The 57671-nt window shown below is 44.3% G+C and carries 43 protein-coding genes and 1 pseudogene (1 of these 44 running past the window's edge); 15 read left to right on the forward strand and 29 right to left on the reverse strand.

What is annotated here, in order from left to right:
* Positions 1-2826 (forward strand): beta strand repeat-containing protein (locus AACT52_RS24585; RefSeq protein WP_073633678.1); only part of this gene is annotated, 2826 nt, incomplete at its 5' end.
* 106 nt (positions 2827-2932) lie between these two features.
* Here AACT52_RS24585 and AACT52_RS24590 read toward each other — a convergent pair.
* Entirely contained in the window at positions 2933-3118 is a 186-nt protein-coding gene (locus AACT52_RS24590; RefSeq protein WP_073633679.1) for a hypothetical protein, read from the reverse strand.
* Positions 3119-3860: 742 nt separating this feature from the next.
* Here AACT52_RS24590 and AACT52_RS24595 point away from each other — a divergent pair.
* Positions 3861-7337: a two-partner secretion domain-containing protein gene (locus AACT52_RS24595; protein ID WP_073633681.1), complete on the forward strand. Its 3477-nt coding sequence runs from the start codon at positions 3861-3863 to the stop codon at positions 7335-7337.
* Positions 7338-7513: 176 nt separating this feature from the next.
* On the opposite strand, the gene AACT52_RS24600 is transcribed toward AACT52_RS24595, so the two are convergent.
* Together AACT52_RS24600 and AACT52_RS24605 are read right to left on the reverse strand one after the other, a co-directional pair.
* A complete protein-coding gene (locus AACT52_RS24600; protein ID WP_073633682.1) occupies positions 7514-8191 on the reverse strand; it encodes a rhomboid family intramembrane serine protease in 678 nt (225 codons plus the stop codon).
* A 166-nt stretch (positions 8192-8357) separates the two neighbouring features.
* Complete coding sequence (locus AACT52_RS24605; RefSeq protein ID WP_339375001.1) at positions 8358-9836, reverse strand: RNA-guided endonuclease InsQ/TnpB family protein; 1479 nt, start codon at positions 9834-9836, stop codon at positions 8358-8360.
* On the opposite strand from AACT52_RS24605, the gene AACT52_RS24610 reads away from it, so the two are divergent.
* Complete coding sequence (locus tag AACT52_RS24610) at positions 9830-10012, forward strand: hypothetical protein (RefSeq protein ID WP_073633683.1); 183 nt, start codon at positions 9830-9832, stop codon at positions 10010-10012. The two genes, AACT52_RS24605 and AACT52_RS24610, sit on opposite strands and share 7 nt — an antisense overlap.
* A gap of 272 nt (positions 10013-10284) precedes the next feature.
* On the opposite strand, the gene AACT52_RS24615 is transcribed toward AACT52_RS24610, so the two are convergent.
* Both AACT52_RS24615 and smpB read right to left on the reverse strand, forming a co-directional pair.
* On the reverse strand, positions 10285-11004 hold the full coding sequence (locus tag AACT52_RS24615; RefSeq protein ID WP_073633732.1) for a rhomboid family intramembrane serine protease: 720 nt from the start codon (positions 11002-11004) through the stop codon (positions 10285-10287).
* Between the two features lie 142 nt (positions 11005-11146).
* Complete coding sequence (gene smpB, locus AACT52_RS24620; protein ID WP_073633684.1) at positions 11147-11614, reverse strand: SsrA-binding protein SmpB; 468 nt, start codon at positions 11612-11614, stop codon at positions 11147-11149.
* Between the two features lie 411 nt (positions 11615-12025).
* Here smpB and AACT52_RS24625 point away from each other — a divergent pair, with 411 nt between their 5' ends.
* Positions 12026-12331: a WGxxGxxG family protein gene (locus AACT52_RS24625; RefSeq protein ID WP_073633685.1), complete on the forward strand. Its 306-nt coding sequence runs from the start codon at positions 12026-12028 to the stop codon at positions 12329-12331.
* A gap of 150 nt (positions 12332-12481) precedes the next feature.
* Here AACT52_RS24625 and AACT52_RS24630 read toward each other — a convergent pair whose 3' ends face one another.
* Together AACT52_RS24630 and AACT52_RS24635 are read right to left on the reverse strand one after the other, a co-directional pair.
* Positions 12482-13906, reverse strand: a complete 1425-nt coding sequence (locus AACT52_RS24630) for an IctB family putative bicarbonate transporter (protein ID WP_073633686.1) — start codon at positions 13904-13906, stop codon at positions 12482-12484.
* Positions 13907-14141: 235 nt separating this feature from the next.
* Positions 14142-15656: a GAF domain-containing sensor histidine kinase gene (locus AACT52_RS24635; protein WP_073633687.1), complete on the reverse strand. Its 1515-nt coding sequence runs from the start codon at positions 15654-15656 to the stop codon at positions 14142-14144.
* An 877-nt stretch (positions 15657-16533) separates the two neighbouring features.
* On the opposite strand from AACT52_RS24635, the gene AACT52_RS24640 reads away from it, so the two are divergent.
* The gene (locus tag AACT52_RS24640) at positions 16534-16680 is read left to right on the forward strand and encodes a hypothetical protein (protein WP_158054761.1); all 147 of its coding nucleotides are present in this window, start codon (positions 16534-16536) and stop codon (positions 16678-16680) included.
* Positions 16681-16900: 220 nt separating this feature from the next.
* Here AACT52_RS24640 and AACT52_RS24645 read toward each other — a convergent pair whose 3' ends face one another.
* From AACT52_RS24645 to AACT52_RS24705, 13 genes and pseudogenes are all read right to left on the reverse strand, one after another.
* Positions 16901-17041, reverse strand: coding sequence for a hypothetical protein (locus tag AACT52_RS24645; protein WP_233154060.1), 141 nt, complete (start codon positions 17039-17041; stop codon positions 16901-16903).
* A gap of 383 nt (positions 17042-17424) precedes the next feature.
* The gene (locus AACT52_RS24650; RefSeq protein WP_073633688.1) at positions 17425-17736 is read right to left on the reverse strand and encodes an AzlD domain-containing protein; all 312 of its coding nucleotides are present in this window, start codon (positions 17734-17736) and stop codon (positions 17425-17427) included.
* Complete coding sequence (locus AACT52_RS24655; RefSeq protein ID WP_198940982.1) at positions 17726-18415, reverse strand: AzlC family ABC transporter permease; 690 nt, start codon at positions 18413-18415, stop codon at positions 17726-17728. Before AACT52_RS24655 ends, AACT52_RS24650 begins: the two co-directional genes overlap by 11 nt.
* A 98-nt stretch (positions 18416-18513) precedes the next feature.
* Positions 18514-18695: pseudogene (locus AACT52_RS24660) on the reverse strand (IS5/IS1182 family transposase); the annotation flags it as partial.
* A 322-nt stretch (positions 18696-19017) separates the two neighbouring features.
* Positions 19018-20202, reverse strand: coding sequence for an acyl-CoA dehydrogenase family protein (locus tag AACT52_RS24665; RefSeq protein ID WP_073633690.1), 1185 nt, complete (start codon positions 20200-20202; stop codon positions 19018-19020).
* A gap of 34 nt (positions 20203-20236) precedes the next feature.
* Positions 20237-21010 carry a thioesterase II family protein gene (locus AACT52_RS24670; protein ID WP_083630524.1) on the reverse strand — a complete coding sequence of 258 codons (774 nt, stop codon included), beginning with the start codon at positions 21008-21010 and terminating at the stop codon, positions 20237-20239.
* Between the two features lie 138 nt (positions 21011-21148).
* Positions 21149-22336: a benzoate/H(+) symporter BenE family transporter gene (locus AACT52_RS24675; RefSeq protein WP_073633692.1), complete on the reverse strand. Its 1188-nt coding sequence runs from the start codon at positions 22334-22336 to the stop codon at positions 21149-21151.
* Between the two features lie 17 nt (positions 22337-22353).
* Complete coding sequence (locus AACT52_RS24680) at positions 22354-23814, reverse strand: FkbM family methyltransferase (RefSeq protein ID WP_073633693.1); 1461 nt, start codon at positions 23812-23814, stop codon at positions 22354-22356.
* Between the two features lie 318 nt (positions 23815-24132).
* A complete protein-coding gene (locus tag AACT52_RS24685) occupies positions 24133-25422 on the reverse strand; it encodes an alpha/beta fold hydrolase (protein ID WP_083630526.1) in 1290 nt (429 codons plus the stop codon).
* Complete coding sequence (locus AACT52_RS24690; protein ID WP_073633694.1) at positions 25391-25762, reverse strand: cupin domain-containing protein; 372 nt, start codon at positions 25760-25762, stop codon at positions 25391-25393. The genes AACT52_RS24685 and AACT52_RS24690 overlap by 32 nt, the downstream gene beginning before the upstream one ends.
* Before the next feature lie 26 nt (positions 25763-25788).
* Positions 25789-26751, reverse strand: a complete 963-nt coding sequence (locus tag AACT52_RS24695; protein ID WP_073633695.1) for a chlorinating enzyme — start codon at positions 26749-26751, stop codon at positions 25789-25791.
* A 109-nt stretch (positions 26752-26860) separates the two neighbouring features.
* A complete protein-coding gene (locus tag AACT52_RS24700) occupies positions 26861-28720 on the reverse strand; it encodes an amino acid adenylation domain-containing protein (RefSeq protein ID WP_158054763.1) in 1860 nt (619 codons plus the stop codon).
* Between the two features lie 2031 nt (positions 28721-30751).
* Positions 30752-30919 carry a hypothetical protein gene (locus AACT52_RS24705; protein ID WP_158054765.1) on the reverse strand — a complete coding sequence of 56 codons (168 nt, stop codon included), beginning with the start codon at positions 30917-30919 and terminating at the stop codon, positions 30752-30754.
* A gap of 309 nt (positions 30920-31228) precedes the next feature.
* Here AACT52_RS24705 and AACT52_RS24710 point away from each other — a divergent pair, with 309 nt between their 5' ends.
* From AACT52_RS24710 to AACT52_RS24730, 5 genes are all read left to right on the forward strand, one after another.
* Entirely contained in the window at positions 31229-32401 is a 1173-nt protein-coding gene (locus tag AACT52_RS24710) for a DegT/DnrJ/EryC1/StrS family aminotransferase (protein ID WP_073633697.1), read from the forward strand.
* A gap of 207 nt (positions 32402-32608) precedes the next feature.
* Positions 32609-33706 carry an RRXRR domain-containing protein gene (locus AACT52_RS24715; protein WP_073633698.1) on the forward strand — a complete coding sequence of 366 codons (1098 nt, stop codon included), beginning with the start codon at positions 32609-32611 and terminating at the stop codon, positions 33704-33706.
* 218 nt (positions 33707-33924) lie between these two features.
* Positions 33925-34818, forward strand: a complete 894-nt coding sequence (crtB, locus tag AACT52_RS24720) for a cyanoexosortase B (RefSeq protein ID WP_073633699.1) — start codon at positions 33925-33927, stop codon at positions 34816-34818.
* 291 nt (positions 34819-35109) lie between these two features.
* Positions 35110-36111, forward strand: coding sequence for a substrate-binding domain-containing protein (locus tag AACT52_RS24725; RefSeq protein WP_143172871.1), 1002 nt, complete (start codon positions 35110-35112; stop codon positions 36109-36111).
* Positions 36112-36120: 9 nt separating this feature from the next.
* A complete protein-coding gene (locus tag AACT52_RS24730) occupies positions 36121-36363 on the forward strand; it encodes a hypothetical protein (RefSeq protein WP_143172872.1) in 243 nt (80 codons plus the stop codon).
* On the opposite strand, the gene AACT52_RS24735 is transcribed toward AACT52_RS24730, so the two are convergent.
* A complete protein-coding gene (locus AACT52_RS24735) occupies positions 36323-37762 on the reverse strand; it encodes a serine hydrolase (protein ID WP_073633701.1) in 1440 nt (479 codons plus the stop codon). The genes AACT52_RS24730 and AACT52_RS24735 overlap by 41 nt on opposite strands.
* A gap of 164 nt (positions 37763-37926) precedes the next feature.
* Here AACT52_RS24735 and AACT52_RS24740 point away from each other — a divergent pair, with 164 nt between their 5' ends.
* From AACT52_RS24740 to AACT52_RS24750, 3 genes are all read left to right on the forward strand, one after another.
* Positions 37927-38631 carry a cyanoexosortase B system-associated protein gene (locus AACT52_RS24740; RefSeq protein WP_073633702.1) on the forward strand — a complete coding sequence of 235 codons (705 nt, stop codon included), beginning with the start codon at positions 37927-37929 and terminating at the stop codon, positions 38629-38631.
* 161 nt (positions 38632-38792) lie between these two features.
* A complete protein-coding gene (locus AACT52_RS24745) occupies positions 38793-40310 on the forward strand; it encodes a polysaccharide biosynthesis/export family protein (protein ID WP_073633703.1) in 1518 nt (505 codons plus the stop codon).
* A gap of 267 nt (positions 40311-40577) precedes the next feature.
* Complete coding sequence (locus AACT52_RS24750; RefSeq protein ID WP_073633704.1) at positions 40578-42737, forward strand: GumC family protein; 2160 nt, start codon at positions 40578-40580, stop codon at positions 42735-42737.
* Between the two features lie 121 nt (positions 42738-42858).
* Here AACT52_RS24750 and AACT52_RS24755 read toward each other — a convergent pair whose 3' ends face one another.
* Positions 42859-44061 (reverse strand): PQQ-dependent sugar dehydrogenase, encoded by a 1203-nt coding sequence (locus AACT52_RS24755; protein ID WP_073633705.1) that lies wholly within the window; start codon positions 44059-44061, stop codon positions 42859-42861.
* Between the two features lie 818 nt (positions 44062-44879).
* Here AACT52_RS24755 and AACT52_RS24760 point away from each other — a divergent pair.
* A complete protein-coding gene (locus AACT52_RS24760) occupies positions 44880-47270 on the forward strand; it encodes a GTPase domain-containing protein (protein ID WP_073633706.1) in 2391 nt (796 codons plus the stop codon).
* A gap of 306 nt (positions 47271-47576) precedes the next feature.
* Here the strand turns inward: AACT52_RS24760 and AACT52_RS24765 are convergent, their stop codons facing one another.
* Positions 47577-48422, reverse strand: a complete 846-nt coding sequence (locus AACT52_RS24765) for an SDR family oxidoreductase (RefSeq protein ID WP_073633707.1) — start codon at positions 48420-48422, stop codon at positions 47577-47579.
* A gap of 341 nt (positions 48423-48763) precedes the next feature.
* Here AACT52_RS24765 and AACT52_RS24770 point away from each other — a divergent pair, with 341 nt between their 5' ends.
* Positions 48764-49630: a tetratricopeptide repeat protein gene (locus AACT52_RS24770; protein ID WP_073633708.1), complete on the forward strand. Its 867-nt coding sequence runs from the start codon at positions 48764-48766 to the stop codon at positions 49628-49630.
* Between the two features lie 306 nt (positions 49631-49936).
* Here AACT52_RS24770 and crtD read toward each other — a convergent pair whose 3' ends face one another.
* From crtD to AACT52_RS24800, 6 genes are all read right to left on the reverse strand, one after another.
* Positions 49937-51451, reverse strand: a complete 1515-nt coding sequence (crtD, locus tag AACT52_RS24775) for a C-3',4' desaturase CrtD (RefSeq protein WP_073633709.1) — start codon at positions 51449-51451, stop codon at positions 49937-49939.
* A gap of 204 nt (positions 51452-51655) precedes the next feature.
* Complete coding sequence (locus AACT52_RS24780; RefSeq protein ID WP_073633710.1) at positions 51656-52405, reverse strand: class I SAM-dependent methyltransferase; 750 nt, start codon at positions 52403-52405, stop codon at positions 51656-51658.
* 31 nt (positions 52406-52436) lie between these two features.
* On the reverse strand, positions 52437-53273 hold the full coding sequence (locus AACT52_RS24785) for a class I SAM-dependent methyltransferase (protein ID WP_073633711.1): 837 nt from the start codon (positions 53271-53273) through the stop codon (positions 52437-52439).
* Positions 53274-53362: 89 nt separating this feature from the next.
* Positions 53363-54658, reverse strand: coding sequence for a glycosyltransferase family 2 protein (locus tag AACT52_RS24790; protein WP_073633712.1), 1296 nt, complete (start codon positions 54656-54658; stop codon positions 53363-53365).
* A complete protein-coding gene (locus tag AACT52_RS24795; RefSeq protein WP_073633713.1) occupies positions 54655-55866 on the reverse strand; it encodes a glycosyltransferase family 2 protein in 1212 nt (403 codons plus the stop codon). Before AACT52_RS24795 ends, AACT52_RS24790 begins: the two co-directional genes overlap by 4 nt.
* Positions 55867-55887: 21 nt before the next feature.
* Positions 55888-57671, reverse strand: the 3' portion of a protein-coding gene (locus tag AACT52_RS24800; protein WP_198940983.1) for an ABC transporter ATP-binding protein. It continues 10 nt past the right edge of the window; only the last 1784 of its 1794 coding nucleotides appear in the window; the start codon falls outside the window, past its right edge; the stop codon is at positions 55888-55890.

Here is a 57671-nt window from a genome sequence, read left to right on the forward strand (position 1 = left end):
AGCGGTAGTGGCATTGACGTTAGGGGAGCCAGTGGCAGTATTCGATTGCTTGCCCGAAATATTGATATGTCCAGAAGTCTACTTGAGATGGAAATTCCCGGCGATTCGAGATTACCCGATAGCCAAACTGGAGATATTGAGCTAAATGCAGCTGGCTCCATCACACTCAGCGATAGCTCCTTGCTAAATATATTGTCTGGACAGGGAAATGCTGGCAGTATAAATATTAATGCCCGCGATACCGTTTCTCTTGATATCAGTAGGATATACAGTACCGTGCGACCAACTGGCGTGGGTAATACTGGCGATATCAACATCACCACAGGGTCGCTTTCTCTCACCAATCGCGCTCAACTGAATTCCTACACGGCTGGACAGGGAATTGCAGGCAGTGTAAATATTAATGCCCGCGATACCGTCTCTTTGGATATCAGTAGGATATACAATACCGTGGAATCAACTGGTGTCGGTAATGCTGGCGAGATCAACATTACTACGGGGTCACTTTTTGTCAGGGGTGCTGGACTGAGTTCCTTCTCGAATGGACAGGGAAATGCGGGCACTGTGAATATTAATGCTCGCGATACCGTCTCTTTTTTTGATAAGGCTTCTGTAGTAACTGTTGGGCCTATTGGGCCGTCAACTGGTGTCGGTAATGCTGGCGATATCAACATCACTACGGGATCACTTTTTGTCACGGGTATCCAGATGTCTTCCTTCTCGGATGCATCGGGAAATGGAGGCAATATAAATATCAATGCCCGCGATACCGTTTCTCTCACACAGGGTGCTAACTTGTCTACCGGCTCGGTTGCACCGAAAGATTCAGGTAGCGTGAACATTAAGGCTGGCGATAGCGTCTCTATTGATGGCGCTTCCTCAATCTATACCGTCCTGAGCGAGAATCGCTCCCTTACCCCGGAATCAACTGATGTCGGTCATGCTAACGATATCAACATCACTACGGGAGCGTTTTCTCTCACCAATGGCAGTAGGCTGAATTCCTACACGGGTGGTCAGGGAAATGCAGGCAGTGTGAATATTAATGCTCGCGATCGCGTCATTATAGATGGTGAGTCTGACCTGGGATCCGGCATTCCTCAACTCACCAGCAATATCTCCACACAAGTGGCTTCAAATTATTTTTTTGGTCAAGGAGTGGGTCAAGGCGGAGATGTGACGATCACAACTGGCTCGCTGTTTCTGACCAACGGGGGTGGTGTGAATACCTCTACGCAGGGATTGGGAAATGCCGGTCGCGTCATCATTAATGCTCGTGACTCTGTACAGATTAGTGGCACAGCCCCTAGTTATCTTAGTTATTCTCCTCCTTTTCCTTTTAGTTCTTTTTTCTATAACGCTTATAGTGGGGTAACGACCTCAGCGCAGGCAGGCTCGGTGGGAAGCGGAGGGGACGTAATCATCACCACAGGCTCTCTGTCTGTTTCTGACTCTGGCACAATCAACACGAATGCACAGGGGCGAGGCAATGCCGGGAAGATCCAGATTCAGGCTAGAGATGCCGTCTCGTTTGATAGAGGAAATGCGATCAGTACGCTTGACTCCGGTGCCTACGGCAGGGGTGGCGATATTAACATTGAGGCGCGATCGCTCTCCCTGGGCAACGGTGCCAAGCTCTCCACTTCCACGGCTGGAGACGGGAATGCGGGCAACATCACCGTGAACACGCCAGAGCTACAGTTGTCAGGGGCAACCAGCGGTCTATTTGCTCAAACCACCAGTTCTGGAAATGCAGGGAACTTGACGATTCAACCGCGTGGCAATGGGCAAAGCGTGCGAGTGAACCTGCAGGATGGGGCGCAAATTTCTGCTTCCACTTCCAGCAGCGGTCGAGGTGGAACGTTGGCGATCGCTGCCCCAGAGTCGATTACTCTCACAGGCAATGGTTCGGTGATTGCCGCAGGAACAGGTGGCGGTGGTGCAGGTGGCAACTTAACTCTGCGTACAGGCACTCTCGGTATCCAAAACCAAGCAGAAGTGACGGTTAGCAGTTCCGGTACAGGCACTGCAGGCAACTTGTTTGTCGATGCCAATCGCATCTTTCTTGACAACCAAGGCAGAATTCGGGCAGATACTTCAGGCGGCGGTGGGAATATTAATTTACGAGCTCCCCTAATTCTGTTACGAAACGGCAGTAACATCACAACCAACGCCACAGGAAACAACATTCCCGGTGGCAATATTGAGATTGATAGCCGATTTCTCGTGGCTGGCAAGAATGAAGATAGCAATATCAGCGCCAATTCACAGGATTTTCGTGGCGGTAATGTCAGCATCAATGCCTATTCGATTTTTGGCATTCAACCACGTTTTCAGCCGACCTCCTTAAGTGATATCACTGCCACGGGAGCGAACTCTGCCTTAAATGGCACAATTAATGTCACGACAGCAGGAATTGACCCGACTTCTGGTTTAGTTGAATTACCGACTGAATTTGTAGACCCGTCGCGGTTGATTGCTACTGGCTGTCCTGCTAACGAGGGTAACTCTTTTATCATCACTGGGCGCGGTGGCTTGCCTCCCACTCCTGAGCAGGAATTAGACGATGACGCCGAGTGGGAAGACCGACGTAGACTAACAGTTCCTCAGCAAACCCCACAGCAGCTCACACCCCATAGCCGAAACATTGACACCCCAAATCGTTCACAAGAGCTCACGGCGAAGCCCAAATCCTACACCCCAATCATCGAAGCAACCGGATGGCAGAAAACTCCCAGTGGAGAAATCATCCTGGTTGCTACCACACCTGAACTGGGGGTGCAGCATCCGTTGAATCTACCTGTTAACTGCATTAGCAGCCAGTAAATTGTTTAGAGCGCTTTTAACTTCCTCGCCGTAAGTCCCGCACTGTAACGGTACTCCGTTCAGTGCCGGGATTGCTCTGGCGGGCGGCGATGAGGGTATCTCCAACTTAAATTGACCGTAGGTCGGTGAAGGAGGAGATATCGTCCGAGTCGCCAATCTCTGAGGTCGGTAGTCGTTTGATATAATCTCGAAGCACTTCGGCTGAAGAGATTCCTCGAACTTTCGCTGTTTTTTCTAGCTTGTCCCATTCTTGCTGGGTTAGCCGAACTCGAAATACTTTGTCTCTTGCCATAATCGTAGTCTATTTGTGCTACAATTATGATATCAGCTAACCACTGACCACTCGACACAAACGAACTTGCTTGCAAGGTGAACAGTGCGAACGCGAGTGCGTGCCCGAAGGGCATACGTTGGGAACGGTACAGAACCTTGACAATTGGTAGGGCGTTGCATTGAGAAAGATTGCTTCATGCATGAAACCATCAATGCGTAAAACCAGTTTGGTTTGGTTGTACAAAGCTTTTTGCTTTTTGTACAAAGACTCCGTGGGGCCTGACTGAGTCTCTAAACTGCCTGTGGAGGCATCGTTATCGGGGGCAAGCATTCGCTCGTATTGCAAGCCTAGATGCGACCAATGAAGCAGGAAATTTCTCCGGGGCGACTTGGAGAAGCCCACACGCTCATTCGGTACTCCGAATCAGTGCTGGGAGAATGTCACAGTAAATAAACCGCCATCTGCCACGCACCTTGCTACCCAGTCGTACAGAACGATGGTTCTGACTCCTGAGTTCTGAGTTCTTTCTTGTGAAAGCTTGAATGAAATAGGGCTACTTATTCATTCCGTTGTCATTCCCTACAATAGAGCGTGCCATTTGTAAAAAAAGACTTGTTTTACATCCTCTCAGGAACGCTGAAGCTGGTGTGAATAAAGTTGAAGCGTTTGTAATAAATACTAGGGCGATCGCTACTATTGTTTAAGCTATGTTAAGCAGCGCCTGACTTGTCGTTAGGGATACGGAGGGCAAAACAGCGAAATGAACGGGTGGCATCTGAAATCATGGTTTTTAATTGGCAGCGCTCTGAGTGTGCTGATGTGTGCTCAACCGATCGCAGCTCAAGTCGTTCCCGATAACACACTGCCAAGAGCAGAGCAAACGCAAGTCACAGGCAATCCCAACTTTCAGATTGATGGCGGAGCAAGGCGGGGTGGCAATCTGTTCCACAGCTTCCAATCGTTCTCGGTGCCAAGGGGTGGTAGTGCCTTCTTCAACAATGCAGCAGATGTGCAGAACATTCTGACCCGAGTCACGGGTCAGTCTATCTCAAATATTGATGGCTTAATCCGAGCCAACGGTACAGCCAACCTGTTTTTGCTCAACCCGAATGGAATAATCTTTGGACCCAATGCCAGCTTGAATATCGGTGGCTCGTTTGTCGCCAGTACCGCCAGTAGCATCAAGTTCGCGGATGGGACCGAGTTCAGTGCCGTCAATCCCTCTGCTTCTCCTCTGTTAACCATCAGTGTGCCAATTGGTTTGCAGTTCACGGGTCGGCAAGGAGACATCGTTGTGCAGCCTCCTACTCCTCAAAATCCGTTTACTGAAGTAAACGATGCGGATCAGCTTCTCGGTACCGCCCAGCCGGTCAACAATGCGACGGACCAAACAGGCTTTAACGCCATCTCAGGCACGTTGAACAATCCGAACGATGTTGACCTGTACCAACTGACCCTAAGACAAGGGGTGCCCTTCAGAGCGAGTACGGTGAATGGCTCTCGGGTGGATACCCAGTTGTTCTTGTTCGATGGCCGTGGTTTGGGCTTAGCGAGTAACGATGACGATTACAGTGCCCCCACTCAGCAATCGACTATAGGCTCGAATTTCTTCATCCCTCCGGCCTCAGGCACCTATTACTTGGGCATTTCTAGCTACAATAACAACCCGCGCAGTTCCCAAGGGTATATCTTTGCTGGATTATTGGGGAGGCCGAGGGGTCCCGGCGCTCAGTTCCCCTTAAGTGAGTGGGACAGCAACACTGGCAGTGGCGGAGGTTCCTATACGATTACGCTCGCCACGCAAACGCCGCTGCAGGTGCAACCGGGCAGAACGCTCGCGCTCGTGGGCGGCAATATTATGCTCAATCAGGCAAGGCTAGAGGCTCCGGGGGGGCGAGTCGAGTTGGGCGGCGTTGCTAGTTCAGGACTGGTTGGGCTGAATATGAATGGCAATGCGATCGATCTGAGTGTCCCCGATCAATTAGCGCGAGCCGATGTTGGCCTCAGCCGTAGCAACATCGACGTGACAGGCAACCGTGGCAGTATCCGGGTGTTTGCCCAAAACATTGACCTATCTGGCAGCATGCTCCTAACTCAGATTCCCGCAGATTCGAGATTACCCAATACCTCCACTGGAGGGATGGAGCTGAATGCAACGGGTTCTATCACAATCAGCCAGAGCTTCTTGACAAACCAATTGCAAGGACAGGGAACTCTCGGTAGCGTCAATCTGATAGCGGGCGATCGTATTTCCTTCAATAGCTCTTGGATACAGAATGATGTGAATCCAACTGGCGTCGGTAACGCTGGCAATATCAACATCACCACGGGGTCCTTGTCTGTCACCAATTCTAACCTGCAGTCCATCACGAGTGGACAGGGAAATACAAGCAGTGTCAACATTAATGCCCGCGATACCGTCTCTTTTGATCGCAGCCGTATAGAGCTTGTGAACCAACGTGGCGTCGGTAATGCTGGCGATACCAACATCACCACGGGGTCATTGTCTTTCACCAATTACGCTGTAGTGAGTTCCTTCACCAACGGACAGGGAAATGCAGGCAGTGTGAATATCAATGCCCGCGATACGGTTTCTTTCACACGGAATTCTGGACTGATTTCCACAACCAACGGACAGGGAAATGCAGGCAGCGTGACGATCAATGCCTACAATACCATTTCTTTCGATAACAATTCTGTAACTAATATCGTATTTTCCAATGGCATTGGTGGTACCACCTACCCCGGTGAGGTGATTACCTTGGCGCTACCAGCATCTGGGGTGTATTCCTTTGCGACACGAAAATCGGTGGGACGCGGAGGGAATGTCAGCATCACTACCGGGTCACTCTCTGTTTTCGACGGAGGGAGAATCAACACGAATGCACAGGGGCAAGGCGAGGCAGGCAATATCCTGATTCGAGCCAGCGATGCGGTCTCGTTTGATGGCAGCGAGATAACGAGCACGCTTGACTCCGGTGCCGTGGGCAGGGGTGGCGATATTAACATTGAGGCGCGATCGCTCTCCCTGCGCAATGGGGCAAAACTCTCCGCTTCCACTGCTGGCAAGGGAGACGCGGGCAACATCACCGTAAACACGCCAGAGCTACAGTTGTCAGGGGCAACCAGTGGTCTATTCGCCGGAACCAGCAGTACTGGGAATGCGGGTAACTTGACGATTCAACCGCGTGGCAATGGGCAAAGCGTGCGAGTGAACCTGCAGGATGGGGCGCAAATTTCTGCTTCCACTTCCAGCAGCGGTCGAGGTGGAACGTTAGCGATCGCGGCTCCAGACTCGATTACGCTCACAGGTAATGGTTCTGTCATTACTGCCGGAACGGGCAGTAGTGGAATTGGGGGAAACCTCAACCTCCGCACCGGAACTTTAAACATTCAAGACCAGGCAGAAGCCACCGTCAGTAGTTCGGGGACGGGCATTGCTGGCAACTTGTTTGTGGACGCAGATCGCATCTACCTCAACAATGGAGGCAGAATTCGAGCCGACACATCTGGGGGTGGGGGGAATATTGACTTGCTCGCTCCCCTAATTCTGTTGCGAAACGGCAGTAACATCACAACCAACGCCACAGGAAACAACATTCCCGGTGGCAACATTGGGATTGATACCCGGTTTCTCGTGGCTGGCAAAAATGAAAATAGCGACATCAGCGCCAATTCACAGGATTTTCGTGGCGGTAATGTCAGCATCAATGCTTATTCGATTTTTGGCATTCAACCGCGTTTTCAGCCCACCCCCAGTAGTGATATCACTGCCACAGGAGCGAACTCTGCCTTAAATGGCACAATCAATGTCACCACAGCAGGAATTGACCCGACTGCTGGTTTAGTTGAATTACCGATTGAATTTGTAGACCTGTCGCGGTTGATTGCTACTGGCTGTCCTGCTAACGAGGGTAACTCTTTTATCATCACTGGGCGCGGTGGCTTGCCTCCCACTCCTGAGCAGGAATTAGACGATGATGCCGAGTGGCAAGACCGACGTAGACTAACAGTTCCTCAGCAAACCCCACAGCAGCTCACACCCCATAGCCGAAACATTGACACCCCAAATCGTTCACAAGAGCTCACAGCTTTTCCCAAATCCTGTACCCCAATCATCGAAGCAACCGGATGGCAGAGAACTCCCAGTGGAGAAATCATCCTGGTTGCTACCACACCAGATCCAACGGTGCAACATCCGTTGAATCTACCTGTTAACTGCCAAGGCAGGCAGTAAACTAGACCTCTTGCAAAAATGCTTGAATTGTCATGTTTACCGAGTGAGAACATAGGAGTGGAGATTCCTCGCTACACTGCGTTTAGCGACTAATGACATTCACGTTTTTTGAATGAATGCAAGAAGTCTACTGATGTGAGTTCGACGGATCTGTCCGACCCAACCTCCCTGTTTGCCTAATAGTCGTCGCGCCTAAATAACCCCAACACCGGACCAAGAATCACACCAAAGACAAAACCGCCGATATGCGCCCAGTAAGCAACTCCGCCCGTCTCCACACTCATGTTAGCGGCGGCTTGCAGGTTGGCAAGACCAGAGATGACATTTTGGATAAAGAAAATCCCAATCAGAAGCAGTGCAGGAACTCTAATTGTGGTAAAAAAAATACCTAAAAAGACTAATGACATCACTCTTGCATGGGGAAAGCGAATGATGTAAGCACCCAAAACTCCAGAAATAGCACCACTTGCCCCTAACGATGGAACTCCAGAATTGACACCTATGATCCACTGGCATAAAGCTGCTAGGGCACCACAACTGAGATAAAAAATTATGTATTTAAAATGACCTAAGCGATCTTCAATATTGTTACCAAAAATCCATAGAAACACCATATTTGAAATTAGGTGCCACCAACCACCGTGTAAGAATTGCGACGTAAATAAAGTCGTCCATTCCCCACCCAAGTTGTTCGTTAACTCTCGTGGCACCACTGCATACAGCTGCAAAAACTGCTCTAATTGTGTACCTGGCAGACTAATTTCATGGAAAAAAACTAAAACGTTCATGCCAATCAACCCGTAGGTAATATACGGGGTGATTCGTGTTGGGTTTTCGTCATACAGGGGAAACACAGGTGTTTTTCCTCATCACTAATTAACTGCAATATATCTTGTGGGGCTAGCAGTTGCTGAAAAGGAATTTGACCTGCTGCTGTAAGCTGCCATAAGAAACCTGTATTTGGCAAAGATCATAAGAAGTGCCAGCCTTATTCGTGGCACTTGCTTTGTAGTGAACTACCTACACCTGTCTGAGTACAGACAAGGTGTAGGCTTCCGGCGCATTTTTCAACACTGCCAGAACTTCCTTCAGGGTACTATTGGTAGTAGAGTCACCGACTACTAGATTCCCCTTACGGCGTTTTAACGTTGGGAACAGCCCCAGCCCAACGCGCTTAATGTTGATTCCCGCGTTAATATCGCGGTCAACGTTAAGCGAGAGTTCAGTATCCCAATAAGAGCGTATATGGCAGTCAGTGAAGACAATCTCGTCACGATACGCCAGTAATTGAGATGTGTATGCAGGGTTAACTGCTATGACCCTAGCCCCAGCTTTTCCAGCTATGTATTCCAGAGTTGTGAAAAAATGCCCAAAAGCAGCATCATTCCAAGATTTGTTTAAACCCGATTTAGCGGACTGCCCGTTTGGTAAAAATTTACCGTCCTCATCAAGTTTAGCTTTATTGCGCTTTGATAACGCTTTTAGGTTTAAGTCCTCATGGACAAAAACTTTCTTAAGAGTCCGTACTAACGCATGAGCGGTTTTGAACGCATGGTCAATCCTAGCTCTGGCAATGCGTTGATGTTCGCGTCCTTGGCGTTTGGCAAGTTTGCGACGCGCTTTGCTACCTTTGCGTTTTTTCTCCTTACGACGCTGAACCTGTGCCAAGCGCTTCTCAGATTTTCTGAAAGATTTTAGAGCAGGTAGCTTAGTCCCCTCACTCGTTGCCAAGTAATCTTGCTCGTGCAGTACCGCGTCTATTCCCAAAGTATTGTCCCAAGTGGGAATAATCTCATCAGGGCTAAAGGCTGGAACAGTTGGGTCTTCCAAACAAATAGTTGCATACCATCCATCGGATTTTTTGGTAAGCAACATATTTTTGAGAATAAACCCATTAGGCAGAGGTCGGTGCAAACGTACCGTCAACCAACCTTTCAGCTTTGAAATCGACAAGAATAACCAATCTTTTTCTGTCCTTTGAACGGCTATAGCCTGTCCTTCAATCCTCAAAGTGCGGTATCGTGCTGAATTCTTAAAGCGTGGCTTCCCACTACGTTTCCCGTTACTGTCCCCTTGAAGAAAACGTTTAAACGCCAGGTCTACGCGCTTTGATACGTCCTGTAGCGTCTGAGACGGTACAGACGTGAAATCTAGCAGTTCACTAGAATGCTGAACAATAACCAAATCTTCTTTGAGAATTGGTAACTGCTTTTTCTGGGAATAAAAGTCTGGATTTTCTTGTAACTCCGGCAATGAACAAGTTAGCGGGCATGAGTTAACGTCATTACGGTTATGTTGCCACCAATTAAACCTATCTCCAAGCTGCCTGTTATACCAATACCTAGTGATGCGTAGCCAGCTATTTATTTGGTGCTTTTGATTGATGTCTGGGTAGACGCGGTATTGATAATTCAGCAACACTTGGAAATCACCTCCTGGTTGTTGACTTTCTTGCGCTGTATACTTTCTAGTATAGATGTCGGAGTTATTTAATGTCAACAAGAAAAGGGAAGAAACCAGTAAAAAATGTGCCGCTACTTCATGAAGAATTAAAAAGCAGACATTGCGTATGGCTTACCCCTACAGCATGGGATAAACTACAAAAGAAAGCCACAAGCGATGGTATTAGTGTTAGTGAATTACTTGAGAAGATAGCAACCGAGATAGAATTTTAATCGTTCTTGATGGCACGATAATTCGGGATTCATCAGCTATTCCACTCCCGCGCCAACTGATAGTTGGCATAGGTCGGGAATATCTTCCTCATCCCCCGCCTTATATCCCAGCACCAAGCTTTCAGCTATGGTGTGGGGCTTACGGCGAAGAAGCTAAGTACAGGATTCCACAAGTTCGTAACTTTTTTAAACGCACCAGGTAGCGGAGGAACGCGCAAAGGGACGCAGAGTCTTGCCAAATTTTATCCGCTACGAATTAATGAAATGCTGTACTAAGTGTACCAAGGCTCTTGCTTTGGTTTGTCGCTAAATAACCCCAGCAATGGACCAAGAACTGCCCCAAATACAAAACCACCTGCATGCGCCCAGTAGGCGATACCGCCGCTTTCCATGCCAATATTAGTAGGTGTTTCTAGACTAGCGAGTCCGTAGAAAGCTTGTTCGAGAAACCAAAACCCCAGAAAAAAGACTGCTGGAACACGAAATGTGGGGAAGAAAAACCCTAGGGGAATAACGCCGAGAATTTCTGCTTGGGGAAACCGGAGAATGTATGCCCCTAACACGCCGGCGATCGCACCACTAGCCCCCAACGAAGGAATTGAAGAATTCTGTGAAAAGTACCACTGCGCCAGTGATGCCAAAACACCGCAACTTATATAGAAAAACAAGTATTTGATATGACCCAATTTGTCTTCAACGTTGTTACCAAAAATCCACAGGAACAACATATTACCAGCCAGGTGCAGTAAACCACCGTGCAAAAACTGCGAAGTAATCAAAGTAATCCATTCTGGCACTGGCTGATGAACTGAAATTCCCGCAAAACTGGCACTCAGTTCTCGCGGCACAACAGCCGCAAGGTGTAAAAATCCATCTAATTGTTGCGGAGGTAGATTGGCTTCGTAAAGAAAAGCCAAAACATTGGCGGCAATCAGCCCATAAGTGACGTAGGGCGTGATTGTTACAGGATTATCATCTCTGATAGGAACCACAGGCGTTTTTTCCGATTTTTGAGGAACCAGCCTCACAGTACCTAATTTTTCGTGTCGTTTCTTCTAACCTGTGGAGGTATTTAGCACAGTGAACAGTAATCAGTGAACAGTTAACAGTGAACAACTGCCAACTGATAACTGCTTAATAATTCTTCATTGCCCGTTGCATCTCACGCTGATCTTGGCGTCGTTTGATGTCTTCGCGCTTGTCATGGACTTTTTTACCTTTGCCAAGAGCTATACTGACTTTCACCCAGCCGCGCTTAAGATACATCTTCAAGGGTACTAAAGTCAAACCCTGCTGTTCTACTTTGCCAATCAGCTTGCGAATTTGCTCGCGATGCAGCAGCAGCTTGCGTGTGCGGCGCGGTTCATGGTTGAAATACTGCCCACTAGAAGTGTACGGCGAGATATGCGCGTTAATTAGCCATACTTCTCCATCACGGATTAAGGCATAGCCATCTTGGAGATTAGCCTTACCCGCACGAATTGACTTGACTTCCGTTCCTGTCAACTCAATTCCAGCTTCGTAGGTTTCGAGAATTTCGTATAAATAACGGGCTTGACGATTGTCGCTAACAACTTTGTAGCCTTCGTTCTTGTCACTCATTGATCATTTGGCGTAGGTATATGTGTCAAAAGAAATAGTATAGGGTAGTTTGGGGGTATAGATGGGAATTTAAAGCAGCACCAATGTTTCTCTGAATATTAGGTTTATCCTACTAATTTAGCTTTTTTATACTGTTTTAGCTTGTTTGTATTCTTAATTAATCTTTTTTATCACTAATTGGTTATTTCCGGTCATCTATGTTTTTATTTATGCAATGAATCGTTAGTTAATAACAAGTAAAAAATAATCCTTTACAGAGGTAGCATCTTACTTTTGAAAAGGTTGAAATAATTTTGTATATCTTCAGCGTGAGTTGAGATGGTGCTTATTTTATAGCCACAGGATGATTTTGTTCAGCTATGGAATCGGTAAATTGATGAGTGAAAAGTTAATGGTTGAGGAAGTTAAATTATGAAACGTCAATTAACAGCAGCTATTGGTGCTAGTGTTATCGGCTTAAGTATGGCTGTTTTACCCGGAATACCTGCTTCTGCTCAAACCAATACTGGTGACACCGGAACGACCGGAACGACCACTGGTGGTACCACCACAACTGACACGAGAAGTACAAATTATCGTGGTGACGATGGTTTTGATTGGGGCTGGTTGGGATTACTTGGTTTACTAGGTTTAGGTGGTTTGGCTGGCAAACGCCGCGAAGAAGGTACTCGCTATCGTGACCCCAATGCCGTTGGCAGCACTACCTACAGAGAATAGAATAATCGTAGTGTTTGTCTAAGCTATGTGTAAAAAGAATTGAACAATGAAAAGACACAAAGCCTTAGACTGTGTATCTAAGGCTTATTTAAGTCGATTAAGCAAGGATAGTCTGTAGCAAAGACTGTCCTCAGGCTTTGTACACAATAATTAACTCGCTGTAGGTTCTGGATTGGGCGAATTGAATTCTCTGGTTCGATTTAGCGGTAAAGATTTGTAATAGCTGGCAATTAAGCCAACCAGCAGCCACCATACGGTATTAACTTCAGGACGATACCAAACGGTATCAACCAAGCCGTGGGCAAGCATACCAGCTAAAGAGGCGATCGCCCCAATCAGCCAAAATCCCTCTACACTTTTGAGTTCTCGTAACCGCTGCAGTTGTAGGAAAGCAGTATTAAATATCACAATCAGCAACCACAAGAAACAAGCTAAACCAATAAATCCAGTTTCTACAGTCACCTCCAAGAAAATTGAATAGGCGCTCAAAGCGTTATAACGGGGGAGTTGGTAAAGCGGGTAAATTCTATTAAAAGCGTTGTGACCAGGTCCTATACCAGTTATCGGGAAATCCTGAACCATCTTGAAAGCAGCATTCCAAACATTCGTGCGAAATTTACTACTGCTATCACCTTTGCCACTAAAAATACTGAAAAAACGTTCGCGAACTGGCTCAACAAAGACTACTGCAACGAGCAATAACCCAAACAAACTTCCTAAAATCAGCCACAGGGACCAAGTGCGCCAGAAAGGGGGCATTTGCACACTCCACCAGTAATAAAGCAACGTAAGTAAAGTCAAAGTTGCAACTACCAACCCAATCCAACCACCACGGCTTGAAGTCAGATACAGACAAGAAGCATTGACAACTAGCATTGTTAATGCTAAAGCTTTCTTCCATCGGCTTTGCCAAGCAAAAATTGCAACTGCACTTAAAACCACCGCAGGCAGAAGATACCCAGCCAGCAAGTTGGGATTGCCCAAATAACTGTAAACCCTTGTTGACTTTGACAGAGGAGAATCAGGATCAACCCAAGTAGCCAGCGCTGGCGCTCCAAAAAACCATTGCCGCAACCCATATACACTCACAATCAGGGATATATGCAAGTACAGCGTAATCAGCCAAGATCGAAAGCGGGGTGACGTGAGAACCCTAGCACACAGGGCAAACAGTAGCAAATACAGTGTGAAATTTCGCAAGTCGGTAAACGCCGCCTTCTTCACAGGTGATAATGCTGTCGCTACGGTAGCAATTCCCCAATAAAGCAAGACCAGCAAGTGAATGGGGGTTACACTTCGAGCATTCGGTGTTGTTTCATCTGATAAAGTTAACAGCAGCCAAAATGCTGCACAACCAAGCAATATCAATCCCAATAGGTCATTGGGCACAAAAGGTGCAAGACCATAGATCAGGCTGAGTAAAACAGCCGCTATTGCTTCTCCCCATTGCATGAATAGGCTGCTTTGCCGCCAGGAATGCAACAGCCCTACTAGAGAGCGGTGCAGGTAACTCGTGGCAAGATATTGTCTTAGAGGCAGATAGGATAAAGTGAATCGTTGCCAAACTAAATTCATAATACTAAGCTGTGATGAATTAGCACTCCCGCGTAGAACTTCGACTTAATCATAATCCGGGTCTTCTAAAAAGTTCACACCGCAGGTTGCGTTCTTACTATTCACTCGTTGCTAATTGCCATCAGAGCCATTAACGATTAATTGTCAACCATTGGTCATGATTTGAAGCATTTGCAGTCGGTACTTATTGAACACAGCTCGTTTGTAGTTGGGCGTCAACGCAAGCAAACCGGAGTTAGGCATCGCTAGGTGCTTCTGGTACGTCTAAATCCAGTGGCAAACTCAGCACATAACGATATCCTGATTCTGATGACCCTTGAACAACAATTTGTCCACTATGCAACTCTGCTAGATGGCAGCTTAGCAAAAGACCCAAGCTTTCACGAGAAAGATTACCATGCGGCTGATTTGAATTTACGCTTGATTTATCCAAGATGACTGATAAATCCTCTGGTTGCTCTTGGTTGTCCGGATCACCTTTATCAGTTGGGATAGCACCTATAAGCTCTAGCATTGGTAGTGTATTACTCTGGCGAAAGTAGGGGTCAATTTCGGTGATACCGTCTCCCAGCCAAGGATGTGATACCCAAACTGTGATGTTTAGCGTATCGTCTTTAGAAGAAACATGAATGCGAACAATACTACCTGTAGCAGAAAGTTGAATCACGCTAAAAACTAGGTGATATAAAATTTGTCGCACCTTGTCTTTATCTAACGAGCAAATGCGATTGCGCACTGGTTCTACAGATAGGCGAATATCCTGCTCACGACGGTGGGCTGCTTCTTCTAAGGTATTGATAGCTTGTTGACACAGCATTTCAATGTCTACAGGAACTAGATTCAACACCGTCGGGTTTTCATCCATTGTCCCCAGTTCAAAAATTTCGTTAACCAACGAAAGTAAGTACCGACCACTGTGTTGAATAATCTCGAGATATTCTCTTTGCTTGGTTGTTAAAGGACCGTAAATCTCACGCCCTAAAACACTTGCCATGCCTAACACGGATGTTAAAGGGGTACGCAACTCTTGAATGAGTTGTCCTAACAGTTCCAATTTCAGTTGGTTGGTGCCAACTAAATCTTTTTGTAAAACAGATGGGCTGATTTTGATTTCAGTAGTATTGATAACATCCTTCTGTGACTCCTTGGAAGTACTCTTGGGGGTTCTCCTATTTGGGGTTGCTTGCAACAGACGGTTACGCTCAAATTCACTCATGCTCCAACGAGCAATGATTTGTAACAATTCAATGTCTCTATTTGTAAAATCACGTGGTTTTGTATCCATGACTGCCAATACACCCAAACAATACCCAGAAGCATCAAACAGTGGTGCTCCTAAGTAAGAGCGAATGCCATAATCCTCAATCAACTTGCTGTAAGCGGATGCGCTCGTTAATTGGTCTGTATCATTAATTACAAAAGCTTGCGAAGTCTCTACTACCTTAGTGCAGAAGGATTCTTGGCGTAACAGTTCACGACTTTGTGCCAGGGGATTCATGATTCCTCCCCGCAGCTTGGATAAGCCTACAGATGATTTGAACCAGTGACGTTCTTGATCTAGGAAGCCCAAAATGCAAATTGGCGCTGACAAGAAGTGGGCAGCAGTTTGAGTGGCTTCTTCAAAAACTGGAATTGTCTCTGGTTGACGCAAACCCAAATCTGACAATACCTTGAGCCGTTGTCGTTCTCTCGTTTCCTGGGAAACCCAGTCGTCCTTTAGGGCAAACAATTTGTTCTCAGGGTCTACCATTGCGATCGCTACCTTGATATTCTCTGAAAAAAGTAATTTATATAACCACTGTTTCTGGGTTATTTGCTATCCTTAAGGTTCCCTAATTTTGTCCTAAATGAACAAGGTAAAAGTAAAAATTTTTCTACTGTAAGTTTTGCGATGCAGACGTTAAGCCTAGTAGTCTGCCACACAAATTTTGACAGGTAAAATAAAAAACCACAAAGACGCAGAGAACGCAAAGGAAGAGGAAAAGAAGACAAGGAGCGAAATTGATTTACCTATCAAAACTAATGTGGTGAACTACTAGGTCACAAGCCCTCGATTTGAATCGTGGAGAAATAGACGCTTGGTTGCAACTTTATTGAAACCCCCGGATTCATCCGTGGGGACATTCTGACTTCTGTTCGCGTAGCGTGTCCGTAGGACATATTCTATCTTCTGACTCCTCCTCATTAAGAAAGAACTCAGGAATCCGCAGCTAGGAACTCAGAATCAATAGATTTAAGCATTGGTTGAAATAGTCAAAAAATGACCAAAGACAAAATACTTACCTTTGTAACCCACATTCCGCACTTTAGTTTATAGTACATAAATTAATGAAAGAAGTGGGAAACTGACATCTTGCACCAAGAAAATTTGATAAAATTTTAACACTCAGTATGAAGTCTGGAGCCCTTATTTGACCGAGAAAAGCCAAAAAAAGTGATGTAACTTTATTGCGCTGCTTTTGACTAAGCCTAGGCTTATACGGAGAGGTGCAAGATCTGAGGAAAGAGTTGCGTCTTCCATTAAGTATAAATATTTAAAATATAGTAAATGAAGGAACAAAGGTACAGGTATCGTGAACGACTGCAAACAGTGGGAAAATAAGTCAGAAAACCAATAGAAGTAAGAAATGAATTATCAAGAAGAAGAAATAGAGGTGAGAAACTTAGATCACTTGGGAATAGTAGCGGGAATAATTGATGAAATAGGAATATACGAGTCCTATTTGATTTTTGAACAAGACTACGAGAAAATACGGTGGGGTGTACAAGTCTAACAGGAAACAATGATAAATCAGCATTTACAAACTGCTAGACTCCCGGTGGGAGTATCACAGCAAAAGTTTTTAGAGGAAACTACGCTTCAAGCGATCGCACAACTGTGTTAGCAACAAATCATTTTTCTCTTCCACCCAAGACTTAATCATGCTTAGATGTTCATCCTGAATTGTTGGCTTTTGGTATCCCCCACGTTGTTTTGCTTCAATTTGTCCACTTTCACGATCCCGGACGCAGCAGGTTTCGTACAAACGACAAGCTGACCTTAAATCTTTGCGCCACCTGCCGTTGAGAACCAACATTCGCTAACCAAGCTGCTATCACGCGACGACGCAAATCCTCGAAGTAAGATACTGGCATCGAATCAAACAATTACTTCATGTCTAGGTTACCGTAATTTGTGGTTCAATTACCTGAAAATTGCTGTAACTTGAGTGATGAACGTTATCGAATCTTGCAATTCTTTCCAGCTTCTTGTCAAAAGTATTATTTATCCTAAAAATATCTAATTCATTATTTGACACACTTATTTGATAGATCATCATCCCATAACATCTACATTGAATATCCTTGTAGAACTAGCTTTTAAGCCATAGATAAAAGCTGGTTATTTATCCTGTTTAATTTCTTTTTTTGAGGTTTACATAAGTATCAAATTTAGAAATTTTGGTTTTTTCCAAATGTATCTGCTTATACTACTATTTTAAGTGCCGAATGTGGGGTGTAACTCCAAGGAATGTGGGTTATGAGCTTTCTATTAACTTAAATACGGACGCTGTAACGACAGCAAAAATAACTGCGTAATAAGCCGGCAGTCTCAAAAGAGCAAAAATAAACGCTACTGTACCTCCCAAGATGCCAGTCCACGCACTTCTTGGATCAGCGTTTAATATGCCAGGAAAGATGAGCGCGCCCAACGCGGCGTAAGGAACTCCTTTGAACCATGATTCAGTAAACGGTGTTAATTTGATCTTAGAGATAAATAAAACAGGAAGCAATCGAGGTATCATTGTAACAATTGACATTCCCAGTACTAGCAAAGGTTCAGTTTTCATTAGACGTTTTACCTTTTCTTTCAAGAAACGGAGACAAAAACGAGCCTAATACAATAGCAATAACTAAAGACCAACCAGAAGAAATAAAGTTTTGTAGAACCGCATTAATAGCTATTGCAGCAGTAACAACCAAAAGATATTTCCCATTCTGTCGCAAAGCTGGCACAAGCACTGCAATAAACATGGCATAGAGAGCCACGCTCATCCCCCTGCTTATTACCTCAGGAATAAATAGAGCTATCCAAGAACCAAGCATTGTTCCACCAACCCAGGCCAAAAATGAAAACATTATCAAGCCAGCCATTCCCGGGACAGTCCGGATGTCATTGTCCTTAGTCAGCGAGGCAACCGCGAAGGTTTCATCCGTTATACCTAAGGAAAATAGAGCTTTCTTTGTGCCAGACATCCCATGTAGTTGCGGCAGCAATGATAGGTTCATGATAATGTGGCGAAGGTTCATGAAAAGAGTAGTGATTACGATCTCAAAAATAGGGGTGCCGACAGAAAGCATACTTACTGCCATAAACTGGCTCGCTCCGGCATAGACTGTAGCTGACATAAAAACAGATGCTGTGACAGATAACTGCTTTTCAGTACTGATGATGCCGAAGGAAACAGCAATGGGAATATATCCGATAACAATTGGTATTGCTGCCTGCAACCCCTTGCGAAATTGCACTGTTGCTGAGGGTATTATTATCAACGCGCGACTTTCCTAAAGACCATTACATGTGTTCCTGCATCAAATTTACCATCCCTATCCGAGGTTCAGCCGGGATAGGGCGCTTGCGCTGGCTGACCGCGTTGCGGGTACAGGGATGCAAAGTTTTCATCCTGATAAAAAACACACTGCGCTCGTCGCGCCGATGCATATAGAGATTACCTTTAGGGAACGCAGCTAAAGCTACACGCACCGTTTCATTCGGAACGGGAGGAATTTCTTCGGGATGTAAGCACATACGCTCGTCTCCATAAGTATTTCTTCTAGTTTATTAGTTATTCACGCAGCAGCTCTTGCACAACTTTTACCATGTAAGACACGAAAGAGCACGTCAATTTCTCCATGTAATACACTGTAGTCTCTGGAGCTTTAACCGAGTATTACACGGTAGAGTCAGGAAATCAAAAAACTTCCCATCTCCAAAATCGGGTTTTCCCATCAGTTAAATGTTAAGTAATATTTCGCCAACAGTATCCGTGTCCCGGCTGAACCCCAAGTAGGGACGCTGTCAATTCGCTACGAATTTATGAAATTATGTACTTAGTTTCATTCAATACCTTTTAGGTTCTCGAATCGTGGCGCACTTCATCAATCGTTATCTGGGCAATGATTTCACGCATGATTTCGCTTGTCCCACCAGCGATAGTACCTACACGGATGTCGCGGTACATGCGGGCAATTGGGTATTCTTCTAAGTAGCCGTAGCCACCATGAAATTGAAGACACTCATTGACAACGCGGTTAGCGAGCTCAGTTACTTTAAGTTTAGCCATAGAACATTCTGCAATGGGTAATTCACCTTGCTGGTACAACCACGCTGTGTGATAAATAAGCTGACGGGCTGCTTCCACGTCTGTTACTAGATCAGCTATGCGATGGCGAAGTGCTTGAAAATTGGTGAGTGGACTACTAAAAGCTTTGCGTTGGGCTATATATCGGCGCGTCACTTCAAGGCAGTGGTCTATTTCACCAAGGGCAACAATTCCAGCCGTCAAACGTTCAAGTTGGAAACACTGCATAATATAGTAAAACCCGCAATTAAATCTGCCTACTAAATTCTCTGCTGGTACACGCACGTTTTTAAAGTAGAGCTCTGCAGTATCGGAACAGTGCCACCCAATCTTGTTGTCTAATTTCTTTGTGCTCAAGCCTTCAGAATCGGTGTCAACCACCAACAACGAAATACCCGTAGCACCTCGTTTGGACATAGCTTTTGAAGGTGTAGTTCTCACAGCGAGCGTTACAAAATCTGCTGTCGTACCACTAGTAATAAACGTTTTTGCGCCATTGACAATGTAATTGTCGCCATCATGCACGGCACTGGTTTGGATCTGGTTTATATCAGAACCTGCATTCCGCTCAGTAATGCCAAGTGCGCCAAGTTTTTCACCAGCAATAGCAGGAGACAAATATTTGCGTTTAAGCTCATCGCTACCTGCATGAGCTATATAGTAGGTGGCCATATATTCATGAACAGAAACCGCTGCTCTGAAGCCCCCATAACCTGCACGACCGATCTCTTCAAGAAAGACGACTGAAAAGAAGAAATCCATTTCAGAGCCACCGTAAGCTTTTGGATAATTGATGCCCAGAAATCCCATCTGCCCCATTTTCTGCCAGATTTCCTTGGGAATACATCGGTTATATTCCCAATCATCAGCAAATGGGAGCACTTCCTGAGAGATAAATCTGCGCACACGTTCTCGAAAGGTATTGTGTTCCGTGGTGAAGTAAGGGGATCTCATGTTATTTCTTATCACCTCCTATTGGTGTTGTCATTCAGATTGAACTGCATATGCTAGATATAGTGCGCAGAAGCATTTCTTCTGATGTGTGGACAAAAAAATGATTTCCAGGAAGCGTATAAAAGGAGAATTCTGCGTTAGTGTAGCGCTTCCAATCCTGCATGTCAGGGGGAGGGGCTACGTCGTCCATTAATCCGCTGAATGCTGTTATCGGGACGTTTAGTGGTTGTCTTGTAGTGCCTTCCCAAGTCTCAGCCAATTTTATATCTGCGCGGAGTGTTGGTTCGAGCAGAGCCATCAATACCTTGTCTTTGAGAACCTCTGATGGGGTTCCATTCATTTCACGTAAGCGCTCCAAAAATTCTTGTCTTGGCAAGTGGTGCATAGGCGGTTTGCGACGGCGTAAATGAGGGCATTGACAGCCAGAAATTAGTAATTGTGTGAGCGGTATTTTTTCTTGATTATGCAGTCTTTGAGCCAATTCATAAGCGAGCGACGCGCCCAAGCTATGACCGAAGAAAGCAAAGCGATTATCGAAATAGGGAGCTAAGGCTAGTTCCATAGCGTTAAGTAAAGCTGACCACTCAGAAAACGCTGGTTCTTTTATTCGAGCATCTCGACCTGGAAGCCTAACAGCTACAATCTCTATACTTTCCGGCAATCTGTTAAGCCAGCTACGGAACATAGTTGGGCTTCCACCAGCATACGGAAAGCAGAACAATCGCATCCATGCATTTTTCCGGAATGCTGGCCAGTATAGCCAACTGTTGTCCATTCTTACACCCGTTTGTAGATAAGTGTGTATCATTTTAGTAGCTTAATTCCGCACTCTCTCACTTGATCTAAATTCTTTTTGACAGAACTTAACTAATAGACATCTCCATAAATTAAACATTAGCTCAGACAGCGCATGGGTTTGAGATTAGTTTTCGGAGATGTCTAATGACTAAGACGTTTTCGACCTCTGGTAAATGTGACTGATGCTGAGAAAAATAAGTCCGACGGCCAATCCCCAAAAAGCAGACCCGACTCCGACAAAATTTGCACCCGATGCAGCCACAAGAAATGTCAAAACGGCTGCTTCGTTCTGGTGGCCATCACCAGCAAGCGCACCTTGCAGCGCCCCTTGCAGAGGACCGAATAGTGCTAGTCCTGCTATGGTCGTGACAAGCGATGCAGGAAGGGCTTTGAGAAGGTCTACGAATGAACTTGCGAAAGCTGCAAGCACTAGGTAACAAGCTGCGTAGACCAGTCCCGCTATCCACCGACGATCTGGGTTCGGATGGCAGCTAGGCCCAGTACAGATCGCGGCTGTAATAGCTGCAAGGTTGATACCATGTGCGCCGAAAGGCGCGAGCAGTAACGAGGCAAATCCTGTTACCGCGAATGAGGATCGGGTTGGCGGGGAATAGCCAGCAGCTTTTAGCACCGCAATACCTGGTAGGTTTTGAGAAGCCATGGTGACCAGAAAAAGCGGCAACCCTAGTCCTATGATGCTTGGAAGGTCGAAGATTGGAACTATCCTCGTGATTATTGTGGGCTTGATATCACAGCAGTTCGATTGGACGAGTCCACCCACCGCCGCTAATATTAGCCCAACTGCAAAAGTAAGAAATACAGCTAGGCTCGCTTTCCACAGCTTTACAAGGAAGAAAGTCGCTACAAGCGGAAGAACGAAAAGAGGCGAGGTTTGAGCAACATTCGTGACCTCTAGACAAAAATGGACAAGTACACCTGCTAGCATTGCTGATGCAATCGCTGCGGGAATTCGCTCAATCAGTCGGCCTAGAGGTCTGATGGCAGCTACGAGCAATATCAGTCCGCCCGCAACTGTGAACGCGCCAACGGCTTCGGCTAGATTTAAACCTTTCGCGCTTGATGCTACCAAAGCCGCACCAGGTGTTGACCATGCGGTGATAATAGGCAAATGGTGACGCAGGCTGAGATATAGTGTTGTGACCGCTATCCCGAAGCAGAGTGTGGCAATCCAAGAGGCAATCTGGGTTTGGGTCGCATTTACCGTTCGAGCAGCTTCTACAACCAGCGCCACTGTCCCACCAAAACCAACGAATGAAGCTGTAATGGCAGCTGAAAAGATAGAAATTAGCAATCCTGCCTTACTGCCAGTTCTCATAGGTGAATTCTTGGTCGTCAAGTCAGTACCTTTTTACCCTTATTTAATGCAGAATCTATTATGGCAGCAAGCTGTCCTAGTTGACCGCTTTCGAAGAGTGCATCGGGCGACAACACATTTTCACCAAAGATCTCTTCAACACGAGCAATCAGTCTAACTGCGGTTAAAGAGTTGCCCCCAAACTCAAAGAAGTCTGAATCGATAGTAGCATCTAATTTACCGAAGATTTCGCGCCAAATTTTTGCAAGACTCTTTTCTGTTGGCGTTTGCGGCTCCAATTCAAAATAAACTGCATCCTGTCGTTTTGTTCGAATCTCTTTGAGTTTATCGAAATCGACATTTCCGCCTGCTGTAAGGGGTATGCTGTTAAGCAGTACAAAGTGTTCAGGTATTATGTGGTCTGGAAAGACTCTTTTGACACTGCTGATTAGATCATCCACGAGACTTTGACGTGACGACCACTTTTGTGTATTTTTGTTATGAAGGATGTCTTTACCATCTCTTTGCGCTTGATCCAAGTACCCATAAACGGTGAAGCAGTTTGTCTTAGAGAGACGGCGATCGCGATCATAGGATACAATGAAGCCGCGCTCTTGAAGCATTTTTTGAATATTACCAACACGCCCAGCAATATCATGTACCTCAATAATAATTTGAGATATTTTTCCCCATGTGCTCGCATTTATTCCAGACAGAACGTCCATTTCTGCTTTTTCTACGTCAATTTTCAGCAGATCAATTTGCTTGATATCTTCTTGCTCCACGATTTGGTTGAGTGTCATGACTGCACATTCCTGACGTTGCCCAACCATTCGATCAGCAATCAACTTATCTAACAGTGTCTCATTCTCTGTGCTCTCTTCAGTTGTTAGGTAGGCTCGCAAAGTCTCACGATCCTCAGACTCATCCGCGAATCGACTGGACATAACAGTGTTGTTGGGATAGTATGTGAACTCAGTGAAACCCGATTGACTACCCAAAGCACAATTTATAACTGTGATATCTGCATTGTGAATTTTGGCATTGGCCCTCACAGCTTGGCTTAATTCAGAAACTGGTTCGATAGAGAAGATGCGTGCTCCAGGACATTTTTTTGCAACAAAAATTGCGAACATTCCAATGTTTGCTCCAACATCAAGCACACAAGCGTTTTCAGTTAATTGTATCCCATGGCGCAAATAAGCATTGTCCAGAAAAATTTCACGAAACAAAAAGTCTGTCTCTGTACGGTTTTTTTGAGCAACAAGAAGATTTTTGTCTGGTTCGTATAAAGATAAACCTTTTAAACTACCATCGGCTTCAAGCTCGTATGCGCGTCTAACCTCTCCAGCGTGATGTATATCCGGCACCACATAAGCGACTAGAAGTATATTACTGGGAGTGATTTCTTCCACAGTAACGATAGCATCTTCCACTCCGTCATGCTCTCGAAGACATGCACTGATCTTGTCCAATTCAAATTTATTTGCGTAATTCATGACTGCGTTCTCTTTTCAGTAGTTGTTAGGTAGCCGGGACGTATTATCTATCCGTTTCGAGGCCATACCGTTTCTCTATAAACATGCATTCAATTAGCCTGCCTACGCAGGCTTTGTTTGTACGCCCCAGAATTTAGCCAAGGGGTGAATAAACTGCAATCTCATGTATTATTAGTATAAAGCAATACAATTCGGAGAAGCTTTTTATCTCTCCCCTGCCTCGACGAATAAATCTTCTTAACTCAAGCGTATTGTGTTAAACCAGAAGCATTGGTACAGCAACACCTAACCAAAAAGTCTGGGGTATTTGTCTCATTGTCACAAAGTTCCATATTGAATAAACCTTTTAGCAAGCTGAGTAATGGTTGGCTTAGCATCAAACAAGGAAAGGTGATCACCATGCGGCTCCACTTGGAGTGTTGCATTAGAGAGCTTGTCCGCTACGCGTAAAGATCCCTCAGGGTGAGCCGTTGTGTCATCTTCGCTCGTCACCACTAGAGTTGGTTGTAATACTTTGTTCAGCATGTGTTTTATATCAGATGTCATAATGCTCCCGTTCAACTTCCCATAGCGGAAAAGGAGTTCCCCAGTCGCATAGGGGTACAGTGTTAGATGAGCTACATCGGCGCGCATATTTGCAAGGATGGATGGTCTAGTGAAAAGTTTCTGTAGAGATATCGCTTGCTTTCGACTCTTCCCAGCCATAGACATCAATAATTCTAGATCTTGTTGATGATTGGTTTTTGGGCAATTGGGACCGAGTTCATAGTCTCCATGCCATAAACTGAGCGACGATACGCGCTCTGGTTGTATCGATGAAGACGCTAGCGCAATCACTGCCCCACCACATAGACCCATCACATGTCCGGATTCCACCCCAAAGTAATCCATAACCGCAAATAAATCGCTTGCTTGAGATGGCAGATCATAAGCTAGTGTATCGAAATCCTCAACCTTTCCGAAGAGTCCGCGGCTTTCCCAGGTAATGACATAATGCTCCTCTGCTAGGTAGCGCAGCCAACGCTCACATAACTCTACTGGCATGCCACAAGCAGGAACAATGACAACTACTTTTCCATCAGGTACTCCTCCAGCATAAGCTCTCAACGGCACACCATCGAAAGATACAACCTCTGAGCACTTGAAATAGGACTCAAGGCTATGTTTAAGAATTTCATCAATGATATTGTCCACATCAGGCAGTGCTTCCATTGATACCCAGAATGTAGTCCAGTGGTCTGGCGAGAGAGCCAATTGATAACTAACCACATGATCGAATGCTGTGAGGTTAGAAGCAAGACCTTGAGTAAATTCAAATTTGCACGTACCAAGCCGCGTAGCAATTCTGTTTAACAATGCCTCTATCCCAAAGCCATTAATGGGAGAACACTCTCCACTTGGCGTTGGGATGAGATCCCCATCTTTTAAGAGAGCAACACGCACCGGAGCTTCAAGGGCATTCACTAGCGGTCTAACGGAGAGCACAGCCTGAGCAAGGCGTGCTACTGTTTGTCCGATTTCCTTAGATAGAATCTTCTGGTTATTTGTATGTTCTGATCCCTCACCTTTTGGGTATTCAGAGCCATTCGCAGTCAACAGTAAGCTCATTCCTCACCTCTCCAGTATTTACCGTGGATTTTGGCTCAAATATAAGGACATGAACTTCCTCTTCAGCAACGGGAAGATGCTGAATACTTCGAGCTATAATCGTGAAATCCCCTTCTCGAAGAACAAGCTCACGATTTTCTAACTTGATCTTTAGCTCCCCTTTGATCACGAGGAAGAACTCATCCTCGTTGTCATGGCAATGCCAAACGAACTCACCCTTAAACTTGGCCAGCTTGACAAACTGACCATTGAGTTCCCCGACGATTTTCGGGTCCCAATATCTGTCGATCAGCCTCAACTTCTCAGCTAGGCAAACTCGTTCACCAGCTATCTTATTCATGTATTCACCTCACTTACAAGAGCTTCCTACTCTTGACACAAATTGCTCCTGAAAGCCTTTCCTCGTGTGGTATGTGTCACAATACGATTATGAGTGAAATCGTTTTTACCTGAGACCAACACTGCACCGTATTTTTCCAACTTAATACTGCCACCATATTCTGTTACAACCTCAGTATCAGGGTAGATCCTCACTGAGGTCGGCACATAGCGAGCGACGTAGCCCAATCGCATTTCTTTTGTCTTTCCACTATGGGGGTGCGAAGCATGCATTAGCGTTGACCAGAACAAAATGAACTGTCCAGGGCGCATAATCATGGACACGCTCTTTGATTCATCTGGTTTCCAATCTGGATCGATTTGTAGCTGGCGATAGTCGTATCCAAAGAAGCCTCGCTGAACGGCTTCCTTGTTGATTGTGTTGATTTGATCCGGATCATAGTGCATTCGTTTACTTTCGTCGTAGTACATCGTGCGATGGGTGCCTGGAATGAATTGAAGGCAGCCGTTTTCTATAGTCGCCTCAGTGAACGCTGTCCACACAGTTATTGTGCCACCGAAATCTTCGGCATCTGGCCATACGATTTGAGGTGACCCGGAAGCATTAGCAAATGTGTCTGCCTGATGCCAATCAGTACCTTCGTCACCTGGATACTTTGGAAAGAACTCAGTGCGCCAACACAAAACATCAGGTCCTAAAACACTGCTTACTCTGTCAATGATTTCTGGGCGAGATATATGATCGGCCAAAAAAGAAACGTCAAGATGGCGATCATAGTTTGAAATATTAGTTACTCCTGAAACCGCGTCGCTACCTTGATAAACAGCCTTGCTACGATCAAGTATCTGAAGGCGCTCACGCTGCCACAGTGCTTTCATCTCTTCCGGCTCATATAAGGTAAAAGGACCTGCATACCCACGCTGATGGAAACTCGCTAGCTCCTCTGGAGTGAGAGAAAACTTTCGAAGGTTATTTTGAGTATTCTGCATCAATCTATCTCCCAGTTAGGTAAAAGGATCTGCCTGTTTGCGCTGATGAAAACTCGCTAATTTTTCTGAAGTGAGGGAAAACTTTTAAAGTTTATTTAAGTGTTCTGCATCAACTTGTCTCCAAAAGCTGGCCATTCCGTAATTCGTCATCTACACAGCGTGCTAAACGCCCGCTGGTCGCTCCTTCGATTAATACACTTACGTCAAGAGAGAGTCCAAAGTGCTCATTTACGCGTTTAAAGATGCGTATTAGAGCTAGGGAAGTTCCGCCAAGGGCGAAGAAGTCGTCATCTGTTCCTATGTTTTTAAGCCCCAGAACATCTTCCCAAATCTTTACCACCACTTGCTCAATAGAGGTCTTAGACGCTGCAGACTCTCCCCTGAAAACATGTTTATCCGCAACTGGCAGCGGTAGAGCACTTCGAGCAATTTTGCCATGAGCCGTCATTGGGAGTGCTGAGAGGATAACATACGCAGATGGTCTCATGTGGACGGGCAATTCCGCTGCTGCGTGTTGAGTCAATTCACTACTACTCAGATCTTTGCTCAGCGGTGCAGCCACATCAGGCTCAAGGCTTGGCACGACGTATGCTATGAGACGTACATCGCCATCACCATAATCGTGTGGAATCACAATGGCAGATGTAATCTGAGGATGCCTGCACAAGCACAATTCAATTTCTCTAGGTTCTATGCGAAAGCCACGTACCTTTATTTGTTCGTCAGAGCGTCCCTGATAGACAAGATCACCGTTGGGCATGCGAACAGCACGATCCCCAGAGCAATACAAACGGGCTCCTTCCACACTACTATAAGGGTTTCGCAGAAAACGTTCGGCAGTAAGCTCAGGGCGGTTGAGGTAACCACGTGCGAGACCAGGACCAGCGACATAGAGATTTCCAGGTGTACCGTCTGGCACCAGATGATCTGACTCGTCTAACAGATAGACTTGCAAATCAGGAATTGGGATGCCTATTGGGCTCAAACCAGAGCTTTCTAGATCCTGCCGTGTGATTCGCCTATAAGTGACATGAACCGTGGTCTCGGTGATCCCATACATATTGACTAATTCAGGTCGTTGATCACCATGTCGAGCGATCCATGGCTCCAACAGCTTAAGTTCAAGCGCTTCCCCACCAAAAATTACAAGGCGGAGAGCCAGATCTGTTGATTCCTTGCTGGCGATATCCGCTTCGACCAAGTGCCGAAATGCGGAGGGCGTTTGATTAAGAATCGTTACACCCTTGCTTTTAAGGAGATTATAGAATTTCTTTGGCGAACGTGTAACGTCGAAAGGAACGATAACTAGATGTCCTCCGTAAAGCAAGGCACCCCATATCTCCCAGACCGAGAAGTCAAAGCCGATTGAGTGGAACATAGTCCAGACATCTTGGTCGTTAAAGCCAAACCAGTGATGGGTTTGTTCAAATAGCCGAACAACGTTAGAATGCTCGACTAGCACACCCTTAGGTGTTCCAGTTGAACCCGATGTATAAATCGCATACGCAAGGCTTCTGTCGTTACTTTTAGCCGAGGGTGCGGTGACAGGTTGTTTCGAGAGCAAAGACGAATCATTATCAATACAGACAAGTATTGCATTGCAGTTACTTAAGCACTCTGCCACACGCGATACAGTGACCACTACGGCAACAGCGCTATCGTCAAGTAATAGGTGGATACGCTTGCTCGGATAACTTGGATCAATGGGTACATACGCTCCACCAGCCTTAAGAATGGCAAGTAGCCCAACGAGCATATCTATACTACGGTCAATACATAAACCAACAAGTACATCTTCACCGACTCCCAAAGTTTGTAGTCTGTGAGCAAGCTGATTAGCACGAAGGTCTAGATCACTATATGAGATCTGCTCATCTAATGTAGAGATAGCAATTCGACCAGGAGCCTCACACACCCTTGCCTCAAAAATTTCATGTAGACACCTACCTGGTAATACAGGCTGTTGCACAGAAGAATGAAGTGTATTCATTGTGAATCTACTAAAGTTAGTGAAAACGTATCTATTTAAGAGAGTCAATCAGGAGAAAAAGGCTCCTTGCTCAATCATTGGTAAAGTCATGTTGCAATCCGAAATTGCTCAATTCTGAGAAGATAAGTTAAAAACTGGGAATACGAAAGATGCTAGCTATCAATAGGAAGTATTTAGCCAAAAGAGGTGGCAGATAGCTTGAAGTCAAGAGTGCCCTAATTGACCAAGACGAATTTCCTGGCAAGCATCTGTTATGTGCTTCAAGACATTGAACTTTTGGTAACACATAGTAGTAATAAGTGTCAGCATCTGTATCACAAGGGTGCTAAGTACTTAGTACAGAATTTCACAAGTTCGTAACGAATTACAAGCCGCGTCCACCTTACTAGCTGGGCGAAAGAAACGCTACCGATTTATCAAATGCTGTACTTAGACAAAATTAATTTCACACTGACTCCCAATGGAGTAAGCGTTTGAGTTAATTTTGATGAGTAATTTAATTTGCATAAGTAGCTGCCTCTTGCAATAGAGCTTTGAGTGCAGGGCAAATTGTAGCCGTTAACAAGTTTTACAGGAGAAACTGCGAGTAAAAGCTGGATGGGAAGCCACCCTCTAGTGTAGGGATTGCGGTGACTTGGGAAGTAATTAAAAGCTGGTCTTTTTCATGGTGTAACAGATTGTTGTGTTTTTGTTTTGTAGCTCACAAATCTGCTTAGCCATCTGATACAATACAAACGGCTAAATAGATTCTTTAGCTGCTAGCACGTAGCTTTGCGATTCCACTCTAGAAGCTGCGTGCTTACCATTGAACAATAAAAGGGCCAAGCTAAAATTAGCTAAGCTTCACTTCAGTTATGCATGACTCATTTGGAAAACCACTTTGAATACCTTTACACAAGAAAAGGATTAATCAACCTGTCTAAAGATAGAGTCATCTTCAAGTAAAATCCCTTGTCAATCTTGAAATTTCTAACAGTCATTAAGAAACGATACTACGTGGGTGTTGCTATTTCAAACAGTAACCTAAAATCCTTTTGCCGCCATACGTATACAAAGTGTATATAATATTCCCTATTAAAATTAATTATGAAGAATTGCAAATGTTTTTTGTATAAAAAAAGCTCACAATTCAAAATCACTCTCAGTAAGATCGTTTGTCAGTTGAAATTTGCATTATAAAGCATAAAATTAATACGGTTAGGATAAAACTTGATCCCCCCTAGCCCCTTAAGGGCTAGGGGGGATCTTCGAGAGATGAACATGGCGTTCCCGTACCGTATTGAGCAGAAAATAGCACATAGGTCTTTTAAGTAAAAAAAAATACTTATTTATGATTACAAGTGACAAGTAAAATTAAAAAATACTTGGGAAAATTTTGTATTTTCAGATACAAATGATTTTGCTATCCTAAAATAGTAAAAATTCATCTAAAACAGCTATTTGTAAGCGATTATCAAGCACATTGCAAGCTGGTTAGAGCTATCAGAATAATCAATAAGAGGGTAAACTAACAAAAGTTATGTATCGGCTCAATAAATCGGGGTAGCAGAGAAAAATAAAAAGGTGAGCGTCCCTTCTGCCCTCTGCCCTCAGCATAGCTGCCTTGTCTCAACGATAAATTTTCACGCCGACCTACTTACAGCACATTGCAAGTAAATGAAGTACAACGTTGTTGTCTAAAAGCCGAAACACTAAGCCCTTTTTACTTCTGACGAATGACGAATGACGACTGAACTGCTGCTGTATGTGACCAAGGGGGCGATTGCAGACTAAAACACAATACATCTCAATGGGTGAAGAAGTTACACTTGCTGGGTTTCGACATATTCTATATCAGGTGCGAAGTGCGTACCTCCGCAGTGAGAATACACTTGTAGAGGTAGAATTTCGATTCGGTCTACTGGTCCAAATCCCTAACGAGTTTTACCTTCATGTGCTGGTTGTCCACCCAGTTTCCGTTTGATCCTTGTCTGGTCGATGTCGGGTTGTGGTTTCTTTTTTTCTGATTTTTTAAGCAGGTCTGTTGATGGTGGTTGTAATGATATTTAACTGTCCAATTTCAAACTTTCTTCGAGCCACGCAATTTTTTCTTAGCGTCTTGATAATTCCTACCAACTTTTCCTTTGACAATTGGTATAGTTCGTCTTCATTTTCAGCCAGGGGCAGGCGGTTCGTCATGTTTATGATGTTCCCAAAACGATGTAACTCCTGTGAACTACTTTCCCCACCTGAATCCTTATACCCTACTTAAGATTTAGTTTATCAATAGTCTCTTATATATTGAATTTGTCAAGAACTTAGGTAAAAACAACTGTTTATTCATAAAAATCTAAAGAAACGTCAAATATAAATAATTTTCATAAAAGCTTTACTATTTCTTCATAAGGAAGATTTGCCCAAAGTATAGTATTCAGTCAAGAATGGATTAGCTGCTAAAAAATAGCATTTTTAGATGAAATACTAGGGGCTTGCCTAAGAATGAATAATATGACTATTAGGGTTCCTTTTGTAGACTTAAAGTTACAGCACCAAGCAATTCAAACTCAACTACAACAGGCAATCGAAGCTGTAATAGAACGGGGAGATTTTGTTTTAGGGCAAGCAGTGAAAGATTTTGAGGCAGCTTTTGCAGCAGCTTCTGGTGCAGAATATGGTGTTGGTGTTGCGTCGGGAACGGATGCGATCGCTCTTGGTTTACAAGCCTGTCATATTGATCCTGGAGATGAGGTGATTTTACCAGCAAACACCTTTGTTGCCACTTTGATTGGGGTGATACGTGCAGGGGCAAAGCCGATTTTCGTCGATTGCGATCCACAAACAGCTTTAATTGATTTGCAGGCGGCGGCGCGGGCAGTGACGCCTCAAACCAAAGCGATTCTTCCCGTGCATCTTTACGGTCAAATGGTATCACCACGCCAGTTGTTAGACTTTGCCGACACTTACAAAGTGCTAATTTTTGAAGATGCCGCACAAGCACACCTAGCCGAACGCGAAGGATATCGCGCTGGTTCAGTGGGAATTGCAGCAGCTTTTAGCTTCTATCCCAGCAAGAATTTAGGGGCATTTGGAGATGGAGGGATGTTACTCACGCGAGATCCAGATGTCGCCCAAAAAATGTTACGCTTGCGCAATTACGGCGCGGCTCAAAAATATATTCACGTTGAAGAAGGTACCAACAGCCGCTTAGATACAATGCAAGCAGCGGTGTTGCAGCAGAAATTACCGTATCTGCCACAGTGGAATCGCGATCGCCTTAATGCTGCCGGGCAGTATAATATTGAACTAGCGCCCTTAGCATCAAGCGGGATAACTCCGATACAAAACCACAGCGGCGAGGGACATATTTATCATCTTTATGTGATCAAAGTCGATGATTCTTGTGCCGTACAACGTCAACAACTCCAAGAAGAACTCACAGCCGCAGGAATTCAAACTGGTGTTCACTACCCAATTCCTTGTCATCTCCAACCAGCATTTACTCACCTAGGCTATCAAGTCGGGGACTTTCCCAATGCTGAAATGCTGGCGAAGCAAATATTATCCTTACCTATGTATCCAGGTTTGAGTCATAGCCAAGTCAAGGAAGTTGTTGCGGCGATTGCATCAAGCCTCAGTGCTGAACAACATGCATTTGCTCTGCATGTCAACTACCTACAGTGATACCCTTCGGGGTACAGTGTAAGCTTGCAAGAATCAGCTTGCAACGTAAGAGATGACTAGCCCATGAGCCGTTACCTGATACGTACTACCAGATATTTCCCTAGTCTGGACTATTTACAAACTACCTGATTAGTAGTGCTTGCAGAAAGGACATTTTGGTAACGGTGGGCTAAGGGACTTATAACTTTTCACGAAAGGATTATCTCCATGATTCGTGTTCCAGTATTAGACAAAAATGGTAAATCTCTCATGCCGACAAAAAGCAGTCGTGCTAGACGTTGGCTTAAAGAAGGTAAAGCAAAAATTGTCCATAACGACCTGAACATTTTTTGCATTCAGTTGTTAGTAGAACCATTGCTGAGCGATACCCAACCTATTGCACTAGGTTTAGATCCTGGTAAAAAATTTACGGGTATTGGAGTGCAGTCAGCAAGATTTACCTTGTTTATGGCTCATTTAATTCTGCCATTTCCTGAAATCACAAAAAAGATGTCGGGAAGAAGAATACTGCGACGTGCCAGGCGCGGTAGACGCATTAATAGAAAAGTTGCATTCAATAAAAGAGCGCACCGCCAGAAACGATTTGACAACCGTAAAAAAGCCAAATTACCTCCCTCTATTCGCGCTAACAAACAGTTGGAATTACGAGTAACCAAGGAATTAGTCAACCTATTTCCCATTACTCAAATTACCTACGAATGCGTCAAAGCTAAGGGAGACAAAGGATTTAGTCCAGTAATGGTGGGTCAAAAAATAATGTTAGAATGGCTTGCTCAAGTTTCACCAACTAATACCCAACAAGGTTGGCAAACATCGATGCTAAGACAGCAGTTGGGTTTAGCTAAAGACAAGAAAAACAAGGATAAACAAATTCCACAAACCCACGCTCATGACGGTATCGCTTTGGCGGTAAGCAACTTTATGAAGTTCGAGGAATTCCACACTGCTAACAGTCACGGGCGTCATTGGGTAGGAAAAGCAATGGTCACATCTGCACCATTCCGAATCATTGCTCGTCCTAACTTGTTCCGGCGTCAACTCCACTTTGAGAATCCAGTCAAAGACGCACCTAACCATAGAAAGCGTAAGGGCGGGACAGTAACACCATTTGGTTTCAGAACTGCTGATTTAGTCAAAGCACAGAAGGCAGGAAAGACTTATATCGGATGGGTTGGTGGTTATACTCAAACCGTTAAAACTAAAAACGTGTCGGTATACGATCATAACTGGCATCGTATTGGACAGTTTAGCCCGTCTAAAGTTCAGTTACTGAAACGGAGTACACGATTATGCGTAGCATCCTAAGAAATAGGAAATTGCTGCGCTGTCCCCCTCCGTCCCCAAGCACAGCTTGGGATTGGTTGGAGGACGCACCCCAATTTCCCCGCAATTCCTCCCGACACCGTAATCTTTGATTCGGTGTGGGAGTGGGTTACTCTGCATTTCAAAAATTTATGAATGAGAAATGCTGAATTATCAATTAAAGTCATACTAATAATTCATTATTCATTATTAAAAAAGTCATGCAAATTCAGCGTCAGCTTAAAAATAAAAATTCTTCACAGTTGATGAGCCTAGCTCTATTAGGTATTTTGGTACTGCTTTATGCTCCTCTGCTACTGTACTGGTGGGATGGTTGGGTCAAAAAAAGTATCAGTATAGAACACGAATATTTTAGCCACGGTATTATTGGGCTACCGTTCGCTGGCTATCTATGCTGGATGAACCGAAAAAAGTGGCAAAGACTGCCAAATACTTCCCATCCCTTGGGTGCTGCGTTGTTAGTAGTGGGGGGAATTTTTTATCTAAGCGGTGTCAGCGAGTGGGTAAACATTTCCTTTCCACTTATCTTGGCAGGATTGTGCCTCTGGCTTAAGGGAATTCCTGGCTTCAAATTGCAAGGATTTCCTCTGATACTAGTGCTTTTAGCAACACCTACCTCCGTTCCATACCTGATCACTCCCTACACGTTACCCCTGCAAAGTTTCATCGCGGGTACTGCTGGATTTATACTCACTCAGCTTGGGATGCAAGTTATTGTCGATGGGATAAATATATATGTCGGAGGAAGGATTGTAGAAGTTGCGCCTTACTGTGCAGGGCTAAAGATGCTATTCACAACTTTCTATGTTGGCTTGATGCTACTTTATTGGACGGGTGCTTTGTCTTCCCGCCGCAAAAGTATCTGGTTTTTATCTATTGCAGTCTTAATGAGTATCTCGGCTAATATTGTTCGCAACACATTACTCTCGTTCTTTCATGGCACAGGACAAGAGGGGGCTTTTCATTGGCTGCATGATAGTTGGGGTGGTGATGTGTATTCTGCGATTATGCTGCTTTTATTAATACCTGTTCTCAATTGGATTGATGCATATTTTTCAGAAGTTACAGAAACTCAACACGAAGGTGAAGCATAGGTAATTGAGCTAAATTTTGATATTGCTACATATTTTCTGACATAGGTCCTACATTTAAGTAGTAACACTTATGGAGTAGCTTTGGCTATTCGCACTTAATAACGGCTTTCCATAAATGCTTGTAACTTGTTAATTAAGTAGGAAAAGTAGGAAAAATGGGTAATTTTATACAAATTACTTAGAATCATTGTATTAGTATCTTATGTTCTCTTTAACGATTTAGGCTGATGGGTTGTCCTCTCTCAAATCAATGACGGGTAAGTTTTCTAGAAAATTTTAAGATTATTAGCTATGAAAAGGCGAAATATATTACAGTCTGTATCTTTACTTGCTATGTCTCTAGTTGGTACGAAGGCTTTGTCAGCGCCTACTTCAAAACCTTTGGACTCAAAGTTAAGCCCCAAATCGTTGACTAAATCACTCATCGTAGCCCAATCAGAGCAAGCAATCTCCCCTGAACAAGTTTATCCGCTAGGTAGTAGCGAGCCGATACAGATCAGAATTGGTAATGGTGGCGCTGGGCAGGCTGGTTTAATCGAGTTTCTCGCTAAGGATTACGTAAATTTTAAAGGTGGTGGTTTCACTGTCGCTTGGTATAAATCAGACACCACGGTAACGTTAGAGTACCTAAAACGTCGGATAGTTGATATAGGATTGGTCTACGATGCACAGTTAGAGTTACAGGCAGTACGAGAAGGTTATGCTACAGCGCTGTCTTTTATTTTCAAAGATCATTTTTGGATTGTCGGCCCGACAAACAATAATTCGGCTCAGTTGAGTGAGAGCGATACAGCACAGTCAGCGTTCCTCAAAATTGCCCAGACTGGTTCTCCGACTGGAAGTCCTAATGACGGCTCTGTTTTTCTCTCACGCAACGATCTGTCTGCAACAAATCTTAAAGAGCAAAAAATCTTTCAAAGCATTTCTTTAAATCCTCCCTTTAGTGGACAAGAAAGCTGGTACTTCAAAATGACAGGAGATACCTTTCCTGCTGCTGCTATAAAACTTGCTAACGACTCAGGTTATTACACTCTTACAGACAAAGGCACGTGGCTAGCCAATCTAAAGAATACAACTAACTTAACGCCATATGTCCAGGGAAGCGACAGACTAGACGATATTTTGTTAAATCCCTGCGATGCACTATTGGCAAATACTCCAACTGGCGTATCTGAGCAGGCAATGGACTTTCTGAGATATCTACTGAGTCCAAGAGGGCAAGCAACTATTGCTAGTTTTAAGCAGAATGATCAGCAACTATACACTCCTGTGTTGCTTGACTCAAATTCCTAGGAAGCTCAAATGCGGCAATTGAGAGTGAGTTTAGCGTCCTACCACCCAACGGGAGAGTCAGTCACCTACGGCGGGAAACCCCTTCGGGTATGCCTATGGCTTGCGCCACGGCTATCGCCGAACGGCACGCCTGACGGCGAACGCCAGTTGCCTAGGTCGGGAAACCCTGCTGCAGCACTGGTCTCACCGCCTGCAGTGCTGACTCACCAAATCAAAGATTATGGTGGGGGCAGTTTTGTAGCGACTTGGTAAATAAAATCTCTTTCACAGTTGGCTCTAGGGGAACGCTCAGGCTACTAATATTGCCTTTGGTATCAGTTAAAAAAGATATAAGTTTTGGTTGCTCAAACAACTCATATTCAACAAAAATATCATAGTGGTAATGTTCTAATTTATAAATCTTTGAATTATGAGTTGCTGTTAAACGATTATCATGAATTTCAACTGATAAGATTGCGTATGCTGGATGCTCAAAATAGCCTGTGTAATCTTCTAGAGGATGAGAAGGCTGGGTTGGAGTTTTACGCTCTGAAGCGATTTGCTCTTTAGCTTTTGCAGTAGCTTCTTTGGCTTGAGCATATTTTTCCTGCATTCGTTCATTCCAAGGAGCTTGGTCTAGACCGAGCAAGCGATCGCATACATAATAAGTCACAGTATTTATGACTGGGTTTTGATCCATATTAGTCAAAACCACTATACCAATATTGTCTTGAGGCAGCAAAGTTGTCCGTGCAGAAAATCCATTAATATTACCGCCATGCTGAATTAAATTATGACCTCGGTAAGAGGTAATCGCCCATCCTAAACCATAAAAATAATAAAAAAGTTCATTATATTCCAGTGTTTGAGTCATCACGAATTGTGGAGAGTGCATCTCTTGCAGATGACTTGGTGAAATAATTTGTTTATCGCCATACTTACCTTGATTAAGATGGAGTAAAAGCCAGTTAGCCATATCAGCAACGTTGGAATTTATCGAACCTGCTGGACCACTAACATCGACATTACAAAAGGGCATTTTCTCAACTTTGTCGTCTTTCTCTTGATAAGGAAGTGCAAAATCATCAGCTTTTTGGGATTTTTCTACAGAGAAATTACTATCTCTCATTTCTAAAGGATTAAAAATTTCCTGTTGCACAAATTCTTCCCAGCTACTTTCTGCAATTTCACCAACCAAGTAGCCAGCGGTCATGTACATCAAATTTTGATACTGAAAAACAGTACGCAATTCGTGAGTGGGTTCGAGATATTGTAAGCGGTCGAATATTTCTTTACGGGTGAAGGGACTTTGATACCACATAGCATCGTGACGGGGTAAGCCAGACCGATGAGTCACGAGGTCACGGGGTGTGATATGTTCAGTTGCATAAGAGTCATAAAGTTTAAAAGTGGGCAGATAATTTCTGACAGGTTTATCCCAGTTTAAGAGACCTCTTTCTACCAGGATACTCATCGCCATTGTCGTAAAGGGTTTGGTACAAGAAGCAATCGCAAAGAGAGTTTGTGGTGTAACACTGAGATTTTGTTCTACATCTCGCTTGCCAAAGCCTTCACAAAAAATTATTTGGCTATCTTTAATGATGGCGATCGCCAGCCCAGGTACTTTCCACTCTTGCATCGCCTCATTGATAAATTCAGTCAGACCTTGCATAGTAACTTTTCACGCCTCCCACGCCATCGCTACAGCTACCCTAAGATCCTAAGATGGAGCAATCGCCTTTGAGTATCGATTTTTCTCAATATAGATAAATATTGCTGGTTTCACGATGTTGATTCTCAAAGTAAAATTTAGTTTAAGTACTGTAGACTTCACCGATGATTTCCTTTACCAAGTTTCTTAAGGAGAGCCAGTTTTCTCAGGTAGTAGCGCTTTTGTTGCTATTACTACTGTTGGTTCTAGGAGCGATTCCTGGTTACCTAACAGCACACTGGAATTGGCAGGAACTACCACGAATAACTAATATTAAGGAGTTGCAAAATTTACCTCGAAAGGGGTTGAGCGTTCCTGGTTGGCAAACTGTAGAACAGCGCGAACAACAGATAGGGGAAGGCAAATGGTCTTACCAGGTCATTCAGAAACAAGGCGACCAAACCAAAGCAATTGTGCTTTTGCGACCGCAAACAGGATCAAAAGACCAGCCTGTGGTGGAGTGGACGGAAATGAACAGCTTTTGGCAGTGGCAGATAGCTCAGTATCGCTCTGCTGATTTTACTGTTAAACCACAAAAAGCGGGGTCAAATGCTGAAACAAAGGTAGAAGCTAGGTTTTTTCGTGCCTCAACTGGGCAGCAAACCTTCGCTGTCTTACAATGGTATGCCTGGTCCAACGGTGGTCATTCATCACCTTTACGGTGGTTCGTAGTCGATCAAATAGCACAGTGGCACAAAAAACGCGCTCCTTGGGTTGCTGTGAGTATTCTGATTCCTATGGAGCCATTGGGGCAAGTGGAAACAACTTGGAATCAAGCCAAGTCTATTGGTCAAACAGTGCAAGCTGCTTTGATGACAGGTCCTTTATAGGCTCGTTCATCAATGCATTTGTATAAAATAATGTAAAATTCTCGAATCAAAAAGGTAATTTTTAGCATCCTCAATAAAGTAGAATTAAAACTCTGTTGTTTCGGCACTTTATACTACTTAAGTAAGTTACAGTGCTATTGTCCATAGTTCCTGGTTGTCGTATGCGTGTATTTAACGCCCTCTCTTCTGTTGGTCTTTATGTAGGCGTTTTTTTGGTAACAATTGCCCAACCTGTTGTTGCTCAAAGACCAACACAGAAACAACCCTCAAAACAGACTCCCGCGCCTGTACCTCGTAGTGTAAAAGCACAACCCTCAAAACAGACTCCCGCGCCTGTACCTCGTAGTGTAAAAGCACAATCGCCACAACAACCTCTCGCACCTGTACCAAGTACTCCACAAGGACAATCGCCACAACAACCACCTGCGCTTGTACCTGGTACTCCACAAGAACAATCGCCACGACAACCTCCCGCACCTCCACCTGGTAGTGCTGACTTTGTAGCCCCAGGTTCCATAGAAGGGACGTCACCCCAATTAAACCGCTACGTCTTAGGACCTGGAGATGCCATTAATGTTTTGACTCAGCGTCCTCCGGGTGCCTATCGCTTAGGACAAGGAGATGCCATTGCAGTCTCAGTTTTACGCTTCCCAGATTTAAGCTTTCAATCCCAAATCAACCCAGAAGGAAACATTGTAGTGCCGTTGCTAGGAACAGTGTCACTCAAAGGCTTGACTCTGGAAAAAGCACAAGAAAAAATTCGCTCAGGGTACAATCGTTTTGTCGTCGATCCCATTGTGACGTTGTCACTAGTAGGACAGCGTCCAGAGTTAAATTTTTCGGCTCAAATTAACCCAGAAGGTAACATATTCGTGCCGCAAGTAGGGACACTGTCGGTACAAGGCTTGACGTTGGATGAAGCGCAAGAAAAAATCCGCGTGGCTTTAAGTCGCGAATTAGTTGACCCAGTTGTGTCAGTATCGCTCGTAGGACAGCGACCAGTTCAAGTCACAATCAGTGGGCAAGTCAATCGACCTGGAATTTATCCGATTGGCTCTGCAACACCTCGTGTGAGTGATGCGTTATTTTTAGCTGGTGGTTCTGCAATGATGGCAGATCTGCGGCAAGTACAAGTCCGTCGGAAACGGCTTGATGGTTCTGTGGTTTCACAAAATATTGATCTGTATACTCCATTACAAAATGGAGGGGAAATACCTAACTTCCGCTTACAGGATGGGGATGCGATCATTGTGCCGCGTCGAGAACTCGCAAACGATGATAGTTATGACCGCACCTTAGTGTCTCGCTCAACCTTAGCATCACCACAGATTAGAATCCGTGTGTTAAATTATGCTGGAGGGGGGATTGTCACTGTGCCTCTGCCTAACGGTAGTACTTTTATAGACGTATTGACAGGAATCAATACTGACAGTGCAAACCTCAGTGAAATAGCACTAGTTCGCTTTGACCCGGAAAGAGGTCGAGCCGTCAGGCAAACAATTAATGCTAAAAAGGTATTGGCAGGGGATGTATCTCAAAATGTACCACTTCAAGATAACGATATTATCGTAGTGGGTCGAAACCTAATTGCTAAAATTACTAATATCCTCAGTACAATTACTCGTCCTTTCTTCGATGTTCGCAGCTTCCTGGAATTTTTTGATATATATGACAGATAAGTAGCCGTCATGAAGTGCGTACACTCAAGAGAGAAGAAAAATTTTCTCATATCCCCGGAGTCAGGGTGCTTTTTCAAGTCAGTGTCTGTAGGTTTTTTAGAAGAGAAGGTAAGGGAGAAACGAGGTAAAATTATGAACTTTCAATTATGAATCATAAAAATTTTCTTATAATTCATAATGGATTAATTTATAATTTATAAGTCGTAAAAACCGAAACTCTATAATAACTCTAGCCTCATTTATACCTAGTTTTTATTTGCTGCTGCTATGACTCCACCGATTGTTAAACGCTACCTCATTGCTTTCGATAAGTACAAGTGGATTGGACTAGCTAGTTTTGCCTTAGTTGTAGCGGGTTCAACGGTGGTGGCTTTGCAACCACAACAATCTAAATATATAGCGAACGGCGCACTCACCTACAGTCGTCCACCAGTGTCTTTTTCGACAACAGGTAGCGAAATTAATCAGCAAGGACAGGAACTGAGCCGGGATATTTTGCTATCAGACCCAATCATTGATAGTGTGGCAGCGAAACTCAATGTTAAGCCAGCAAAGATAGGTGCAAATGTTGTCCTGACTATGCCTGAGAGAGAACCAAAGACAGGACAACTACTTTCCACACTCCTAGAACTGAAATATCAGGATAGCGATCGCCAACGAGCTGAACAAACATTGCAGGAATTGATGCAAGCAATGATGCAGTTGAGCGCGGAAATAAATACACGGCGATTAAAAGCAATTATTACCAAAGTTAACGAACGCATACCACAGGCGAAACAGGAATTGCAAGTCGCTGAACGCAAGCTAGAACTGTACGATCGCAAAGAGCGACCAGCAATATTGGCGGCTGAGAATGGAAGTTTGCTCAACGCCATTAATAGTAGCCAGGTACAACAACGGCAAATTCAATTGACTGTTTCTGGAATTGATGCTCAAATTCGCAGTCTACAAGAAAAGTTGGGCTTAAACGTCAACCAAGCTTATGTCTCTTCTGCTTTGAGCGCCGATCCGATTATTGCTAACTTGCGAGCGCAAATTTATCAAATTGAATCCCAAATAGAAGTTTTTAGAAAAGACTTGCGTCCCGATCACCCGACAATGGTTCAGTTGCGGCGTCAGAAAGACGCTTATGAAAGCTTACTGCGGCAACGAGGCGGTGAAGTTGTAGGCGGTGAGCAAGGAACAGCACCGCTTCCCACTACTGGTGCAGTTCGCTCCCGAAGCAACCTAGATCCAGCAAGACAACAGCTGGCGAACCAACTGGTGGGTTTGCAAACCCAACGTGAGACATTGCAACAGCAACAGACTGACTTAGTGCAAGAAGAAGCACGGTTGCGGCGAGAGTATTCTCTGATACCAAATAAGCAATTAGAGCGATCGCGTCTAGAACAGGAAGTTGGACTTAAAAGAGCCGTTTATGACCAAATGCAGGTGAAACTCACCGATGCAAAAACAGCAGAAGCTGAAACAGTCAGCAGTCTCGGTGTTGCTAGACCACCAGTAGCGGTTGCAGCGAAAAGACAGGGTTTGGGTGTGCCTGTGACCTTGGGCGTAGGCAGCTTACTAGGATTGTTGGTGGGTGGCGGAGTTATATTTTTACTCGGGTCATTGGAAGGCACCTTCAAAACCAAGGAAGATATCCGCGACATCCTCAAACAACGAGAAGTTCCTCTCTTGGGGGAATTGCCTATGATGCCAGTGGATGGGGTGAATCTTGGTGAAGTGCCAGTGGTTCTTTCTCCAGAGTCTTATTATCTGGAATTTTATGAAAGGTTTCGCAGTAATCTGCGCCGCATTGGTGAGAGAAACTTGAAGGTGGTCTTGATTACCAGTACCAGCAGTTACGAAGGGAAGACCGTAAGTGCTTATAACTTGGGAATAGCATCTGCTCGTGCGGGAAAACGAACCTTGATTGTGGAAACCGATTTGCGATCGCCCTCTCGCTGTTCTTCTTTGCGCGTGACTTCTGACCCCGATGCCACAGTTGAACCTTTGCGTTATTACGGCAGCTTGAGCGAATGTATTCGCTTAGTGCCAGATATAGAAAATTTATACATCCTTCCCAGTCCTGGTCCTGTGCGTCAATCAGCCGCAATTCTTGAATCTAGTGAAATGCGAAGGCTGATGGAAGATGTACGCGAGCGTTTTGACTTAGTGATTTTAGACACAACTCCTTTAGGGTTATCGAACGACGCTTTGTTAATTCAACCTTATAGCGATGGCATTGTGCTGGTGGCAAGACCAAATTACACACAGGAAAATATGCTCACTGAGGCGATCGACCAATTGATCGAATCTGACCTTGGGTTGTTAGGAGTTGTGATCAACGGTGCTGATGTCAGCCTTGCTCTACCTGCATCAGTTCTTAGGTCAAACTATCCACCTGAAGAACAATCGCAAGCCGTTGCAAATGGAATTAGAAGATAGTTAATAGGGTGTGTGTTAGCCCCCAAACTTAACTCCCCAATCCCTTTCCTTCCCTACAAGGGAAGTGGCTAAGGTAAAAGCCTCTCTCCTCTTAGGAGAGAGGAATGGAAGTGAGGTAAAGCTAGTTGCTAGTCCCTACATACGACACCCGGTAAATCACACCGTTGGTATCATCTGTGAACAACAGCGAACCATCCGGTGCGATCGCAATACCCACCGGTCTGCCAAACTGTGTCAATTGTTCTTCGTTCAAAAATCCTGTGATGAAGTCCTCAAATTTTACTGGTTTGCCATTTTCGTATCGCACCCGCACAACTTTATAACCTGAGGGAGGGTTGCGATTCCATGAACCGCGCATAGTTACAAAAGCATCGTTACGGTATTCTTCAGGGAACTGGGATGCTGTATAAAATATCATTCCCAACGGCGCACTATGTGCCGTGTAGGTGAGTGCTGGCGGTTGTGTATTAGCACAGTATTCCTCCTTTGTTGTGCCTGTGGGATTTGCTGGCAAGTACACATCCGGACGGCGATCGGCATAACAAAAGGGCCAGCCGTAGTTTCCGCCCTCAGCGATGAGATTCAATTCTTCTGGCGGTTGCTCATTACCACGCCAGTCAGAACCATGATCCATACCCCACAGTTCTCCAGTTTCCGGATGCCAACCAAAGCCGATGGTATTACGTAAGCCTGTGGCATAAATCGTGCGATTACTACCATCAGGTTGCGCCCGTAGCAGAGTCGCGCTTTCTGGGTTCGTCTCTCTACACGCGTTACAAGTGCTACCTACTGTAATGTAAAGCAACCCATCAGGACCAAAAGCAAGGGTGCGGTTTGGGTGTTGTCCTGCATCTGGTAAGTCATTAATCAACTCCTGCGGTTCGCCGATGACCCCCGGCGACTGTAAATCTGCAGCATAAAGTTGTCTGTCTGTGACAAAGTAGAGACGATTCTGATAAATCGTGATGCCATTGATGTATTTGTAACCTGAGGCAACCGTTCGTATTTCGTCAGCACGCCCATCTTGATTAGAATCAAGCAGAGCCAACACATCGCCTTGTTCGCGGCGGGTAAGATAGATCGTACCATCGGGAGCTACTGCTAACATCCGGGCATTACCCAAGTCTTTGGCAAATACATTGATGCGGAATCCCGCAGGTACCTGGAGTTGTTGCAGCAATGATTCGTCAAATTGGAGTTGTTGAGGCGTTACCAAATAGCCCTCAACTTGCTCTACCCTTGGTTCCTGCGCTTGTTGTGCATTGCCAGGAAGGGTTATGCTCAACAGTAAAGCACAACTGATGAGTAAGCTTCTTGCTTTCACGGCATCTTTCCTTAAATGTTGATAGGAGAAGACTGAGCTACTAAAGGCAAAAGTATGAAGTATAAAAATTTTTATACTTCATCCTTTCTTTCAGTATTCATTTGGAATGATTTTTCGTGAAATAGTCTAAAACTATGCGGGTGATAACCGCATCTTTCTAATGGGATAGCAATTGCTACCTTAAGCTTGTCAAAATGCCTCTGTCTTACAGCGGTTTTCTGTAAGGTGGGCATTGCTCACCACGATCTCAAATGTCATCATATAAACTTTTAGGAGCAATGCCCACCCTACGATTTGTGGCCTTTCTTCCGAAGTTCAGCCATTGCCATTTCTGGTTTTAGCTGGGTAGGTTATGTACGGACTGGATACCGTGATTCAGCTATCAACGAATCGCACATTGGATCTGATTGCGTGCCGTGAGATACAACAAAAGGTGCATCAAACAGTGCGTGCGCTATTTCCTCTGGTGAACCGTTAGCATATAACAGAGAACGTCCCGCCTAATAGTAAAAACTTTGTTTGCATCAGGCGTTGGCTGTGGCGAATCACTGTCTCTTGCTGCCAAGGAAGTTGTATGTCACTGTCCATAGGTTTCAGCGTTTCTTCTCGGGATCAGGACTTGGGCTATTTTACCGTTTCTTTATACAAGATTGTTCATTTTGCTGGTTTGGTTGGGAAAAATATGACTAGCGCTGCCAAATGATATCAAATATCAATCTTTCTTTAGTATAAATATAAGTAGATTTTCGTATCTGCTATATGTATCGGTTTCGTCAAATTTTAGGTATATACTTAATAACGGAAAAATACGCTGTTAAATGAACACAAATAAGACTGCGAGCATTACCAGCATTATTGAAAAACGCCTACCCTTGGCTGAAAAAATAGCAGGTATAGAGGCGGAACTCAAATCTCTTGACTCAGCAATTCGTCATCTTCAAAAATATCGTTATCAGTTGCTTAGACAAGTTGATGACCCAAATGTGGCTGGGCTTTTGGAAGAAATAAATTTTGCAACATTAGAATTTAGTATTAATACTGAAGTAGAAGCGCTAGTGAAACTCAAAGAGCGCTTTTGCCGCAAGATACTCAAGATTGGAGTCGTTGGAAGAGCAAAGCAAGGTAAGAGTCGGCTGCTACAAAGTTTAACAGGACTGACGGGTGCTGAAATTCCAGATGGAGAAAGCCATTATTGCACGGCGGTTCGTAGTATTATTTATAACAATCATAATGAGGAAACTTACGCTGAGGTTTGGTTTCACTCAGAGCAGTCATTCCTAGATGAACTTATTAGTCCTTGTTATGAAAAACTTGGCTTAAGCGAAAAGCCGAAGACAATTGATGAGTTTGCCGCAAAACCTCTGCCTTTGTTGGCCAGTGACGATCCTAAATATCCCGAGCAGGGAGGGATGTATGAACAACTAGCACAGTATCATATACATTGGGATAAGTATCGCCACTTATTTCAGCAACCCTCACCTCGCCGCATTTCTAAAGATCAGATTCGGAAGTATGTGGCTCAGGAAACTCCCTACGTTCAGCGTATATTTTTTAACCCTTCGGGGTTCTCCTACAAAGACGCTGCGCCTGGCTCGTCGCGGAGCGACGAGCTTACGCTAACACCAACTGTGCGCGTAGCGCTTACGCCGTCGCCTGGCTCGGGAAACCCTCCCGCAGCACCGCACTTTCACTATCTGGCAGTACGGGAAGTGAATATTGTTTGTAAATATCCTAACGCTGATGTTGGACAAATAGCTTTTGTCGATATGCCTGGTTTGGGTGATACAGGCATTTGCGATCAACAGCATCTGATGAAAATTTTAGGGGAACAAGTTGATGTGATCTTGTTTGTGCGGATGCCAAAGTCAACTGGCGACTCCTGGACGGATGTAGATCTACGCCTGTATGACACGGTACGTGCAGCACAAGCTGATCTGCCAATCAACTTGTGGTCCTTCATGGTACTCAACCGTACGGAAGTTGATTCACCCTTTCGCGACAACTCAAAAAGCTGCCAAGATTTGGCGCAAGATATTGCCAACAAAAATATCGATGTTGTTGAATGCGTAACAGCTAACTGCGCTAATACGCAAGAAGCTGACAAAGTTCTTGAGCGAGTTCTTGATTACCTGAAGGCAAAAATCACTGATTTAGATTACAAATACGCTTCCTTGTGCCAACAGCGATTAATTTTACTCCAAAATCAAGTGAAAGCTGAATTAGACAAAGTCAGCAAGGCTTTAGATTTAGCAACGCATGATGATATTCATAGGTTTGCATTGTTCGAGGTCAAATTCAAGGAACTTTGGTGGACTCTGACAAATAGTCTGGAGAAACTGCTCAAGGAGCTGAGGAAAAAGCGAGAAGCAGTTGATATGGACTTTAAAAAGCAAGTAGAAGTAGCTTTGCAGGCTTGTCGAAGTGATACAGGAATTCCGTCAATTCAAGAAATAGAACAGCGCTTTTGTGTTGAAAAAAGCTACGCCATTGTATATGAAAAGTACCTCAATGAAATCCGCGCTCATTTATCGAAACATCTGTTGTTACTAGATATTGGTTTGGAGCGATCGCTTGACAAAGTCAAATCGCAAGTGGCACAGGTACTCATTGAAAAGGGACATTTGGGAAAACTGACGCAAGCTAAAGGAACTGAATTTATCGCAGACATTGCTGCGCAAATACCCGATGAACTCGTACCAGGGATACCTAGTCAACTTAAGCATGGGTTCCAAACGCTAGCTGAGTTTAAGCTTTCTTACCGGGGATTATTACAGCACCGTATTCGCAAACATCTGGATGGACTGACTCCAAACGAGCCTGCAACCCTGAAGCTTTCTGGATCACCCTCTGCTGAACAAGTGCTGCTTAATCTTAAGATAGCTTATGCAGAAACTGTTGGTAAGTGCGAAAAAGCCTTGAAAGAGTTGCTGAGCGAGCCTAGCCTAGCTATTTACGCAATTCTAGAAGAATTTATAGATTGCATACTTCGCGCTCAAAATGTAGAGAGTGAATGGCGAATCTTTTTACAAGACGTGCGCGGGCAAATTTGGCAGGAATTTCAACTGGGCGATCACGAAGTGGGCGCTCTGCGCCATCGCTCAAGGGGCACAGGCATTGGCGATCGCACTCAACTCCAACGCGAGGTGCTTGACTCAGTAGAGCAAGCAATAGCCGCGAATCAATCAGAGTTGATGCACTTTTTGAAGTGATCCAAGATACTCCGTAATCATCATTCATCATCTCGTTCCCAGGCAAAGCCTGGGAACGAGATGATGACTTGACTAAAAGTATCGCCCGAATGAAAAGCTGTCATAGATGAGTTCTAGGCTGTTTATCAACGATTATGAAAACGAGTATAAGCTACATACTTGGCAACTTTTGTGCAAGTACACAGTGTAGGTGTGTTTGTCACACTTAGCGATCGCTTAGCTTGGTAGTTGTTTTGATCATCCCAACTTTATGTAGCCTAAATTAAGCTATACAGATATTATGAAGCTAAGTTTTAAACCAATCTGTTACTTGACATTAGAACTAGAAGTCTTGCTTATCTCGCAGAAAAGCGCCTCCCAGTCAATGACAGACGGTCTTGCTCCCTGGTTTACTAAATCAAAAACTAGCCCTTGACAAAAAGGGCTAGAAATGCATTCTACACAGGCGGCTGCCACATCAATCCGGCTAGTCTGACCTGACAATGTATCGTTTGTACCCAACACGACACCAAACTTGCTCCCTGTTTTTGCCTTTAACAAAGTATTCAGGTCGTATGAGGTATAGGGACCATCAATGAGACGTCCTGGACGAATGATGGTGTAGGGTAATCCGGAACTGATGACGGCTTCCTCACCTTTGAGTTTGGCATCAAGTACGCCAAATGCATTAAGGATACTAAAAGGAAGCTTATCCTTACGAAGAACTCCGGAGGAAGACACAAAAACAAACCGCTTCAAGTTGCGAGGTGCTGCTGCTACTATATTGCTGACACCTTGGGCATCAACTTTTGCAGGACTATTCTTTGCCTTTGCTTCACTATCTTTGGGGTTAAGAAACACCTGAACCCATTCAATCAAGTTAGGAGTTTGGTCAAACTCCCACCTCGCAGAGGGAAAGGCGGTAGTTCCAGTGCAGCATATGATGTGGGTGACATCGTGCATTGCAGCTGGTAGTGTATTCGCGTCGCGTATGTCACCAATGGCAACTTCTACTCTGTTATTAAACATCTTTTGGGCTTTTGCTGCATTGCGTGTCAAGACGCAAACTTTATAGCCCTTCTCTAGCAGATTGCTGACCACAAGTTGCCCCACTCCACCTGTAGCACCAGCAACGAGTACCAAATCATCAACTGACGTTCCTTGGGAAGTCATAACTGTGCATTAAATGGTTTACTGCTAGTGTACTCAAAAGTTATGGTTTACAGTACCTTACGTGAGTTAATAAAATCCACCTAAATGGAAACAAGATATGTTAAACAGGCAATCTCCCTAATCGGAAGATTCGGTTTTAACCGCGTAATTCCTTCAATATATGTAAAAACACGGCTTTAAAGTATAAATAAAATCTCGGTCTGTGGGTAAAACATTGGACTTTGGAAAGTACTACCCAATCTGTTTGCCTTCTTACCGGAATATTTAAATAACCTAGGACTTCCCCATAATATAAATAGTGCGCTTGTCTGTAACAGTAATAACTTTTTGGGGAATCAATAATGAGTCCAGCAGCACCAACTGAGGCGGATACTCCATCGCTCGTCACACAAGACTATAGAGATTTGTATCGACAGGGCAAACGGCTTGAAAAGCAAGAACGTTATGAAGAAGCTATCGCCTATTACAACAAAGCTATAGAGATTCGCCCTGATGAATACTGGGTTTGGTATGACCGAGGGAGCGTCCTGCGGGAATTGGGTCAGTATGAGGAAGCGATCGCAAGCTTTGACCGAGCATTGGCACTTCGCCCCAATGATTACTGGGCATGGTATAATAGGGGCTATATTTTCCTAGAAGAACTAGAGCAATTTGAGGAAGCGATCGCCAATTTTGACAAAGCCCTGGCAATTCGCCGTGATGATTATTGGGCGTGGTTTCGTCGCGGAGATGCCTTGAGACATTTGGAGCGCTATGAAGAAGCAATTTCCGATTATGATCAAGCTCTATCAATTCGCCGTAATGATTACTGGGTGTGGTTTCGTCGCGGAGATGCCTTGAGACATTTGGGTCGCTATGAAGAAGCGCTCAAAAGTTACGACGAAGCCCAATATATCCGTTCAGATGAATTTTGGATTTACTACAAAATAGGAGATACTTTGAGATATTTAGAGCGCTATGATGAGGCGCTTGCAAGCTATCAAAGAGCAATTGAACTGAACTCAGATGACGAATATGCTTGGTACAATTGCGCTTGTTGTGCAGCCCGATTAGGAAAAGAATCGCTAGCGATTGAAAGCCTTGAAACAGCGCTGAAAATCAACCCGAATTTTCACATATTTGTCAAGACTGACCCCGATTTGGACGTTATCCAAGATAATAGGTATCTTGAAGATTTGCTGTGCAAAATAGCTGAGTGGAACGCATAAATGCGCAAAAGGAAGATTGTTGGGTTTCTACATGGTTAACCCAACAACATTTATTTTGAAAGATTCCTAGTCAGCGCTGTCTACCCTACGGGAAGCCGCTCTCGCGTCTACGCTCTCAAAGTGGAGGACGCGCATTCCTCACTACAAACCACGCCTAACCATCATAATTCATGACATGAAAGACTATTGGTTCATCTCATTAATTTTGCTGGGTTGTAGAGACGTTCCATGGAACGTCTCTACAGGATTTGTGTCATTTACAAATACATCAGAATTAATGACATAAAACACTATGACGGGTACTAACTATTTTTGAGCCTCAATCTGGTTGACTGCTGTCAGCGCTGAGTAACTTACGCCAGCAGTCCCTTCGCCTGGGTGGGTGGAGTCACCAACAAGCCACAGATTATTGATGGGTGTACGATTGGCAAAACCAAAAGGACCGAAAGTGGATATCCTTTGACCAATACCACCAACAATACCGCGATCGCGTGCTGTGTACCTTGCAAAAGTGCGGGGAGTAGCAGCTTCTACATGAACAATGGTTTCTGGTTTCAGGTAAAAGAACTTTGCCAGGTGGGAGATAGCTTCTTGTGTATACTGTTGCTTTAACCCCTCATAATCCTCAGTCAGCCACCACTGTTTCGGATCTACAAAGGAAGAAGCAATAATTGTCGCTTTTCCATCTGGGGCGCGCCCATCTCCTCGATGACTCACAGAAACAAACAGGGAATTATTCTCCCCAATGGAACCTTTGGCATCATACATAAATTGCAGATGGGGCGGACATCCAGAAGGAATGGCGCTTTCGTCTACGCCCAAATACACAACAAAAGCACCTGATGCGGGTGGTAGTTTTTCGACTCGTTGCTTATAACCATTGGGAACCTTTTTGCCCAACAACTGCACCAAATTCTGCGCGGTAACATTGGCAACTACGTGGTCAGCACATTCTGTCCAGACTTCGTCAGTTTTCTGATTGCGAATGACCACAGTGTTCGCTTTGCCCTTTTCGATTTTGATATGTTCCACCGTGTGGCGCATGAGCAATTTGCCACCATTTTTTTCTAGGGCTTCTACTAGGCGATCGCTCAGGACTTGCATACTACCTTGAAGATGATACAACCCCTGCGGCAGTTGCGACACACTCAACGCTGTCGCTGCATATAATAAAGCTGTTTCTTCTGCATCTACCTGAGAGTAGAGTTTAAGTTGCAAATCCAAAAATGTTTTTAAGCGGTGGTCATTTCCCAGCTTGTAAGCACGCAATGCATCCCCAACTGTAAACAACGTGTAGGGTACAGTTTTGAATGTACTAGGACGCACTGCTTTGGTAAGCTGTAATAAATCCCACAGGTTACGTGGCGGTAGCACTGGGTCGCGTCCTTGAAATTCCCAACTGGCTTTAAACAAAGCTGCCATCAACTGCCAAAATGGTTCGCTACCAGGAAACTGTTTTTGTCGTTCCTCTTTCCATTTGTCTGGGTCTCGCCAAACGTTAATGGGTGTGTCTTCACCAGGCAAATACACTGCACAAGCGGGATCACAAGGCATTGCTTGCGGTAAGTCAATTTCCAATTCTGTGAAAATACGGTGGTGAATTCCCCCTGGTTCCAACCCTGCTACCTGAGTCGCTCCTACATCAAAGGTAAACCCTTTGCGTTTAAAGGTAGAAGCGCACCCTCCTGGTACGAGGGCTTGATCCAGAACTAAGACACTGTAACCTCTACGGGCTAATAATGCCCCAGCGGTGAGTCCGCCAATTCCAGCACCGATAACTATGACGCGGGATTTGCTGTTGCCAACACGATGATCTGGCATTGATGTTTATGACATAAATCTTAATATTTATATTAATAATTTTAGATGATGTCAGAAAAGTCGTAGATTTGGTTCAGTTGGGCAAGAGGTTGGCGCAAGTTGTCTGCGTCGCTACCTGTCCCTACAAGCAGCCGCCTGTCATCTCTTTAGAGAAAGCCTCAAAAAACTCCGATGGTGTCTAAAAAGCCTTCGATAATATATTTTTCAAAGCTTTTCTTCCCCCTTCTGCCAAGCCGATGCAGTTTCTGTACCCATTGCTTGCGGCTTGTGCAGATAATAACTCAGCCATGTCACCGGACTAAGTATTGTACACAAGAGTTGACGCTGGCGATGGGATAAGCGTGAAAATGCAATATCATGACCCAGAACCGTCAAGGGGTTAATGAACGTGGCATATCCTTGGCAGGGCAAATTTATCAAAGCCTTGAGTTGAGCCAAAGTGTAGCCACGCCGGACATGACCCCATTCCCCCATAACTTCTGCCTCACTAGGGCAGATAGGTTTCATGAATTTGTAGTAGGGAAACCGCCAATTTTCATTGGGAGTACTAATTAGCAGAAAACCACCTGGACGCAAAACTCGCAAAGCTTCTGATACTGCCTTTTTGTCATCTGGTACATGTTCCAAAAGGTCGAACATTGTCACAGCGTCGAAGGACTCACTTGCAAAAGGTAAAGCAGTGGCATCCCCACACACAAAGCGCACCCGTTTTTGTTGGTTACAGGGTGCTTGGGCGTATTCAGGGTTTAAATCTAGATTGGTGACTTGCGCTTGAGGAAATAACAAGGCAGTTAAACCACTTTGACCACCCCCAACTTCTAAAATGTCTTGAATGGGTTTGTCGGGAGTAATGCGGTGGATGGCGTGCATCTTTTCCCGGTAAAAAAATCCTTGAGTCAAGGGATGGGGAAAAGGATTGCAGGACAGAAAATCAGCTAATGGTGTCTTATGCATAGATGTGTGCTGAGTTAATACTATTAGTAGTCTAAGTGCGGTTTTTTTTCTGAAAAAGCTTTCTTTTTAAAGTATTATTGATAATAATTGGTAATGCCGAAAGTACCCCCTTAAGTGACATATTTTTGGGGTCAGATGCTGCTAAATACTTTTCGGCTTCTGCGGCATACCACTGAGCAGCCTTGTTTTCGGCGATATATTTTTCAACGAATTGTAAATATTTTTTTGGATGGACTATTGAAAGTTGATTTTCCCTAGTTAGTTCAAATTTATTTTTAAGAAGATAATTTGTTGGTGATTCCAGATAATCTTTTTGGGCAAAGATTAAAATATTTTGGGCATACCAAATTTCCACATTATCATTTTCCCAAACTCTTGGTCTGATACAATCAATCGCTACATATCCTTTTTTTTGAAAGTATTTTGCCCAGTAGTCTAGCCATTGCTCATTAATATGTTCTCTTCCCCCTTGAAAGGGTATTGCAGCAGAGAAAAGAATCACTGATCCCAACTTTGTCAGCGAATCTACAAATGTTTCAGCGCAATCCTCGGGCAAGTGTTCAGCAACCTCCAAGGAAACGACTAAATCAAACTGTCTATCTAGACTCAAAGGATTTTTCAAATCAAACGATAAAAACCTGTCTTGAGGAATTTCTAAATTTTTTTTATCTACGTAATCACCATCTACGCCCCAAATATCCTCAACACCATGTTCTTGAAATACAGATAACCAAGTGCCTGTGCCACAACCAACATCAATAACTGACTTTGGATGAATGAACTCAAAAATTATAGGAATAATCTCTTTAGCTGATTTGGTCGAACCATCTTGGATCAATTTAAAAAAATCTTCTGTATAAGTTTGCATATGTCACCTCTTAATTGCTTACTTTAAGATTTCCAAGTCGATGACAACACATGAAGTGCTGTACAGGTTTGATGAGCAAAATCTCTTTTTTACTTAATAATGACTTTGGTAAAGTATCTATGCTGTAAGTAGAATTTAACTCCTGAGAAACAGCCTAATACCTCTGTTAATAGCATTTTGTTGAAAGATTTAAAGCCCTTTAAAAGTCCAGATAAAAACTGCCGGGTATAGTATTTAGGTAAGGCAACAAATAGACGACGCAGATTACCCCAGTGCTGATATCTAGCAAACTGAATCAAAAGGGCTGCCACATGACCACGCATATACTGATACATTTGCTGTTTCAAGCTATCTAGATCGCTGCGATGGTAGTGGTAAACCACAGATGTTGGTTCATAGCGACAAAGCCAGCCTTCAGCTAGGATTCTGTACCAGAATTCTGAATCCTCACTACATCCTGAAGCGCCTGCTCCCAGCCGTTCGTCGAAGTCCCCTACTAGTTCAAAAGCCTTGCGTCGAAACGCCATGTTGGCTCCAGCACCGATACGCCAAACAGGAACACCTCGATGCTTCATCTCCTCAAAGAACTGAGAATCAAAAGTGAGAACACGGTATCCCTGACTAAATCCTCCAAAGTTTTTTTCAAATAAGACTTGCGCTTCCGTTTCTAGTTCTCCTGGGAGGACTAGCCCAGTCACAGCCATCACCTTTGGGTTCTCAAAACCTTGTTGCAATCGTGCGCTCCAGTCAGGATGGACTATCACATCATCATCAGTAAAGGCAATAATGTCGCCAGTACTGTGGTGGATACCAGTATTACGCGCCACACTTAATCCCGGACGTGGTTCTAACACGTATTGGATACCAGGCATTTGTGCAACCAGTTGACGTGTAGCGTCGTCCGAAGGGGCATTATCGACGACTATAATCTCTTGTGGCGGTTGCGACAAATTTTGCAGTGAGCGCAAGCATCGTGCCAACTGTTCTGGTCGATTCCGCGTACATACTATCACGGAAATAGAAGCACTGACAGGTTGAGAGCAGGATTGGTGCAGCTGCTTGAGGGGTTGCTGCAATGCCATCAGTGCCTGAAAGTCAACAGGTGTATCCCGTGAAGGGTTTTGGGAAATGACAGGCAAAGGCGCTTTGAAACCGTGGTCTAATAGGCGATCGCCCACTGCTGGCGTAATCGTTTGCACAACCAGATTTGCTAGTTGGCTAGCAGGCATTGGCAACTGCGCTGCTGAAATTTCCTCGTGACCAAGGGGAATAGCATACCACCAAAAAACCACATAGATACCTTGATACTTTGGTTCAGCGGTTAGTGTAGGGATGCCTTCACTTAATTCAATATGCAGAACTTTCCAGGGAGCAAAGGTAGTCATGAGAATTGCCTCCGAATTTGCTCAATACGCTTTAACGAACGGGGATATTCGCCAAAAAATCCGACAACACCGCCCCAGAATTCAGCCAAAATCATCGTTGGGGGTAATACATGACGACCGCTCAAACTATCTCTAAATTGCTTTAACTGGTCCTTGAGCCACCACCATATAAGACGGCGTAACTGAGAACGTTGGGGTGGATCACTTTGGTAAGACTTCACCACAAAAGCCATAAAGCCTAAACCCCAAGTCCAATATTGGCGACGTAGTTTTTCATATTCCCGGCGGTGCTGGTGAAAAACCAAATATTGAGGTTCGTATACGAGTGGATAACCTGCTCGAATCACTCGATAAAAAATATCCAAATCGCCACCGCCTGGAAGGGGTGCGCCTGTATCCAAAGCATCATCAAATCCACCAATTTTTAGTAAAATATCCCGCCGAAAAGCCATATTGCAACCCGCTCCAAAAATTCCGGCTCCACAGGGGTGTAGGGAATTGCCGGGTAGAACTTGACCATAGCGAATTTTCTCAAAGCCGCGACGAAAGCCACCTTTTTGTTCAAATAAAATTTGAGCGTCTGTAGCTAATTCATAAGGCAGCACCAGTCCTGTGAAAGCGGCAGCATCAGGATTTTCTCCCCATGCTTCCATTAAACCATCTAGCCATTTACGGTCTACCACTACATCATCATCCACGAAGGCTAAAAGCTCACCCGTTGCTGACTGCAAAGCGCAGTTTCGTGCAAAGTCCAGACCTGGTTTTACTTCTCGAACATACCGTACTCCTGGTAAGGATGCTACCAATTCTTTGGTGCGTTCATCAGAAGGAGCATTGTCAACTACCAAAATTTCCAATTTTGAAGCTGGTGTTTGTAAATTCAGCAAAGATTGCAAACACCGTGCCAAATTGTCCGTACGGTCTTTAGTACAAATTGCCACTGTAAGAGAGGGGAAATCAGTCAAAGAAGCAGGCGTTATTAGTTCTTCTCGTAGACTCTCCTCAAGGAGTTTCTTTCCAACTTCTTTGGCAATCAATTCAGCTAAATCTTCCGGAGTCAGCACACTTTTTGCTGGTAGTGCTTGCATTAAAAAGCCGATAGGTTTATCTTTGCGTCGCAAAATTAACGCAATACCTGTATCAGTTTCCGAAACTGAGACCGTGGGTAAAGGTTGGGTGACTTCGATTTGGATGATGCTATAGGGCATAAAATTGCTTATCTGGCTTTATCAAGTGTGAGTATTACGGTATTGCAAATGATAAAGTTGAGCAAATAGTCCATCATGCTCAAGTAACTGTTGGAGATTACCTTGTTCTGCGACACGTCCCTCGTTAATGACAATAATTTGCTCGGCTTGTTCAATAGTGGACAGGCGATGGGCAATGACAATCACTGTGCGATTTTGACTAAGAGTATTGAGGGCTTCCTGAATCAAGTGTTCGGAAATACTATCAAGAGCATTTGTCGCCTCATCTAGAATGAGAATCTGTGGGTTGCGCACAATAGCACGAGCTAAAGCAATGCGCTGTCTTTGTCCTCCTGAGAGCCGAATTCCGCGATCGCCCACTTTGGTGTCATAACCCTCGGGCAATTGCATAATAAATTCATGGGCATTTGCCAGTTTTGCTGCTTCTATAATCTCGTCTTCTGTTGCATCTAGCCGACCATAGGCAATATTCTCCAGCACAGTTGTACTAAACATATAAACATCTTGGCTGACAATCGCAATTTGATTACGCCAGTCAGTCAGGTTCAACTCTCGTAAGGGGCAATTATCCACATAAATTTCCCCTGATGTTACATCATAAAAACGGCATATCAAGCCAATTAGTGTAGATTTACCCGCACCCGAAGGACCGACAATCGCAGTTGTTTTTCCCCTAGGAATACAAATTGAAATATCCTTCAGAGCTAGTTCTTCTAAAGGGTTGTAGCGAAAGTTAACTGATTCAAAATATATCCCTTGTTCTAAATTTTTGATGGGAAGATGACCAGAGGTAATATAAGGTTTATCAGACGTGTCTAAGAAGTACATGACATCCTGTACAGAGCTTGTCAAAGCAGTTAGACCAACACGACTACTATCCAACTGTTTGACTTGAGGCTGTAGGCGATAGAGAATAAAAATAAAAGTCAGCAACGTAGGTAAGGAACTTCGGTCTTGCAGCAACGCAATGACCAGGATGCACAGTAGTAGAACCGCCGATAAAACTTCTGAAATTGGATGCACCGCTCCTGAGAGAATATCGAGTTTCAAAAAAGTATTGCGTACCTTTTTTGATGCAGTATCAAAACGCTCTTGCTCATAAGATTCGCGCCCAAAAGCTCGAATCGCCTTCATCCCAGCCAAGCCTTCCCACATCCTGTTACTCAGTCCGGAATTTGCCTCTAATGCTTGTTCTCCCAAGGTTTTTACTTGACGAGTCACTAACTGGATGAAAAGGGAAATCAGCACCATCAATACAGAAACAGTCAAAGTGAGTTGCCAAGATATAAGTACCAATAGAAACACATAAACAGTAATCGTACAGATAGTGATAATCAGGGTAACTAAGGTTGATAAAGCTTGACTGGTTCGCCATGTTTCGCTTGCGAGGATATTTATCAACTTGCCTGAATCATTGCCTTCTAAAAAACTATAGCTGACGCTCACAAGTTGCTTGAAAATGCCAGAACGCAACGAATGACCAATTCGCGAATTTAACCAAGCAAATAAAACTGCATTACTATAAACCAGGCAGTTTTTCAAAATTATGCTGCCCAAAATGCATAAAGCAATAATTATCAGGCGGTTGTTGGGTGAAACGTTGATAAATGTTTTATTGAGAAAACCTACCAAAAAATTGCCGCCTGATGTTTGAGAGTCCGGCTGAACAAAATTTTGCAAAAGTGGAATAAATAAGCTAATCCCCAATCCTTCAAACAAGGATGATAAAACACCTAAAATGATAATTGCTGGAATTGCCCAAGGATAGAATTTCAGTAGTGGCAATAAGGTTTTTACTACCTTCG

This window comes from Scytonema sp. HK-05 (assembly GCF_963872035.1).
Lineage (GTDB): Bacteria > Cyanobacteriota > Cyanobacteriia > Cyanobacteriales > Nostocaceae > Kalymmatonema.

Bases quoted from the DNA above. Each gene is read 5' to 3' on its own strand.
- AACT52_RS24590 (WP_073633679.1), bottom strand. From the start codon at position 3,118: ATGGCAAGAGACAAAGTATTTCGAGTTCGGCTAACCCAGCAAGAATGG.
- AACT52_RS24595 (WP_073633681.1), top strand. From the start codon at position 3,861: ATGAACGGGTGGCATCTGAAATCATGGTTTTTAATTGGCAGCGCTCTG.
- AACT52_RS24610 (WP_073633683.1), top strand. From the start codon at position 9,830: ATGTCAACAAGAAAAGGGAAGAAACCAGTAAAAAATGTGCCGCTACTT.
- smpB (WP_073633684.1), bottom strand. From the start codon at position 11,614: ATGAGTGACAAGAACGAAGGCTACAAAGTTGTTAGCGACAATCGTCAA.
- AACT52_RS24625 (WP_073633685.1), top strand. From the start codon at position 12,026: ATGAAACGTCAATTAACAGCAGCTATTGGTGCTAGTGTTATCGGCTTA.
- AACT52_RS24630 (WP_073633686.1), bottom strand. From the start codon at position 13,906: ATGAATTTAGTTTGGCAACGATTCACTTTATCCTATCTGCCTCTAAGA.
- AACT52_RS24635 (WP_073633687.1), bottom strand. From the start codon at position 15,656: ATGGTAGACCCTGAGAACAAATTGTTTGCCCTAAAGGACGACTGGGTT.
- AACT52_RS24640 (WP_158054761.1), top strand. From the start codon at position 16,534: ATGAATTATCAAGAAGAAGAAATAGAGGTGAGAAACTTAGATCACTTG.
- AACT52_RS24645 (WP_233154060.1), bottom strand. From the start codon at position 17,041: ATGCCAGTATCTTACTTCGAGGATTTGCGTCGTCGCGTGATAGCAGCT.
- AACT52_RS24650 (WP_073633688.1), bottom strand. From the start codon at position 17,736: ATGAAAACTGAACCTTTGCTAGTACTGGGAATGTCAATTGTTACAATG.
- AACT52_RS24665 (WP_073633690.1), bottom strand. From the start codon at position 20,202: ATGAGATCCCCTTACTTCACCACGGAACACAATACCTTTCGAGAACGT.
- AACT52_RS24670 (WP_083630524.1), bottom strand. From the start codon at position 21,010: ATGATACACACTTATCTACAAACGGGTGTAAGAATGGACAACAGTTGG.
- AACT52_RS24675 (WP_073633692.1), bottom strand. From the start codon at position 22,336: ATGAGAACTGGCAGTAAGGCAGGATTGCTAATTTCTATCTTTTCAGCT.
- AACT52_RS24680 (WP_073633693.1), bottom strand. From the start codon at position 23,814: ATGAATTACGCAAATAAATTTGAATTGGACAAGATCAGTGCATGTCTT.
- AACT52_RS24685 (WP_083630526.1), bottom strand. From the start codon at position 25,422: ATGAGCTTACTGTTGACTGCGAATGGCTCTGAATACCCAAAAGGTGAG.
- AACT52_RS24690 (WP_073633694.1), bottom strand. From the start codon at position 25,762: ATGAATAAGATAGCTGGTGAACGAGTTTGCCTAGCTGAGAAGTTGAGG.
- AACT52_RS24695 (WP_073633695.1), bottom strand. From the start codon at position 26,751: ATGCAGAATACTCAAAATAACCTTCGAAAGTTTTCTCTCACTCCAGAG.
- AACT52_RS24705 (WP_158054765.1), bottom strand. From the start codon at position 30,919: ATGACGAACCGCCTGCCCCTGGCTGAAAATGAAGACGAACTATACCAA.
- AACT52_RS24710 (WP_073633697.1), top strand. From the start codon at position 31,229: ATGACTATTAGGGTTCCTTTTGTAGACTTAAAGTTACAGCACCAAGCA.
- AACT52_RS24715 (WP_073633698.1), top strand. From the start codon at position 32,609: ATGATTCGTGTTCCAGTATTAGACAAAAATGGTAAATCTCTCATGCCG.
- crtB (WP_073633699.1), top strand. From the start codon at position 33,925: ATGCAAATTCAGCGTCAGCTTAAAAATAAAAATTCTTCACAGTTGATG.
- AACT52_RS24725 (WP_143172871.1), top strand. From the start codon at position 35,110: ATGAAAAGGCGAAATATATTACAGTCTGTATCTTTACTTGCTATGTCT.
- AACT52_RS24730 (WP_143172872.1), top strand. From the start codon at position 36,121: ATGCGGCAATTGAGAGTGAGTTTAGCGTCCTACCACCCAACGGGAGAG.
- AACT52_RS24735 (WP_073633701.1), bottom strand. From the start codon at position 37,762: ATGCAAGGTCTGACTGAATTTATCAATGAGGCGATGCAAGAGTGGAAA.
- AACT52_RS24740 (WP_073633702.1), top strand. From the start codon at position 37,927: ATGATTTCCTTTACCAAGTTTCTTAAGGAGAGCCAGTTTTCTCAGGTA.
- AACT52_RS24745 (WP_073633703.1), top strand. From the start codon at position 38,793: ATGCGTGTATTTAACGCCCTCTCTTCTGTTGGTCTTTATGTAGGCGTT.
- AACT52_RS24750 (WP_073633704.1), top strand. From the start codon at position 40,578: ATGACTCCACCGATTGTTAAACGCTACCTCATTGCTTTCGATAAGTAC.
- AACT52_RS24760 (WP_073633706.1), top strand. From the start codon at position 44,880: ATGAACACAAATAAGACTGCGAGCATTACCAGCATTATTGAAAAACGC.
- AACT52_RS24765 (WP_073633707.1), bottom strand. From the start codon at position 48,422: ATGACTTCCCAAGGAACGTCAGTTGATGATTTGGTACTCGTTGCTGGT.
- AACT52_RS24770 (WP_073633708.1), top strand. From the start codon at position 48,764: ATGAGTCCAGCAGCACCAACTGAGGCGGATACTCCATCGCTCGTCACA.
- crtD (WP_073633709.1), bottom strand. From the start codon at position 51,451: ATGCCAGATCATCGTGTTGGCAACAGCAAATCCCGCGTCATAGTTATC.
- AACT52_RS24780 (WP_073633710.1), bottom strand. From the start codon at position 52,405: ATGCATAAGACACCATTAGCTGATTTTCTGTCCTGCAATCCTTTTCCC.
- AACT52_RS24785 (WP_073633711.1), bottom strand. From the start codon at position 53,273: ATGCAAACTTATACAGAAGATTTTTTTAAATTGATCCAAGATGGTTCG.
- AACT52_RS24790 (WP_073633712.1), bottom strand. From the start codon at position 54,658: ATGACTACCTTTGCTCCCTGGAAAGTTCTGCATATTGAATTAAGTGAA.
- AACT52_RS24795 (WP_073633713.1), bottom strand. From the start codon at position 55,866: ATGCCCTATAGCATCATCCAAATCGAAGTCACCCAACCTTTACCCACG.